The sequence below is a fragment of the Ruminococcus sp. genome (genome assembly GCF_016287535.1).
Lineage (GTDB): Bacteria > Bacillota > Clostridia > Oscillospirales > Ruminococcaceae > Ruminococcus.
In genome coordinates, this window is record NZ_JAEFAJ010000020.1 from 1 (window position 1) to 52986 (window position 52986).

The 52986-nt window shown below is 47.3% G+C and carries 38 protein-coding genes and 1 tRNA gene; 23 read left to right on the forward strand and 16 right to left on the reverse strand.

Annotated features, from left to right (window positions below; all coding sequences use genetic code 11):
* Positions 1-269: 269 nt before the first annotated feature.
* The 4 genes from QZZ36_RS08545 (at position 270) to QZZ36_RS08560 (ending at position 4847) form a co-directional block, all read left to right on the forward strand.
* Positions 270-914 carry a hypothetical protein gene (locus QZZ36_RS08545; protein WP_295079987.1) on the forward strand — a complete coding sequence of 215 codons (645 nt, stop codon included), beginning with the start codon at positions 270-272 and terminating at the stop codon, positions 912-914.
* A gap of 54 nt (positions 915-968) precedes the next feature.
* Positions 969-3566: an ATP-dependent chaperone ClpB gene (gene clpB / locus QZZ36_RS08550; protein WP_295079990.1), complete on the forward strand. Its 2598-nt coding sequence runs from the start codon at positions 969-971 to the stop codon at positions 3564-3566.
* Between the two features lie 530 nt (positions 3567-4096).
* Positions 4097-4372: an HU family DNA-binding protein gene (locus QZZ36_RS08555; protein ID WP_294752033.1), complete on the forward strand. Its 276-nt coding sequence runs from the start codon at positions 4097-4099 to the stop codon at positions 4370-4372.
* 19 nt (positions 4373-4391) lie between these two features.
* Positions 4392-4847 carry a DUF6465 family protein gene (locus QZZ36_RS08560; protein ID WP_295079993.1) on the forward strand — a complete coding sequence of 152 codons (456 nt, stop codon included), beginning with the start codon at positions 4392-4394 and terminating at the stop codon, positions 4845-4847.
* A 119-nt stretch (positions 4848-4966) separates the two neighbouring features.
* Here QZZ36_RS08560 and QZZ36_RS08565 read toward each other — a convergent pair whose 3' ends face one another.
* Entirely contained in the window at positions 4967-7030 is a 2064-nt protein-coding gene (locus tag QZZ36_RS08565) for a dockerin type I repeat-containing protein (protein ID WP_295079997.1), read from the reverse strand.
* Between the two features lie 371 nt (positions 7031-7401).
* Between QZZ36_RS08565 and QZZ36_RS08570 the strand changes: the two genes are divergently transcribed.
* A complete protein-coding gene (locus QZZ36_RS08570) occupies positions 7402-9561 on the forward strand; it encodes a glycosyl hydrolase (protein ID WP_295080000.1) in 2160 nt (719 codons plus the stop codon).
* A 47-nt stretch (positions 9562-9608) separates the two neighbouring features.
* Here the strand turns inward: QZZ36_RS08570 and QZZ36_RS08575 are convergent, their stop codons facing one another.
* Entirely contained in the window at positions 9609-10055 is a 447-nt protein-coding gene (locus QZZ36_RS08575; RefSeq protein ID WP_295080003.1) for an acyl-CoA thioesterase, read from the reverse strand.
* A gap of 155 nt (positions 10056-10210) precedes the next feature.
* Here QZZ36_RS08575 and cls point away from each other — a divergent pair, with 155 nt between their 5' ends.
* Positions 10211-11743: a cardiolipin synthase gene (gene cls / locus QZZ36_RS08580; RefSeq protein ID WP_295080007.1), complete on the forward strand. Its 1533-nt coding sequence runs from the start codon at positions 10211-10213 to the stop codon at positions 11741-11743.
* Between the two features lie 31 nt (positions 11744-11774).
* On the opposite strand, the gene QZZ36_RS08585 is transcribed toward cls, so the two are convergent.
* The 9 genes from QZZ36_RS08585 to QZZ36_RS08625 form a co-directional block, all read right to left on the reverse strand.
* Positions 11775-12326, reverse strand: a complete 552-nt coding sequence (locus QZZ36_RS08585) for a GNAT family N-acetyltransferase (RefSeq protein WP_295080010.1) — start codon at positions 12324-12326, stop codon at positions 11775-11777.
* A complete protein-coding gene (locus QZZ36_RS08590) occupies positions 12298-14265 on the reverse strand; it encodes a GGDEF domain-containing protein (RefSeq protein ID WP_295080013.1) in 1968 nt (655 codons plus the stop codon). The genes QZZ36_RS08585 and QZZ36_RS08590 overlap by 29 nt, the downstream gene beginning before the upstream one ends.
* 283 nt (positions 14266-14548) lie before the next feature.
* Positions 14549-15952: a family 16 glycosylhydrolase gene (locus QZZ36_RS08595; protein ID WP_295080016.1), complete on the reverse strand. Its 1404-nt coding sequence runs from the start codon at positions 15950-15952 to the stop codon at positions 14549-14551.
* A gap of 143 nt (positions 15953-16095) precedes the next feature.
* Positions 16096-17643: a glycoside hydrolase family 3 protein gene (locus QZZ36_RS08600; protein ID WP_295080019.1), complete on the reverse strand. Its 1548-nt coding sequence runs from the start codon at positions 17641-17643 to the stop codon at positions 16096-16098.
* Positions 17644-17906: 263 nt separating this feature from the next.
* Positions 17907-19283, reverse strand: a complete 1377-nt coding sequence (radA, locus tag QZZ36_RS08605) for a DNA repair protein RadA (RefSeq protein WP_295080022.1) — start codon at positions 19281-19283, stop codon at positions 17907-17909.
* An 11-nt stretch (positions 19284-19294) separates the two neighbouring features.
* Positions 19295-20350: a hypothetical protein gene (locus QZZ36_RS08610; RefSeq protein ID WP_295080025.1), complete on the reverse strand. Its 1056-nt coding sequence runs from the start codon at positions 20348-20350 to the stop codon at positions 19295-19297.
* A 182-nt stretch (positions 20351-20532) separates the two neighbouring features.
* A complete protein-coding gene (locus QZZ36_RS08615) occupies positions 20533-20892 on the reverse strand; it encodes a hypothetical protein (RefSeq protein ID WP_295080030.1) in 360 nt (119 codons plus the stop codon).
* 122 nt (positions 20893-21014) lie between these two features.
* Entirely contained in the window at positions 21015-25316 is a 4302-nt protein-coding gene (locus QZZ36_RS08620; RefSeq protein WP_295080033.1) for a glycoside hydrolase family 2 TIM barrel-domain containing protein, read from the reverse strand.
* A 275-nt stretch (positions 25317-25591) separates the two neighbouring features.
* A complete protein-coding gene (locus tag QZZ36_RS08625) occupies positions 25592-26287 on the reverse strand; it encodes a GTP pyrophosphokinase family protein (protein ID WP_295080036.1) in 696 nt (231 codons plus the stop codon).
* 143 nt (positions 26288-26430) lie between these two features.
* On the opposite strand from QZZ36_RS08625, the gene QZZ36_RS08630 reads away from it, so the two are divergent.
* The 6 genes from QZZ36_RS08630 (at position 26431) to QZZ36_RS08655 (ending at position 33523) form a co-directional block, all read left to right on the forward strand.
* Complete coding sequence (locus QZZ36_RS08630) at positions 26431-27066, forward strand: GyrI-like domain-containing protein (protein WP_295080039.1); 636 nt, start codon at positions 26431-26433, stop codon at positions 27064-27066.
* An 11-nt stretch (positions 27067-27077) separates the two neighbouring features.
* Positions 27078-27851 (forward strand): PhzF family phenazine biosynthesis protein, encoded by a 774-nt coding sequence (locus QZZ36_RS08635; RefSeq protein ID WP_295080043.1) that lies wholly within the window; start codon positions 27078-27080, stop codon positions 27849-27851.
* 76 nt (positions 27852-27927) lie between these two features.
* Positions 27928-28791, forward strand: a complete 864-nt coding sequence (locus QZZ36_RS08640) for an AraC family transcriptional regulator (RefSeq protein WP_295080046.1) — start codon at positions 27928-27930, stop codon at positions 28789-28791.
* A 113-nt stretch (positions 28792-28904) separates the two neighbouring features.
* Positions 28905-29636: a MerR family transcriptional regulator gene (locus QZZ36_RS08645; protein ID WP_295080049.1), complete on the forward strand. Its 732-nt coding sequence runs from the start codon at positions 28905-28907 to the stop codon at positions 29634-29636.
* Between the two features lie 236 nt (positions 29637-29872).
* Complete coding sequence (locus tag QZZ36_RS08650; RefSeq protein WP_295080051.1) at positions 29873-32623, forward strand: dockerin type I domain-containing protein; 2751 nt, start codon at positions 29873-29875, stop codon at positions 32621-32623.
* A gap of 108 nt (positions 32624-32731) precedes the next feature.
* On the forward strand, positions 32732-33523 hold the full coding sequence (locus QZZ36_RS08655; protein WP_295080054.1) for a class I SAM-dependent methyltransferase: 792 nt from the start codon (positions 32732-32734) through the stop codon (positions 33521-33523).
* Between the two features lie 211 nt (positions 33524-33734).
* Here the strand turns inward: QZZ36_RS08655 and uvrA are convergent, their stop codons facing one another.
* A complete protein-coding gene (uvrA, locus tag QZZ36_RS08660) occupies positions 33735-36560 on the reverse strand; it encodes an excinuclease ABC subunit UvrA (protein ID WP_295080057.1) in 2826 nt (941 codons plus the stop codon).
* A 165-nt stretch (positions 36561-36725) separates the two neighbouring features.
* On the opposite strand from uvrA, the gene QZZ36_RS08665 reads away from it, so the two are divergent.
* Positions 36726-37190, forward strand: a complete 465-nt coding sequence (locus QZZ36_RS08665; RefSeq protein WP_295080060.1) for a GNAT family N-acetyltransferase — start codon at positions 36726-36728, stop codon at positions 37188-37190.
* The gene (locus QZZ36_RS08670) at positions 37187-38053 is read left to right on the forward strand and encodes an NAD-dependent epimerase/dehydratase family protein (protein ID WP_295080064.1); all 867 of its coding nucleotides are present in this window, start codon (positions 37187-37189) and stop codon (positions 38051-38053) included. The genes QZZ36_RS08665 and QZZ36_RS08670 overlap by 4 nt, the downstream gene beginning before the upstream one ends.
* Positions 38054-38104: 51 nt before the next feature.
* On the opposite strand, the gene QZZ36_RS08675 is transcribed toward QZZ36_RS08670, so the two are convergent.
* Both QZZ36_RS08675 and QZZ36_RS08680 read right to left on the reverse strand, forming a co-directional pair.
* Positions 38105-39694 (reverse strand): DUF1653 domain-containing protein, encoded by a 1590-nt coding sequence (locus QZZ36_RS08675; protein WP_295080067.1) that lies wholly within the window; start codon positions 39692-39694, stop codon positions 38105-38107.
* Between the two features lie 19 nt (positions 39695-39713).
* A complete protein-coding gene (locus QZZ36_RS08680) occupies positions 39714-40310 on the reverse strand; it encodes a hydrolase (RefSeq protein WP_295080070.1) in 597 nt (198 codons plus the stop codon).
* 341 nt (positions 40311-40651) lie between these two features.
* Here QZZ36_RS08680 and guaA point away from each other — a divergent pair, with 341 nt between their 5' ends.
* Positions 40652-42205 carry a glutamine-hydrolyzing GMP synthase gene (gene guaA, locus QZZ36_RS08685; RefSeq protein WP_295080073.1) on the forward strand — a complete coding sequence of 518 codons (1554 nt, stop codon included), beginning with the start codon at positions 40652-40654 and terminating at the stop codon, positions 42203-42205.
* 186 nt (positions 42206-42391) lie between these two features.
* Here the strand turns inward: guaA and QZZ36_RS08690 are convergent, their stop codons facing one another.
* Positions 42392-43651, reverse strand: coding sequence for a GH25 family lysozyme (locus QZZ36_RS08690; RefSeq protein WP_295080076.1), 1260 nt, complete (start codon positions 43649-43651; stop codon positions 42392-42394).
* A gap of 339 nt (positions 43652-43990) precedes the next feature.
* Here QZZ36_RS08690 and QZZ36_RS08695 point away from each other — a divergent pair, with 339 nt between their 5' ends.
* Both QZZ36_RS08695 and QZZ36_RS08700 read left to right on the forward strand, forming a co-directional pair.
* Entirely contained in the window at positions 43991-44743 is a 753-nt protein-coding gene (locus QZZ36_RS08695) for an amidohydrolase family protein (RefSeq protein ID WP_295080079.1), read from the forward strand.
* Between the two features lie 103 nt (positions 44744-44846).
* Positions 44847-46436: a TIR domain-containing protein gene (locus tag QZZ36_RS08700; protein ID WP_295080082.1), complete on the forward strand. Its 1590-nt coding sequence runs from the start codon at positions 44847-44849 to the stop codon at positions 46434-46436.
* Between the two features lie 47 nt (positions 46437-46483).
* Here the strand turns inward: QZZ36_RS08700 and QZZ36_RS08705 are convergent, their stop codons facing one another.
* Positions 46484-47269, reverse strand: a complete 786-nt coding sequence (locus QZZ36_RS08705) for a helix-turn-helix transcriptional regulator (protein ID WP_295080100.1) — start codon at positions 47267-47269, stop codon at positions 46484-46486.
* A 294-nt stretch (positions 47270-47563) separates the two neighbouring features.
* Here QZZ36_RS08705 and QZZ36_RS08710 point away from each other — a divergent pair.
* The 6 genes from QZZ36_RS08710 to QZZ36_RS08730 all read left to right on the forward strand — a co-directional run bounded on the left by QZZ36_RS08710 (position 47564) and on the right by QZZ36_RS08730 (position 52487).
* Positions 47564-47639 (forward strand) — tRNA-Ala (locus QZZ36_RS08710).
* Between the two features lie 698 nt (positions 47640-48337).
* The gene (locus QZZ36_RS08715) at positions 48338-48592 is read left to right on the forward strand and encodes a hypothetical protein (protein WP_074960483.1); all 255 of its coding nucleotides are present in this window, start codon (positions 48338-48340) and stop codon (positions 48590-48592) included.
* 24 nt (positions 48593-48616) lie between these two features.
* Positions 48617-49642 (forward strand): DUF6017 domain-containing protein, encoded by a 1026-nt coding sequence (locus tag QZZ36_RS08720; RefSeq protein ID WP_295080088.1) that lies wholly within the window; start codon positions 48617-48619, stop codon positions 49640-49642.
* 115 nt (positions 49643-49757) lie between these two features.
* Positions 49758-49937 carry a helix-turn-helix domain-containing protein gene (locus tag QZZ36_RS12950; protein WP_365686092.1) on the forward strand — a complete coding sequence of 60 codons (180 nt, stop codon included), beginning with the start codon at positions 49758-49760 and terminating at the stop codon, positions 49935-49937.
* A 138-nt stretch (positions 49938-50075) separates the two neighbouring features.
* Positions 50076-51377 (forward strand): site-specific integrase, encoded by a 1302-nt coding sequence (locus QZZ36_RS08725; RefSeq protein WP_295080090.1) that lies wholly within the window; start codon positions 50076-50078, stop codon positions 51375-51377.
* 213 nt (positions 51378-51590) lie between these two features.
* Positions 51591-52487 (forward strand): hypothetical protein, encoded by an 897-nt coding sequence (locus QZZ36_RS08730; RefSeq protein WP_295080094.1) that lies wholly within the window; start codon positions 51591-51593, stop codon positions 52485-52487.
* Positions 52488-52986: the final 499 nt, after the last annotated feature.

Consider the following 52986-nt stretch of genomic DNA (forward strand, 5'->3'; position numbering starts at 1 on the left):
CATAGAAATAGTTTTGTCAAGTAATAAAACTAACCCCTTTCATTTGTAATTTTTTCATGTTTTCTATTCTCAATAACTTATTTTAACTTATTGTCTATGGCTCGGTCCACAGTGCTAAACGATGAAAATCGTTTGGGCCGAATTCTCCGCTCTTCGTGAGCGGAATTTTTTTACATTGTGAAACTTGCGTGAAAGATTATATAATCCGCTTGACAAATTCTATAATCCGTGTTAATATGTATATAACACAGAAGGGAAGTGATGTACAAATGAAAAGAAGTGTGTACAGCCTTGTTCTTATGGACGATGTAATAAAGGCTGTGGACGAGCAGGCGTACCGCCTCGGTACGAGCCGCTCAAACCTAATAAATCAGATACTTGCAGAGCATCTTTCCTGCGTCACGCCGGAAATGCGTATGCGTGAGATATTCGATCAGGTGGCAGAGCTGGTGAGCAGCAGCTTCAGGATACAGGAGCAGCGGTCACCGTCACTCATGACTGTACGTACAGCTTTGGAGTATAAGTACAGACCGACCATAAACTATAAGGTGGAGCTTGAAAGGTCGCCAAAGGAGTACATCGGGACCCTGAGAGTAAATATACGTACACAGAGCGTTCAGCTCATTGATATGTTTCACAGCTTTTTCGCCTACAGGGCAAAGCTTGAAAACGCCTATCTTTCAAGGCTCGGCATAAACAGCTACAGCTGCGAGATCGGCGACGGAAGCTTTTCACGCCGTCTTATCAATACCGGAGCGCTTTCCGGTGAAAAGGCGGGAGAGGCTATAGGTGAGTATATCAAGGATCTCGACCATGCTGTAAAGACTTATTTTGCGGCTCCCTCAGAATTCGGAGAGAATGCTCCTCTCCTTGAAAGAAATTATAGGGAGCTCCTCGGACGTTATATCATTTAGGTGAACGAAGAAAGTAAGGATAGATATGAATTACTGTGACAGGAGGATAATGTTATGAATGCAGAGAAATTGACTCAGAAGTCCGTTGACGCCGTAAGAAAGGCTCAGAGTATTGCTGTTATGCAGTCGAATTCAGTTATAGAGCCTCTTCATCTGCTTGCCGGACTTGTAAGACAGGAGAACGGCCTTATACCGCAGCTCCTGAAAAAGATGAATATAGATGAGGATATCTTTGACAGCGAGATCGAGAAGAAGATAAACGGTCTGCCTAAGATAACCGGAAGCGGCAGAAGCAGCAATATCGGTATATCGGCAGAGTGCGACCGTGTGCTGACAAACGCCGAAAGTATAGCTTCCAATATGAAGGACGAGTTTGTATCAGTTGAGCACCTCATGCTTGCTCTTATAGACTGCAAGGACAGAGAGGTATCACAGCTTTTCAGCACCTTCAACATCACTAAGGACGGTTTCCTAAGCGCTCTTATGTCCGTAAGAGGAAATACCCGTGTTACTACGGAAAATCCTGAGGATACCTATGATGTACTGACGAAATACGGTCAGGAGCTTGTTGGTCTTGCCAGGCGAAACAAGCTCGACCCTGTCATCGGACGTGACAGCGAGATACGAAATGTTATCCGCATACTCTCAAGAAAGACGAAAAACAATCCTGTCCTCATTGGTGAGCCGGGCGTCGGAAAAACTGCTATCGCAGAGGGACTTGCCCTGCGTATCGTGGCCGGCGATGTCCCGGACAGTCTCAAGGACAGAAAGGTCTTCTCCCTTGATATGGGTGCTCTCGTCGCAGGAGCAAAGTACAGAGGAGAGTTCGAAGAGCGTCTGAAGGCTGTACTCAATGAGATCAAGAACAGCAACGGTCAGATACTATTATTTATAGATGAGCTGCATACTATCGTCGGCGCAGGCAAGACTGACGGAGCTATGGACGCAGGAAACCTTCTGAAGCCTATGCTGGCAAGGGGCGAGCTCCACTGTATCGGCGCTACGACCCTTAACGAGTACCGTCAGTACATCGAGAAGGATCCTGCCCTCGAAAGACGTTTTCAGCCTGTTATGGTGGACGAGCCCAGCGTTGAGGATACTATTTCTATCCTCCGTGGTCTGAAGGAGCGCTATGAGGTCTTCCACGGCGTCAAGATAAGCGATAATGCGCTTATCTCCGCGGCTGTGCTCTCAAACAGATATATAACCGACAGGTTCCTTCCAGACAAGGCTATTGACCTTATTGATGAAGCCTGTGCAACTATCCGTACAGAAATGGACTCCATGCCTACCGAGCTTGACGTTATCTCACGCAAGATAGTTCAGCTGGAAATTGAAGAAGCGGCACTAAAAAAAGAAAGTGACAATATCTCTCAGGAGCACCTTGAAGAGATACAGAAGGAGCTTGCAGAGCTCCGTGAGAAGTTCAACAGCATGAAGGCAAAGTGGGAGAACGAAAAGAATGACATCTCCGCTGTGCAGAAGCTCCGTGAGGAGATAGAGCGCACAGGCGGCGAGATAGACAAGGCAGAGCGTGAGTACGACCTCAACAAAGCGGCAGAGCTCAAATACGGCAAGCTGCCTCAGCTGCAGAAGGAGCTGGAAGAGCTTGAAAAGCAGGCTGAACATGATATCGAGAACGGCAGACTGCTCCGTGACAAGGTAACTGAGGACGAAATAGCAAAGATAGTATGCCGCTGGACAGGTATACCGGTATCCAAGCTCATGGAGGGCGAAAAGGAAAAGATACTGGGTCTGGAAGGACTTCTTCACAAGAGAGTCATCGGACAGGACGAAGCGGTAACAAAGGTAAGCGAGGCTATACTCCGTTCACGTGCGGGCATACAGGCTCCTGACAGACCTATTGGCTCATTCCTCTTCCTCGGTCCTACAGGCGTGGGTAAAACAGAGCTTGCAAAGGCACTCTCGGAGATACTTTTCGACGACGAGAGAAATATCATACGTATCGACATGAGCGAATACATGGAGAAGTTCAGCGTCAGCCGTCTGATAGGAGCGCCTCCCGGCTATGTAGGCTACGACGAGGGCGGTCAGCTCACGGAAGCGGTACGCAGAAAGCCGTATTCAGTTGTGCTCTTCGACGAGATTGAAAAGGCTCACCCCGATGTGTTCAATATACTTCTGCAGGTGCTTGACGATGGACGTATAACCGATTCTCAGGGCAGGACAGTTGACTTCAAGAATACTATAATCATACTCACTTCAAACCTCGGTTCGCCTTATATACTTGAGGGTATAGACGCAAACGGCGAGATAACCGACGAGGCGAGAGCTCAGGTGGAAGGTCTGCTCAAAACACAATTCCGTCCGGAGTTTCTCAACCGTCTTGACGAGATAATCTTCTACAAGCCTCTGGCTAAGACTGAGATAATAAAGATTGTAGACCTTATGCTTGCTGATCTGCAGAAGCGTCTTGACGACAAGCATATACGCATAAACGTAAGCGAAGCTGCCAAGAATTATATCGTTGAGTGCGGCTACGATCCTAACTTCGGCGCAAGACCGCTGAGAAGATTCATACAGCGCAACGTGGAAACACTTGCGGCTAAGCGTATCATCGGCGGCAATCTTGCGGCAGGAGATGTCATTGACATCGACCTTGACGAGAATGGTAAGCTTGTGGCTGACTGAGGAACCGTCAATTAATTTCCTTATCTAAAAGGCAAAAGCAATAAAGGAATCAATTGGAAAAGCTGATTTTTTGAAGTTCTGTGTTTTGCACAAAAATGACGGCTCTGATTTGTACTATATTACAGTTCAGAGCCGTTTTCTCTTTTGTAAAAGGTTTGCATTCAGTGCGCAGATCCCCTTTAAATGACCATATGACGCGAAAAAAACTGCTTTTGAGAAATGCTGTTCACATAGTGTTGCAGATATGTATTTTTTTAAATTGGTCAACAACTTTTTGGATCTTCCGGGAGCCTGAAATCCTTTATATTTCGGAATATATCAGCTGTTTTATACTATATGTATTATATTTTGTAACCACAAATTTTTTCTGTAACGGAAAATAGGCAAATTCTATGTCTGATTTGAATAAAAAACACCTTGCAAATGGCTGTATATACGTCAATTTGTCTTTTTTTCATGAATTACTTGACAAATTGGAATAATGGGTATATAATTCAATTGTAAAATCTTATTTATGGAGGATTCTAACCATGACAAAAACAGAATTAATCAGTGCAGTAGCTGACAAGGCTGACTTCACTAAGAAGAACGCTGAGACTGCTGTAAACGCAATCATCTCAACAATCACAGACGCTCTCGCTGGCGGTGAGAAGGTTTCTATCGTTGGATTTGGTACTTTTGAGGTTCGTGACCGTAAGGCAAAGCAGGTCATCAATCCTCAGACAAAGAAGATGATGACAGCTCCTGCTTCAAAGGCACCTGCTTTCAAGGCTGGCCAGGCACTCAAGAACGCTGTAAACAAGTAATTCTAAGGAGGATACTATCATGCCAGATAACAAGACTGCAGAAAAGAAAGTAGTAGAAACAGCTGCTGCTCCTGCTGAGGAGAAGAAGGCTCCCGCTGCTAAGACAGCTGCTGCTAAGAAGCCTGCTGAAAAGAAGGCTGCAGCTAAGAAGCCCGCAGCTAAGAAGCCTGCTGCTAAGAAGCCCGCAGCTAAGAAGCCTGCTGCTAAAAAGCCAGCTGCTAAAAAGCCTGCTGCTGCTAAGAAGCCGGCTGCTAAAAAGCCTGCTGCTAAGAAGACTGCTGCAGCTGCCGTAGACAGCAAGGTAGTTATTCAGGCAATGGGTTCAGAGGTTAGCACAGCTGACCTTATTGCAAAGGCTACAAAGGCTTCAGGCGTTAAGAAGGCCGACAAGGTAGACATCTACATCAGACCTGATGTAAACAGAGTTTACTATGTTGTTAACGGCGATATCCTTGGCGATTTTAATCTCTTCTAAGAACGATAAGCTCCGCTTTATGCGGAGCTTTTTTGCGTGTAACGAAAGTCTCTCCATAAGCCTGGTGCTTATGGAGAGACTTTATCTTATCTATATCATGTTTTCTTTCTCACAACTTTTTAACTGAGTCCGAGGAGTTTGTTCTGTATGAGCTGTGCGTCGAGTACGGTTATACCGTCACCGTTCTGGTCTGCGAGAGCAAATCCTCTTTTTGTCATGCACCTTGCGTCCATTCCTCCGATTCCGTACTTGTTGGGATTGGCGAGTGCCTGCATTATCAGTACGGCGTCAGCCATATCTACGGAGCCGTCAGCGTTTGCGTCACCGTTTTCACCGCCGTATTTTACTATATCAAGGTCGCCGAAATAGATGTAATAGTTTTTCGGATTGATACAAAGAACGCCCGATACTGAATCGCCCTCTTGTATGCCGCCCTCTATCTCATAACCTGCGTGCATATATGCGTCCATATCTATGCTGAAAGCCTCCATGCCCTTCAGCTTGAAACCGTGACTTGTTGTGCCGTATCCAAAGGTCTCTACCTCTGCATTGTCTATGCGTATGAACTCTGAATGTTTGTCAGCAGGGTTTATATATATTCTGAAAGTAAAGGATTCAAAGTCGTAGAGCTCTTTTTCGCTCTGCTCGCCTTTTACTTTGAGAGTGATCATAGTAGAGCCTCTCTTGCCTATCTTTACCGTATAAGCATTACCGCCGATGAGCGTCGGGAACTGGTCAGCAGTATATTTTTTGCCTGTGAGGCTGGATATTGTTATGTATTCGGGAGCTATATCTTCAACCTCCCATACATAATCAGTCTTTAAATATTCAGCGTTGCCCTTGTTGGAATGTCTCATTACAGAGTGGTAAGCGTTGATGACAAGTCCGCTGAGGTCAAGCTCTTCGCCTTCGTCGTAGATGGTCTTTGTTGGAAGAGTTTTTACGCCGTCAAAGTGATCGACGCCTGTGCCGTACATCCATACCTCAGGCTCTTCCGAAGTCGTTATTTCCGGATCGGAAGCTATGATCTGGATAGTTACAGTGGGATCAAATGCACAGCCTCTTGCGTGGACGGATACTGACGCTTCGCCTTCCTTAAGAGCCTTGACGTCAAAGTAATTATTGCCGTTTTCGTAGATTATTTCTATAAGGTCTGATGATGAGTATACAGAACCGCCTGTTGTCTCACCAGTGGGGTGACTGAAGTTTATTCGCCTTACCTCGCCCACTTTCATGGGTGACTTGTCGTAATCCACCTGTGTCATATAGTCGATGTGGACTGTTGTGGTGGTTACAGGCATAGTAGTTGGCATTACGGTGTCAGTTGTAGATGAAGCTGCGACCCTGAAGCTTACATAGCCTGTGAAGGGACAGCCGCCCTCGTTTATCGAAAGATTTGCAACGCCTTCTTTAAGGGCTGTAACCCTGAATGTACCGCTGCCCTTGGTGTATTCAACTGATACGGTATCAGATGTGGCTTTTACGGAGCCGCCGTTTACTTCCATTGTCTTGGGATTGTAGAAGCGTCCCTCTCTTGTTTCGCCCACCTTCATTTCGGAAGTGTCAAATTCAACTGTGGGGGCATAGCACTCGATAACTGTTGTAGTTGAGGCCGTGTATGTGGTATTTGTCCAGACCGCTGTTGTTGTGGTACCCTTGGGTGTTCCTGACATAACAGCGGAAGTGCCGTTGACTATGATGACGTTGCCGTCGGCATCAACAATACGACCGGAAGTATCCGTCATTACCGGCTGTGCAGTGACAGGGGGAGTACTGACAGTAGTGGTGGTGGTCGTTGTTCTGTTCGGATCGGCAGTTGTCGTCGTCATAAGAACGCCGTTGCTGTAAGCCATATAGGTGAAGCTGTTGCGGTCGATATTGTTTTCGGCAGCGTAGTTCAGCAGCTCGATATAGTCCTCCTCGTTCAGATCGAACTCTATCACTACCTGATCGGGATACTGAGGATATTTGCCGGGTTCGGCACAGGTGATATTCAAGCCCTTTTCCGCGATAAACTGATCGAACATCCCGCGTATCAGGGAAAGATCGGTGATCCTGCCCTCATCTGAAAGGGCGGTGGGGGAGGCTACGCCCTCAGCGTTTACGTATACGGGAGCACAGGTAAGTGATGTCAGTCCCATTGCCAGTGAAGTAAATAGCGTAATTATCCTTCTTTTCAGCATAATAATACCTCCTTTATGGTATGCTTTAAGATTCTTATCCGTCGTGAACGTATTGTTTCATCGGTTATATTCAGTATTATGACCTCCTTTATTTATCGTTTCTACTTATTAGACGTATGAGGAAGTGAATTCTCTCACAATATTCCAAAAAAATTTTGAAATTTCATGTTTTTATCCTTAGAAGCTTATTATGTAGCTTTTTATGTATGATATGCTGCCGTAATAGCTGAAAAGTGCATTTTATGAGCGCTAAACGCCATTGAAAAGTACATTTGCACGTTATATAATATATAGTGAAGATGTATGCAGCCGCTGCACTGGCTGCGTGTCAGGAATATCGAAAAACAACCGCATATAAGGAGGATAAAAACATGAACAGAAAAATACAGAAACTCATCTCAATGGCGGCGGCGGGAGTGCTTGCGGCAGCACAGGCAGGCTCCGTACAGCTTTTTACTTCCGTGGCAGCTGATGATGCGTCTGCAACAAAATTTCCGTATACCATTGAGGGAGAGGATATGAAGGACGCCGAGCTCTGGGAGACCATATATCAGACAGAGATCCCCGGATATTCGGGAAAGGGCTTTTTCTACCTCACGGCAAAGCCGGCTTCATTTGAGGTAACTGTTCCGGAGGACGGTATGTACTCCATAACCGTTCACGGCGCACAGATACTCAATCAGGAGGGCAGACAGCAGGCAGTTTCAATAAACGGAGTCAAGTATACTACTCAGGCGGCTTATTCTGACAAGTGGGTGGATTACGATTTCGGTATGGTGCGCATGAACAAGGGTGTAAACACTATTGAGTTTATCTGCGAGTACGGCTACATGGCTATTGACACTGTTACAGTTTCAAACGCTGTGTTCCCCGACCTGTCCACAGCCAGCGGAACGCCCTGCGACCCTGACGCAACTCCCGAAACAAAGGCACTCATGGCTTATCTCAAGAGCGTTTACGGAAAGCATATCCTCTCAGGTCAGCAGGAGATATACGGAGGCGGTCATGAGGTCGCCACAACTATCCGCTTTGACGCTGAGAAGAAAAAATGCGTCGATGCCGACGGTAAGGAGTACAGCTTTGACGAGGCTGATATCTCCACAGCTGACGACGGCTCAAAGTTCGTGTGGAAGTGCTTTGATGAGGACGGTCAGCAGTACAACTATCAGTCACAGAACCGAAACTACACCCTTAACGATTACAATTACGAGGTAAGATACATCAAGGAGTTAACAGGAGAGGAGCCTGCTATACGCGGCTTTGACTTCGGAAGCTACTGCCCTTGCTATGCGTGGGACGACGGTGTTGCAAAGCGCATGATAGACTGGGCAAAGAACAAGAACGGTATATGTACCGCTTCGTGGCACGTTAATGTGCCTGTAACAAAGGCTGACTATACCCTCGGCGAGCCCCTTGATTTCGGCAGGACGACTTATAAGCCCAATACCGATTTCATTACCGCGAACTGCATGGTGGAGGGTACTATGGAGTATGATTACTTCCAGCTGTGCATGAAGAACCTTGCGGCTGAGCTGAAAAAGCTGCAGGACGCGGGAGTTCCTGTTATATTCAGACCCTTCCACGAGGCTGAGGGCAATCCAAGCAATACTCAGGATCCTATTGACGGCTCCGGAGCATGGTTCTGGTGGTCAAAGGAGGGAGCGGTGGTATATAACAAGCTCTGGGCATTTTTACAGGATACCCTGAGAGATGAATACGGTCTCCATAATCTCATATACGAGCAGAACCTCTATGCGTGGTCGGAGAATTCCGCAAAGTGGTATTCCGGCGACGGCAGGGTCGATATTGTAGGCTACGATAAGTATAACTGCCAGTACAACCGCCACGACGGCAAGCAGGCAGGTACTCCAAACGAGGACGCGGAGGCAGGTCTGTTCTATACTCTCAATAAATTTGTAAAGGGAAATAAAATGGTCTCAATGCCGGAGAATGACACTGTACCCAGCCTCAGCAATATGACAGTTGAGCACGCCTACTGGCTTTACTTCTGTCCCTGGTACGACTCTGAGCAGGAGCATTTCCTCTGCGGCGAGCAGTATCAGGATCCCAAGACCCTGACAGAGCTCTATCAGAGCGACTTCTGCATAACTCTCTCCGAGCTGCCGAAGGATCTCTACAAGAGCGGAAGCAGCGAACAGCCGGGTACCTCAACTTCGACTACTTCCAAAACTACCGCCACAACTACTACCACAACGACTACTACTGCAACTACAACAGTCACTTCAACCACTACTTCTTCATCCACATCTCCCACGACCTCAGATGTGAAGTTCGGCGACACCAACTGTGACGGCGAGATAGATATGTCGGACGCTGTGCTTATCATGCAGTTCCTTGCAAATCCCAACAAGTACGGCGTGGACGGAAGCGACAGCAAGCATATCACAGAAAAGGGCATGATAAACGCTGATGTGGATATCACCGCAAAGGGCGTTACTGCAAACGACGCTCTGCGCATACAGGAATTTCTACTCGGCAAGATAACCTCCCTTGATCCTGATGTGAAATAACGCAAAGAAAAAGCCATAAAGAAGAATGTTCTTCTTTATGGCTTTTATCATTCTGTGAATATTTCATCGAAGTCAAGACCGGCGTACCTTGCAAATACTTCGTATACCTCCGGATATCTGTTTTTGGTGCGGACTACTTTGAGCTCTGTGTCCGTAAAGCAGTGAGAGGTTCTGCCCTCAGTGCATACAAGACCTGTTTTGCGGCTTATTATCCTGTAGGATACATGGAGCGAGGTACCGTTGAACTTGTCTATTTTCAGGTATACCGCAAAGGGCTCGTCAAATCTGAGAGGCCGTTTGTATACGGCTTCTGCTGAAAGCACCGGTATAAGTATGCCTGCTTCCTCTATCTTTGGAAAGGGCAGACCTGCTTCGCTGAGGTAGTGTACCCGTGCCTCCTCAAATATGCGTATGTAGTTGGAATGATGTACTATTCCCATTTTGTCTGTTTCGTAATAGAATACCTTTCTTTCGTAGGGTCTGAGTTTGTTCAAAATATATCTTCCTTTCATTGAAAAAGTGTGGTATAATAATAAGGTATATAAATATTTTAGTGGTTTATTGTGTATATGGCGTCCGCAATTGCCCCGCAGTTACCGACCACCAAAAAGTCATTTACCCTAATAATATTATCGTCAGGAGGTGAGCCATGAAGCTGAAAAAACTGCTTAGCAGTATTCTCAGTACCAACGCCGCATTTGTCATACTTCTCCTGCTGCAGATAGGATTTCTTTTATTTGCGGTCATGCGGCTCGGAGAGCGTTTCGTCGAGGTATATTTCCTGCTCATAGTTCTCGACATAATACTGCTGGTGTATATCACCAACAAGAACGAGCCCATATCCTACCGTATGGCATGGATAGTGACCATAAGCGTATTTCCGCTCTTCGGAGGAGTATCCTATCTTTTCCTGAAGCTCTCACAGCAGTTTCCGAAATCCCTGGATATGCGCAATCAGTTACAGTCAAAGGAGCTGCTCGTGCAGGAAACGGACGTAATGGAGGAACTTTCCGCAGCTTGTCCGGATTCAATGAATCTTGCAAGGTATGTGGCTGAGTACGGACTGTATCCGGTCTACCGCAATACCCTGACAGAGTATTTCCCTCTGGGTGAGATGCAGTTTGAGAAGCTGGTGGCAGAGCTTGAAAAGGCTCAGCGTTTCATTTTCCTTGAATTCTTTATCATAACCGAGGGCTATATGTTCGATACAGTGTCTGAGCTGCTGATTCGCAAGGCGAAGGAAGGCGTTGACGTAAGGCTCATGTATGACGGCATCGGCACCGGTATGCTCAATTCCGTCAAGCCCTTCCGCAGACTTCAGGAAAACGGTGTTAAGTGCAAGGTGTTCAATCCCTTCCGTCCCATGATATCATCGGTACAGAATAACCGCGACCACAGAAAAGTTGTTGTGATAGACGGTCATACCGCTTTCAACGGCGGCACTAATCTTGCTGATGAGTATATCAACCGCAGGGAGCGTTTCGGACACTGGAAGGACACCGCTATAATGGTGCGCGGTCAGGCAGTGTGGAATTATACGGTAATGTTCCTGCAGCTCTGGGGAAAAAACGACAGCGATGAGATACGCAGGTTTGCGCCGCTGCTTACACAGGATATAGTGTCAGAGGAATATGACGGGTTTATACAGCCATTCTCTGATTCTCCCCTTGATGAAGAGCCGGTGGGAAAGAACGTATATATTGAGCTCATAAGCAATGCCCGTGATTATGTCTGCATCACCACTCCGTATCTCATAATAGATGAGGAGCTTTCAAACGCCATCGTTTTTGCGGCGAAAAAGGGAGTTGATGTACGTATAGTCACACCGCATATCCCTGACAAGTGGTACGTTCACATGATAGCGTGGAACAATTATGCGCGGCTTGCTGCAAAAGGTGTAAAGATATATGAGTACACTCCGGGATTTATCCATGCCAAGACCTGTGTAGCCGACGGGATAGTCGCGGTGGTCGGTACTATAAACTTTGATTACCGCAGCTTTTACCTGCATTTTGAATGCGGAGCCGTGCTGTATGACTGTTCTGTCATAGGAGATATAGTTTCTGACTTTGAAAAGACAGTTTCCGTATCACAGCTAATCACCCGTGAAGAATGTGAAAAAAGGTCTGTATTCAAAAAAATAGTGGGAGCAATACTGAATATATTTGCTCCCTTGCTATGAAATTTACAGCAGTCAGGCAGTTATAACGCTGTCAGAAATAATCTTCTGCGAGGATACTGCACACGCAGATATCAGTAATACCTGAATTAAAGCGGTCTGCGCTTCTGAGGACACCTTCGGGAGTAAGACCGCATTTTTCCAGTACACGCCCCGAGGCTTTATTGTCCGGGGCGTATTTTGCTTCTATCCTGTTTGCGCCGACTTCTTCAAAGAAGAACTCTATCACGGCCGCGAATGCCTCCGTGATATATCCGAGCCCCCAGTATCCTGAGCCGATACAGGTATTCATCTCCACTGTACCGGTATCGTTATTGATATTCACGGCAGTGATCGTACCTATAGGGAAACCGACTTCCTTGGGCACTACTACCCAGTGATACCACTGCGGGTCTTCATATTTTTTCAGCCATGACTGACCGAGAGCCTGCGTCTGGGATATATTGGTATGATGCTTCCAGTGCAGGAATTCAGTGACCTTTGGATCGCTTGTCCATACATGGAAGGCAGTCTCGGTATCACTTTCCTCAAATTGTCTGAGTATCAGTCTTTCGGTCTCAAGTCTGATGGTTCCAAGGTGTGTCATAATTCACATCATCCTGTCCCTGATCTCGTCTGAGGTAAGGCGAGGTCCTCTTTCGTTTTTTCTTCTCGTACATTATCTCGTCAGCCTGAGTTATCAGATTGAAGAGGGTAACGTCGCCTGAGGCGTCTGTAACGACAGAGCCTATACTTGCGGATATCTTATATGGTTTTCTGATTATGCGGTTTATACTTTCAAGCTGTATACTGAATGTGCTTTCAAGTGCGGGAACATCTTCTTCGGTAGCGTTGGCTCCGAGTATTATGAACTCGTCGCCGCCGAAACGCGCACATATCCTTCCGCTCTTGCAGCAGTCCTTGATTATCCTTGCAAGATGCTGCAGCGCGTAGTCGCCCTCCTTGTGTCCGAAGTTGTCGTTGATGTACTTCAGACCGTCCATATCTATGAATGATATGAGTATCTTTCTTCCCGATGTCTGGCAGGCTTTGAAGATCTGTCCAGCCATTCTGATGAAGCCGTTGCGGTTGTAGATATTACAGAGCGGGTCTATGATATAAAGCTTGTCAAGTTCTTCTATCATGCTGTTAAGGTGAAGAAGCTTGCAGATATTCTCAATCGAGTTGCTGATGTTCAGCATAAGCGCGTGACAGAGCAGACTCTTCAGCGGGAATGTGCTGTTTACGAATACATAGTAGCCGAGACAGCGCTCACGGAAATGGAGGGGGAGGAAATAGCTTACATTTCCGCCTCCTGAGTTCGGCAGCGGAAGCATATCCTTGCTGTCGAATGCTGACACAGGCTGATTGCGGCCGTTCATCAATATAAGTGGAGCGCTCATTTTCTCGGTATATCCCTGTATCTGGTATATCTCCGGAATTTCTTCGGTAGCCTTGCCTGATATTGACTGATCCCAGTTGGAGCAGAGGCATACCTCAAAGCGCTCGCACTGGACCTCATGGATAAGTCTTGCGATTGTTCTGAAATTGTCATCTGGAGTATCATTGTCGGCAAGCTGTGCCGTCATGCGGTTGAGGAGAGATATGTCGCTCTTGAGACTGTTTATCATTTTATATGTTGCAGTCTTGTATTCGTCGATATCTATCGCTTCAGGAGCCTTGCAGCCGCAGCTCTCCGAGAATACGGGAGAAGATTCAAGGAAAATTGTCTCCTTCTGTTTTTTTCCGTTTATGACTTTTATTATGACCTCGCAGGCCTTGTAGCCTGCCTCGTCGAGAGGACGTGAAACAGTTGTAAGGGCAGGAAGATGATGACGGGCGTTGTAGGTGTTGTCGAAGCCTGTGACGATCACGTCATCAGGTACCTTGTAGCCCATATTTGTCAGCTCCTCTATAGCTGCAAGAGCCATTGCGTCGTTGGCGCAGATGATCGCCTGAGGATGGGGGAGCTTGCTGCTGTAGAAATACTCTATTGCCTTTTTACCATCGGCAGCGCGGAAATCACCGTGATATACACGCTCTTCCGGGACCTCTATCGAGTATTCATGCATTACATCAGTGAATGCTCTGTGGCGGTCTGCTGCCTCAGGATTTGAGACAGGACCTGAGATATAGTTAATGACCTTTGCGCCGTGTACCTCGATTATATGGCTGATCAGCTTCTTCATAGCTGAGAAGTTGTCTATCGAGATATTGTGGAATTCATGGTACTCGCTGCAGTCGAGAATGCTTACAGGCAGACCTGATCTTTTTACACGGTTTACGATCTTTTCCTTTTCTATAGGATCGCTGATGGTGTTGCTGAGAAGTATTACCCCGTCGAACTTCTCAAAATTGATGAGGGAGTAAATATTGTATTCACCCACATCGTACTTGCTGTTTGCGAGAACGCCGCCAAAGGCGCTGAAACAAGAAATATTTGCGTTATGCTCTTTTGCACAGCTTATAATGCCGTCAAAAACGCTGTTCTGGTATTCTTCGTCAATCCCTGCGACTATAACTGCGATTTCTACTATTTTCTCCATTAATACACCCCTTTTGTATGATGAAAGATAAAAATGCATAGCGCGTTATGAAACGAACGCTTTTTTTAGCAGATCTTTTCAACTAAACCCATTGAAAAAATCATACCTGTTAATGCCTGCTGTTTGTCCTACAGGGCAAATGATACAGGCATTATTAAGTACATATTAATTATAACATAATTTTTATAGGATTTCAAGTAAATTTAGTAGAAAAGTACGATAAAAGCAAAAAAATCAGCCGATGATGGGATATCGGCTGATTCTATATGGTGAACGAAAAGTTTTACTTTATCTCTTCGACTCTGACATTGGATATATATACTGTTGCGGTCGAGCCTCTGTGACCGAGATTGAATTCAAGACGTCCGTTGTTGTCGTCCTTTTCCTTCATTTCAAAGTCATAGGTGAAGGTCTGCTTTTCAGGAGTTACCTGAAGCTTGGTATCCTGCAGGTAGCGGATCCAGCCTGCGGATGGGGCGGAAACACATACTATGATATCGCGCTCTTCATCGGCATATGCGTCGAAGGTAACACGGTATTTTTTGCCCTTTATCATAGGAAGATCCGGCTGCACGAGCTGTACTGAATAGTCCTCTGTTCCTTCCTTTTCAGAGGTGATGACTATCATGTTGTCCCTTATCTCGGCAGCTCCCTCGCCGCCGTTGAAGAGGAGGAACTTCCAGTTTACGTCATCTGTAAGGTCCTCAGCCTCGGAGAAGTCGCCGTTGAATATATAGTTGCCGTCCTCCTGAGCCTCACGGAATGCCTTTGCAGGCTTTTTGACATTTGTATCATATTCAGGCTTCTGATATACTCTTACGTAGTCTATCTCGAATTCAGCCTTGTCAAAATCTGTTGAAGCGTCTGGATCTCCGGGCCATGTTCCGCCTACAGCAAGGTTCATCTGAACAAAGAAGGGCTGATCGAAGGGAGCAGGGTAGGGCTTTTCGTCCTCGCCCTGTACTGCTGTGAACCAGTCGTTTGCGGTATTGTAGAGGTTGCCGTCGATGTACCAGCGTATCTCGCCGGGCTCCCACTCTACTGAATACTCATGGAAGCTGTCAGCGTAGGACTGACCTGTCAGAGCCCATGTGCCCTGCTTTTCACCGTGGGGCTCACCGTAGTGGAGAGTGCCGTATGCGGTGTTCACATCGTTTCCGAGAACCTCCATAATGTCGATCTCGCCGCACTTTGGCCACTGACCGTAGAAGTTCTCGTCCTTGGGCATCATCCATATAGCCGGCCAGAGTCCCTGTCCTTCTGGGACTTTAGCGCTTGCAACTATCTTTCCGTAAGTGAAATCGGTCTTGTTCTGACCTGTTACTTTGCCTGAGGTGTAGTAGTCCTTGCCGTCCTTCTCGGACTTGACCGCCTTTATTACCAGCTTGCCGTCACGGAGAAAGACGTTGTCTGTCGAGGTGGTGTACTCCTGCAATTCCTCGTTTGTCCAGCCGGGCTCATGGGGCTCATAGTTCCACTTGCTCTCGTCGAGGGCGCTGCCGCTGAACTCGTCGTTCCATAGCAGGGTATAGCCGTCCAGCTCAGGGACTTCAACAGTCTCTGCCGGAGTTCCTGAAGTTGCTTCCGGAGCCTTTCCGGAGTTTGATGTATTGCTGCTGCCGCAGCCCGCAGTGCAGGCGAGCATTGAAAGAGCGGCGAGCATTGATAAAGCTTTCATTGTTTTCATGTTTTTTCTCCTTAGATAGTGGATTAATTCTCTTATGGTATTATTATAACTTTATGCATTGAAAAATGATAGCAAAATATGGGGAATTATAGTAATCTGGTGATATAACAAGCCGCCTGTAAAACAGGCGGCTCTGATCGCGGTCATTCTGTTGTTTTACTTTTCAGCAGTCCGAGCTGTATTTTTTTCCTGAGTATTCGCATAACGCTTTCGTCTATGCGCTTCTCGGATATCTCTCCGCTGCGGACAGCCCTGCATACCTCGTCCACTGCCGACCTGTAGTCTACCGGCATGAGTATGATATCTATACCTGCCTTTATGGAGAGCTTTGCGGCTTCTCCTGAGCTATAGACCTTGGATATGGTATTCATCTGCTGGGAGTCGGTAATGGCTATACCCTCAAAGCCCAGCTCCTTGCGGAGCATTTCCGTAACGGCTTTGTATGAAAGGTCGCAGGGGAGCTCATCTCCGAAACCGGTGACTATCTGATGACCTACAAGCACAAAGTCAGCGCCTGCGTCGATTCCGTCTTTGAAGGGGATAAACTCTGTCTTGCGAAGCTCGTCCACTGTGCGGTCTATTACTACTGTCGAATTGGTATGTGTATTGCCGTTTTCTGCGCCAAGTCCGGGGAAGTGTTTAAGGGTAGCGCATACTCCCTCGTCCTGTAGCCCTTTTACTACACCGGAAGCCATATTCGCAACGATCTTCGGGTCGTCACTGAATATGCGGCTGCCGAGTTCATTAGCGCTGCATATATTCACATCTGCAACGGGAGCAAAGTCAACATTGAAGCCAAGCCCTTTAAGGTCTTTTCCGATCGTGCTGCCGATATTATATGCGGTCCTGCTGTCGTTCAGCACTCCGTAATGAGCCATGCTCTCGAATCTGGTCGTACCGAGCTTCTGCGCACAGCGAGCGACCTCTCCGCCCTCTTCGTCAACGGCGGTGAAAAGCCCTATACCGCAGGCTCCCTCAGCATATCCCTGTGTGGTGCTTATCATTTTTTTCATCTGCTCCTGTGAGGTCATATTCTTCGCAAAGTAAATGATACCTCCCACGGGATAATCCGCTATGGCTTTCTGAGTTCCGCTGCCAACTTCTGTCATGGGCGAAATGCCTGTGAGAGCTTCCGGCGTTACCATGAACATCTGACAAACCTTCTGTTCGAGAGTAAGACCGTCAAGAACCACCTTAGGGAGCAGACTTGCAGTTATCGTTGTAGTGGTCTGGGCAAGCGAGGTAACAATAGTAGTTGCTGTCAGGAGAGTAGTTGTAGTTACGAATGCGGTGGTGGAAGTTACTGCGTCTTCAAACGACAGCGCTTCAGTATTTACAGGCACATTTATGTCCTGTTCATCATTTTCGGGCTGAATTTCCGGAGCAGCCTCTGTCGGGAGCTGCTGTGCATATGTCACTTCCGCTGCCTTTTCCGTGCCCTGTGATTCCTGAGCGGCAGCAGCGGTACCGGTAGTTGCGGTATCTGCTTTAGCAGCGGTTAAGGATGTGACAGCTGCTGTTACGGTATTGCCTGATGTTATCAGTGTATGTATATCTGTTATTTCCGCTTCTGTGTCCTCAGCGGCAGAAGGCACGGTGACTTCGTTCTCATTCTGGGAAGAAGCACCGCCGCAGCCTGTGAGAATAATGCTCAGTGCGAGCAGAGCGGCAGAGTATTTTTTTATTATCAAGTTGTCATTCCTCCAGTTAAGGTTCTACATATTTCTGTGTGGTACTCATTTATGAGTACACTTTTTTTGTGGGGTAAATAATCTTTTTGGTGGTCGGGAATTGCCGGGCGTTTGAGTAATTGCCCGAAACTACAAATCCAAATTCTGTCAAGACCGCCATTTATGGCGCTTGTCTTGGCCTTGACCGAATTTGGATTTGTGGTATAATAAGCAATTGCGAACGCCGTATGTACAATAAACCACCAAAATATTTATATACTTTTTTATTTTATAACGGCGAATGCCTGTTTCAGCGTGCCGGCGGGGATTATCTCTATATCGTAATCACTGGGATCAATTGATGACATGGACTGCTTAGGTACGACACAGGTCCTGAAGCCCATGCGTTCAGCCTCGCGTATACGCTGGACTATATGTGACACGGAGCGTATCTCGCCGCCGAGTCCGATCTCGCCGAAGGCTACAAGTTCCTCATCTATCTGCTTGTCCATTATACCAGAGTACAGAGCCATTGCAACAGGCAGGTCGCCTGCCGGTTCGTCAAGTCTGAAACCGCCTACGATATTGAGGTAAACGTCGAGGGTACCCATGAATATGCCGAGGCGCTTTTCAAGGACTGCGATGATAATATTCAGCCTGTTGAAGTCGAAGCCTGTTACCATGCGGCGGGGTGCTGAATAGCTTGTCTTTGCCGCAAGAGCCTGCACTTCCGCAAGTATTGGCCTGCTGCCCTCCATAACGCAGGAAACGCAGGTACCCGATACATTATGGGGTCTGCCCGCGAGGAGCATCTGAGAGGGGTTGGAGACCTCGCGGAGCCCCTTGTCCATCATCTCAAAAACGCCTATCTCATTCGTCGAGCCGAAACGGTTCTTTACGGCGCGGAGAATACGGTAGCTCTGATGGCGTTCGCCCTCGAAATACAGCACTGCGTCAACTATATGTTCCATTACCTTAGGACCGGCTATAGCGCCGTCCTTATTGACGTGACCTACGATGATTATCGGTATTTCCTGATTCTTGGCAGTATGCATGAACAGATTCGTGCATTCCCTCACCTGGGTTATGCTTCCGGGACTTGAATTTATACGGCTTATGCTCATGGTCTGTATGGAATCTATAATAGCGATGTCAGGAGCGCTGGAAGCGATAGTCTGAGCGACAGCTTCCGCGTCGGTGGCTGTGAGTATGTACAGATTCTCGGTATCAACTCCGAGGCGCTTTGCGCGGAGCTTTATCTGTCTTGCGGATTCCTCGCCGGAGATATAGAGTACGGAATGTTCTTCGCCGAGAAACTGGCATATCTGAAGAAGTATCGTACTTTTTCCTATACCCGGCTCGCCGCCGAGAAGAACAAGAGAGCCTTTTACAAGGCCTCCTCCGAGGACTCTGTTCAGCTCTCCGGTACCTGTATCATAGCGGACGTCGCTGTCTGCTCCTATGTCCTCAAGCTCAAGTATGCTGTCGGAAAGGTCCGGAGCAGCTCCGGAAGAAATAACGGAGCGTGAACCGGCAGGAGCTGTGTCCGCGATATCCTCTTCAAAGCTGTTCCATGCACCGCATGAAGGACATTTGCCGTTCCATTTTGTGCTTTCGTAGCCGCATTGATTGCAGGTGTAGATATATTTTGATTTAGCCATTTTTTACCTCATCAGGAAAAGGCAAGGTCCACGTTGTTTTTATTGAGTTCGTATTTCCTTCCGCAGACCATTATACTGTCTGAAGGCTTGAAGCCGTTTACATCACCTTCTGCCAGTGACCAGCATCTGCGCTTTTCGCTGCCGGAATAGAATACCTCTTTGCTGATGTCGAAGCGTATGCAGCCGTCATAGTCATTGGAAACATTGAGAGTCTGTACGCCTTCTTCGTCAAGATAGAGTATCCTTGTTGCCTCTTCGTCATCTGTACCGGTAGATATCACTACCTCAGGCAGCCCGTTCATGTCAAGATCGGCTATCTCAAACGCTGCGTTCGGGTATGTACCGGTGTCTATATATTGGGAAACGCTTTCCCTGTATTTCAGTTTCTGGTCGCCTGTAAGCACCTTGCTCCAGCTTTCACTGCAGTGGATCGCGTAATTTATTGCGTCATCACCAAAAGTGTACTTTCTGCCGAGCTTGTAGGACTGTTCATTCTGATAAGCCGCTACAGTCTCCTCATATTCGGCAAGTGAAACGCTGTTTCCGTTTATCTCGTATCTTATAGCAGCTCCGGCAGAGGCGCTTCCGACGTTGGTGTAGTAGCTGACCTCGGAATTGTAGAAGCCCTCGGAAAATTTCTGGTATTCGCCTACTGTAAAGCCGTCGCCTTCATAGTGGTAGCCTATGAAGAGTATTGACGGTATGAAATCAAATTCGCCGCAGGCTCCGCATGAGGTGAGTATATCAACTGAAGAACCGAGAGCAAAATATATGTCGCAGCGTGTTGATGAGTCCGATGACGGCGAGATTATAAGCTCTGGGATATTGTCGTTTGTGATGTCCCTGAGATCGAATCTTGAGTCCTCAGAGTATTTGTCTGATTTTTTGAACTCGCTGAGCTGTTTCTCATATGCTTCCTGCCAGTCAAAAGTAACGCTTTCAGGCGCTGCGTTGAACGCAAGGGGATCTATTTGCGAGTTCAGGACGTTCTCTGTTTTCGAGCAGCCTGCCGTGCCTGCAAGAATTGAAGCCGCCATGAGTATGTATGCCGATCTGTGAATTTTCAATGCTGTTTCCTCCCAATATATATACGTATATTTATTATACCACTTTTGACGAAATGTGTCAATTGATATTATCCTGTGGAGAAAAGAAAAAAATGTTTGTCTGCAGAAGGGATTTTCGTTGAAAAATCACGTTTTCAGGAGGGCTGCATGACAGAATGTCTGTATCAGAACAGCAGCGGAGATTATGGCTGTACTTTCAGCTCCCAGTAGTACTTCCTTGCTGATTGGGGAAAATCGTCCATAACGCCGTGTTCGGGATCATAGAATGTGCCGTCACAGTAAAGCGACCAGTGCCAGCAGCGTGGAGTTTCAAGGCTCAGCAGTGCCAGCGGAGGCAGTTCTTCCCTGTGCTGCACCTGTCTGCGCTCGTCCGAGACAAAAACTCCGTGAGCACGGAAGGTCTGTTTCATCTCCCTCAGATCAGTTTCGCGGTCATTTCCGAGTAGACTGCATATATACTCCGGAGTCTTTCCGAGAACCATAGCCAGTACAGCCTGTCCGCACTGCAGGTCGGTAGGCTCGTGAATGTAATTAATGTCCAAATTATCACCTCCGGAATATTGTAGCATATAAACACGTCTGTGTAAAGCGTGAGAATGAAAAAATAAGCTCCGGGGCAGTGCCTCGGAGCTGTATCTGTATGAAGTTATGCGGCTTTCTGCGGTCACGGAGCAAGAGACTTTATCTTGCCGAGGAGGTATTCCTGTATGCGCAGAGCGTCATTTGAGGTTATGCCCTTTACGGAGAGGTCAACGTCGCCGTTGAGCTGTCCCTGCTCTGTGATATGGTTTTTGTCAGTGCCGTCAACGCCGTATTTGTTCGGATTGGCAAGGCTTTGCATTATGAGGACCGCGTCTGACATATCAACTCCGCCGTCGCAGTTTGCGTCGCCGTATAATATTCCGGGATCCGTGATATCCTCCGGAGCATCCGCAATATTGTCAAAGTCCAGCCAGAGCTGTACGTATTCGCTGTCGGGGGCATATTTGGGCGAGGAGGTGTTCTGTGAAGCAAGCTCTGAAGCGGTGAGCGCTTTGCTGTATACTCTCATTTCGTAGAAGTTTGCCTGAGAGTTCCTTCCCGTGTCGGGGCAGGCGCCGAGAGTGAGATTATAGTCCGAATGTGCCACGCCGGCTGTTGTGCCTGCCGACTTTTCTGCGACCATCTTGCCGTCAGCGTACAGCCGCAGCATATTGTTATCAGCATCGTATATTCCGGCGATCTGATGCATTTTTCCTATCCAGCCGGAAGCTGCGCTGACGTCCGTTTCGTAGTAAAGACTGCGCCATTCTCCGCCTGCGTATACGAAGAAATCAATAGTTCCCGTCTCTGTTCTCAGACCGAATGCGTAATCGCCCTTTCCTGCGAGCATATTGTACTGCTGTACGCCTGTCGGTACGACGTTTACTTCCACAGTAAATGAATTGCTGCCCTCCAGTGCGGAGTCGAGCCTGCTGTTGTGAGGTATGCTCACTGAGCCTGATATATAGTTTCCGTCGTCACTATGTCCGAGCTTTGCGCCTGACGATACAGGAACCGTGATAGCGTTACTGCTCTTATCCTGTACGACAGCTCCGTCGGAACGGATCTTAGCGCAGATAGTGGTCATTTCCTGACCTGTGCTTGCAGATGGAACGGGCACTATGGTATATTTCCAGTTATACTGTCTTCCTGATGAGAGACGGTATTTTTCAAGAGTAGCCTGACCGCAGGTAGCGCTTCCGGTACCCATTGAGCCGTAGTCAACGCTGAGAATGGTCTCCTTTCTCGGACTGAGCTTATAAGGGTGATCCGCGTTCTGGAGATCTTCGGGAGTAAAGTGGAGAGCGCTTGCTTCCACTGTGCCCTCTGCTGATATGAGCAGACTCATGTTCTTGCTTTCGTTCTGTACCGCTATCCATTTGACATCTGTGAGATTTCCGCAGTCGTCAGCCTTCATGTAGGGATAGAACATATCGGATACGGTACTCTCCCATACGCCCTTTCTGCCGTTTGTCTTGCGGTCGTTGAAGGTCTCAGCGGGACCGTTTCCGTACCAGCTGAGCTTTTCGGCACCTTCAGGGAGCTTCATAATTGAACCAACGCGGATAAAGTTGCCGAGACCTGCCTTTGTTGCGTCAACATTGAATTCAATATCAACGCTTCCGTCGCAGTGTACGGTATATGATATATCGACCTTTGTATTGCCCGCATTCGGTAGAGAAAGGTGAGAGACGAGCATTTTCTCGCCGCCGCCAATGTCACTGACGTCTATGCCGTCACAGACTGCGCCTTTCATTGCGTCGCGCCACTTGTCGTCGAATTCTCCTTTTGCTGCCCAGCCGGTATCGTTCTCCACGTTGCCGCGCCAGAAGTTGGGAGAGGGTCCTTCCGCGATTAGAGTATCGCCTCTGTAAGAGTAGCTTTTCAGCAGACCTGTAGATTTCTCTATCATGAAGTTGAAATACTTATTTGTGGGAACGAATGAATCCGGTGTCTCGACGATCGTGACAGCGTCGCTGCCTCTGTCATACCTTGCGGCAGTTCCGTTAGCGGAAAGAGCTATCTGTCCGTATGATATCTCTGTGCCTTTGGGGAGAAGGTCTGTGCCGTTCTTTACCTTTACAGACATATCGAGATAATACTCATCACCTGCGAGAGACTTTGCCGGTAACTCAAACGGAACTTTCAGAGTTCCTTTTGTGAGCGGTGCGACATCAGCGTTCTCAACGGTTCCGCTGTTTATGGCGATACCGTTTTTCAGCAGGGTCCAGGTCACGTCAAAGTCGTTTATATTCAGGAAATTGTTCTCGTTGTATACCGATACCTCCTGCTTGCCGAGCTGAACGGAGTCAGCTGAGAACCAGAAGCTCTGATACTGGTACTTTACCTCCGCAAGCTCAGGCTGAGGGGTCCTGTCAGGGCTGATAAGTCCATTTTCACAGAAGCTGTTGTCATTGGGCCAGTCGCCCCAGTCGCCGCCGTAGCCGTAGTAGTTACCCTTGGCTTCTTCGGAATACAGGTTGGTCTTTGCATATGGCTCGGAGTAGTAATCCCAGCCGCCGTCTGGCAGTTTAACGGCTCTTGACTGGTCGACCCAGTCCCAGATGAAGCCGCCCAGCATATTGTCAGCGCTTCTTATTACGTCCCAGTATTCCTTGAGAGCGCCTACAGAGTTGCCCATAGCGTGGTCGTATTCGCACATGACATAGGGCATTTTGCCGTTGCCGGCGTTGTTACCGATAACATCTGAGCCGGGATACATATTGCTGCCCATATCAACGCCCATGCCAAAGCCCTGTCCTTCACTGTGAACGGGACGTGTGCCGTCGTTCTTTTTGAAATACCATATCATATCCCTGAACATACCGCCTGCGTCGCTTGCGTTTCCTGTGTAGCCCATTTCATTTCCGATGGACCATGCAACGATGGAAGGATTGTTCTTCAGGCGCTTGTAGGCTGTTTCTGTTCTGTCCATAGCCAGTTCATAGAACAGTGCCTTTGTATTATTGTTCGTTCCGTCCTGCAGGGCGTGGCACTCCATATTCGTCTCGCCCATAACGTACATACCGTACTTGTTGCAGAGCCAGTAAAGGTATGAGTCGTTGCTGTAGTGAGAAGTTCTTATGGCGTTTACGTTATTCTGTTTCATGAGTGTAACGTCCTCACGCATAGTCTCCTGAGGTATGGCTTTGCCATTGAAAGGGTCAGTATCGTGGCGGTTGACGCCTTTGAGCAGGAGCCTCTTTCCGTTTATGGTTATGGGCTGCCAGTTCTTGGTGGTCACATTGTATGCCCAGTCCACTTCTGCGGGAGTGAAGCCTATTTCGCGGAAACCAAGCTGAGAGGAGAGTATCTCCTGCACATTGCCGCTGCTGTCCGTGAGCTTCAGGACGAGAGCGTAGATATTCGGAGTTTCGGCAGACCAGAGCTTGGGAGACCTTACATCGGTCCTGATGACAGCACTGCCGTCTCTGCCTGAAATAAGCTCGTCAAGCTTTACGGAAGCGCCGCTCAGTATGCTGCTGCCTGTTTCATCGTAGGCTTCGGCGGTCACGCTCCAGCCGTTCTTTGCATTGCCGGAGAGATTGCGGATATCCATTGATATCTCAAGGCTGGCATTCGTATATGAATCATCAAGGTCGGTGCGGACTGTGTAGTCACTGATCTGTACGTCGGGAGCGCTTACAAGGAAAACATCACGGAAGATGCCGCCGTCGTAGATCATATCCTGATCCTCGAACCATGTGCCGTCGCAGAATTTATGTACCTCTACGGCAAGAGTGTTCTCGCCGCCGGTGAGATAGTCTGTGACGTCAAAGCGGTGAGGACTGAATGTATCCTCGCTGTAGCCTACCGCCTGACCGTTTATATATACATAGTATGCGGACTCAACTCCGTCGAATTCTATGTATATCCGTCTGCCTGACTGGCGGAGAGAACTGTCAACAGTGAACTTCCTGCGGTAAAGACCGACGGGATTGTAATTTGTGGGAGCCTGGGGCGCGGGGACATTGCTGTCGTACTTTGCCTGCCAGGGTTCGTTTATATTTGTATAGATAGAGTAGTCGAAGCCCTGACAGGTCCAGCTCTTCGGCAGCTGCACGGTCTTCCAGCCCTGACCCGAAGAGGGCTGATAGTCGGATTTCAGGCAGCCGGCATTGATATGTGACTGAGCCTGCTGAGAGTTCTGGACTACCACTAAATCCCAGTCCTCGTTTGCGCCTGTGAGCATCTGCATATAGTCAGACTGTTCACGGGTATTGTAGTCCCATACTGCGTTTACTGCTGTTTCTGTATCCTGATAGGGGACAGGGTTGCATGAAGCGGATTCGCGGTTGACTGCGAAAACGTCTTCCGCGCCGTTTTTTCCTGTCCACTCATTTCCGGTGAATGATACGCCGGCGGCTGTGACTGACGCAGGAAACATTGTTCCTGCGGATGCGGCTGTCATTAGTGCGACAGCTGCTGAAACGATACGTTTCATAAGTAATTCCTCCTTTGGATTTTAATTCCCCCTGACGGAATCAGTTTCCGTCCATTCAATTTTTTGCAGTCCGCAACAGCATATTTGTTAATATTTCTTTGTTGATCATTTACATGAAAACGCTGTTGATAGTCTGCCATTATGTTTAATATAACATGAATGTTGTGAAATTGCAACTATTTTTTGAAGAAAAAAACGAAAAGGGTATGATAGTATCATTTTAAGACGGATTTTACCAAAAAAGCCCATTTTCATAACATGAAAATGGGCTTTGCTCAGTCATTCTCTATTATATTTTTGATATCCTGCATACGTATGTCCCACTCGGCGCTCTGGTCTGCGCATTTTTTCAGATCATCAGTGAGCATATCCAGCTTGTTCTGAGGGAGATCCTTCTTATAGCGGAGCTTGTGTTCAAGGCTCGCCCAGAAGTCCATAGCGATCGTGCGGAGCTGCACCTCGGCTTTCACAAGGCGCTTTTCGTTTTCAAGGAATATAGGAACTTCAACTATAAGATGCAGACTTCTGTAGCCGTTGGGCTTGGGATTCTCTATGTAATCCTTTTTCTCTATAAGGAAAATATCGTCCTGTTTCAGAAAACAATCCGCAAGACGGTAGATGTCCTGCACAAATGAGCATACTACTCTTATGCCTGCAATGTCTGAGATGTTCTCACCGATAGCTTCAAGATTCCGTGGTATGTTCCGTGAGATTATCTTGCGGTAAATACTGCCGTAGTTCTTTATCCTTGACTGTATGAACTCAATGGGATTGCTTTCGCCGTTTATGGAAAACTGCTCGTTCAGCACGCGGAATTTTGTCTCTATCTCCATTATGGCGCATTTATAGTATGTGAAAAACTCCTTCAGAGGTATCATGTTGTTTTCCACAGCCTGAAGGAACTCAGCCTCGGACATATCGGATTCTGCTATCTCATGAAGGGACAATATGGCGTTTTTGTTCTTGTCCATGTTATTTCCTCGCAAACGATTTGATGAATCCATTATAGCATTTATTGCAGAAAAGGTCAATCGCTTTCGTCACGTTTCTGCTGATTGACACGGGGACAGTTGTATGGTATACTTTTTTTACATTATTGAGAGGAGATTCGGCTATGGCGTTTGATTACAAGAAGGAATACAAGGAATACTACTTGCCAAAAAACAAACCTGAGATAGTGGATATACCGCCAATGAGCTTCATCGCAGTCAGAGGAAAGGGCGACCCGAATGAGGAGGGCGGCGAGTACAAGGAGGCTCTGGAGCTTCTCTACGGTATCGCCTACACCATAAAAATGAGCAGGAAGACCGACTATCGTATCGAGGGCTATTTCGACTATGTAGTTCCTCCTCTTGAGGGATTATGGGAGCAGAAGGGCAGAGTCGGTATCGACTACAGCCGCAAGAGCGACCTCGTGTGGACGGCTATGATAAGAGTTCCCGACTTTGTGACGAAGAAGGATTTCGAGTGGGCGGTCGCGCAGGCGGCTGAGAAGAAAAAGCGTGACTTTTCCAAAGTGGAGTTCATAACATATGAGGAGGGGCTCTGCGTTCAGTGTATGCATCTGGGACCGTATGACGACGAGCCTGCAACTGTGGCGCTTATGGACGACTTTGCCGCAGACAGCGGCTACGATACCGACATTACGGAAAAACGTCAGCACCATGAGATATACCTTTCAGACCCAAGAAAAACCGCTCCCGAAAAGCTGAAAACAGTTATCCGACACCCTGTGAAGAAACAAAGCTGAGAGGGGCAGAGATGAAACAGTATATAGTTGACGCCTTTACGGACAGGCTTTTCAGCGGCAATCCGGCGGCGGTCTGCGTTACGGACAGCTTTCCCGATGACAGGCTCATGCAGGATATAGCTGCGGAGAATAATCTTTCGGAAACAGCTTTTGCCGTAAAGAACGGGAATGGTTACAGGCTGCGCTGGTTCGCACCGAAGGGCGAAGTTGACTTCTGCGGACACGCCACTCTCGGTGCTGCATTTGTGATCTTCACCTTTTATGAGCAGGGCAGTGAAAGCATAGTTTTTGAAACAGCTAAGGGCAGCTTTACGGTAAAGCGCTCCGGTGAGCTTATAGAAATGGACTTTCCTGCTTACAGACCTGAACATATTGAGATAACCGACCGTATGATCGAAGCTCTTGGAGCTGTACCAATAGCGGCTTACCGTGACCGCGATATTATGTTTGTGCTTCGTGACGAGGACGAAGTGAGAACGCTTCAGCCTGATACTGAACTTCTTTCAAGGCTTGACGGTGCCTGTATAGCCGTGACCGCAAGAGGCAGGGAGCATGACTGCGTATCAAGGGTATTTGCTCCGAGATATGGTATAACCGAAGATCCCGTAACAGGCTCAGCGCACTGCATGATAGCGCCGTACTGGAGCAAAAGGCTGAACAAGAGCAGTATCACGGCATTTCAGGCTTCAAGCAGAACAGGCGTACTGCGCTGTGAGGTGATCGGCGAAAGAGTGAAGATATCCGGAAAAGCTGTATTGTTTTCGGCTGCCGATATAGTTGTCTGACACAAGAGCGCACAAATTGTCGGGACAGTGTACCGCCTTTATGATACAATGAGATCACACGAGAGGAGGAATGACAATGAACTGGACAGAGGGCATACAGAGTGCTATCGACTACATCGAGGACAATATCACCGAGGAGCTGGACTATAATGATATCGCAGCGCGCGCGGCTTGTTCGGCTTTCTACTTCCAGCGTATTTTCGGAGCGCTGTGCGGACTTACCTTAGGTGAGTATATCCGCAGCAGGAGACTGTCTCTTGCGGGAAATGATATTGTCTCAACAGATGAAAAGGTCATAGATATAGCCATGAAATACGGCTACAGCTCCCCTGACAGCTTCACCCGTGCCTTTACAGCTTTCCACGGCATAACGCCGACGGAAGCAAGACAAAGAAAAGCGGGACTCAGGTCATTTTCACGCCTCAGAGTGCAGATAATACTGAAAGGCGGTAATACAATGGAGTACAGGATAATTGAGAAAGAGGCGTTCACAGTTCTCGAAAAGGTGGAGCGCCATACAGTCGCGGGAGCGCAGAATCTGAACACCATTCCCGAATTCTGGAGCAGAGCGACCAAGGAGGGAGTGATAGATACTCTCCTTGGCTATGCGTCGGACAGGGAATACGTTTTGGGCACCTGCTACGGAAACGGACATACGGACAGTGAGGAATTCGACTATGGTATCGCGGTGCAGTGTGCTCCGGATACGGCAGCTCCCGATGGCTATCGTGTAAATACTATTCCTGCAAGGAAATGGGTAGTGGCTGAGTGCAGGGGGGCTATGCCCGACGCCATACAGAAGCTCTGGCATGAGCTGTGCGCGGAGTTCTTCCCTACATCGGGCTATAAGCCAACATATGAAATGGATATCGAGGCTTATCCTGACGGAGATATGACTTCTCCGGACTATAAGAGCCAGATATGGATACCCATTGAGTAAGCTGTACAAATCAGAAGCGGTTTTTTTGTGAGTTCCTACAATGATGAAAAATACTATTGACTCTCACGTTACGTCATGGTCTATACTGAGATCACACGAGAGGAGTGGATAACATGATGACGGTCAAGGAAGTCAGCGAGCTGACGGGAGTGAGTATACGCACTCTGCGGTATTACGACGAGATCGGGCTTCTGCCGCCTGCGGATCATACCGAGGGAGGTTACAGGCTGTATGACGATACAGCTCTGGAAAGGCTCCAGCAGATATTGCTTTTCCGCGAACTGGAGTTTCCGCTGAAGGATATAGTCAGCATAGTTAGCAGTCCGGATTTTGACCGGAAAAAGGCTCTGGAGCAGCAGATAGAGCTGCTGGAGCTGAAAAAGCAGCGGCTTGAATATCTTATCGCATTCGCTCGTGGAATAAAACTGATAGGAGTGAGAGCAGTGGATTTTTCTGCATTTGACAGATCTAAGCTTGATGAATACGCAAAAAGAGCAAAGGAACAGTGGGGGGATACTCCCGAATATAAAGAATTAAAGGAAAAGGAGCAAAGCCGTACTCCGGAGGAAGAGCAGGAGCTCATGGAGAGATTCATGGGGCTGTTCGCAGAGTTCGGAGAGCTGAAAAACGGCAGCCCCGAAAGCCCAGAAGCGCAGGCTATGGTGAAGAAGCTTCAGGGCTTCATAACCGAGCACCTCTACACCTGTACCGCTAAGATACTCTCAGGTCTTGGAAGAATGTACGCAGGAGGCGGAGAGATAGCTGAAAATATTGACAAGGCAGGCGGCAAGGGAACAGCGGAGTTCACAGCGGCTGCTATCGCAGCATACTGCTGTGACAAGTAATAATCATACTAAGGGACGGAGAAAAATTCTCCGTCCCTTTTTGCTGAAATGTGACTTATCGTGTCATAGTTTATTAAAATTTACTGCATTATTTTACATAACAAATGTTGATATGGACAAAAAAGTATGAAAAGTGATACAATTTAATATTGCAAAACTGTGAATGAGAGTGTATAATATAATGGATAAGGACTGACGTCCTGAAATCGTGAAAAAAACAGACAGGGGGAATTCCTATGAACCTAAAACTGAAAAAAATCGCGGCTGCTGCTGCCTCTCTCGCAGTTGCCGCAGGCTCGAACCTCAGCACGGGAGCTTCTTTTATCGCTGACGCAGCTTACGGAGTCGGAGGCAACGGCTCTGCGATAATGGAGTACCTCGACCGCGGCATTTACGCTATCAAGTCGGGTAACGGTATGTTCATCAGCTGGCGTTTCAACGCAAACGACGATGACAACGCCGAGTTCCAGCTCTTCCGCGATGACGCTCTCATCTACACCAGCAAGGCGGGCGAAGCCACCAACTACTGGGACGCAAGCGGAAATTCAAGCTCAAAGTACCGTGTCGATACAATTGTGAACGGCAATGTGGTAAGCTCTGATGGCTGCCGTAATACTTCGGGCACGAATTACTTCGACATACCTCTCGACGTTCCGAGAGGCGGAACTATCAACGGCGAGGCTTATACCTACTCGCCCAACGACTGCTGCGTGGGAGACGTTGACGGCGACGGACAGTACGAGATATTCGTAAAGTGGGATCCTTCAAACTCAAAGGACAACTCACAGACACACAATCCCGACAAGGGCATACAGGGCTTTACCGGAAACGTGTATATCGACTGCTATACCCTTACGGGAAAGAAGCTGTGGCGTATAGACATGGGAAAGAATATCCGCGCAGGTCAGCACTATACACAGCTCGCTGTGGCTGACTTCGACTGCGACGGAAAGGCGGAGCTTGTAACAAAGACCTGCGACGGCACTGTTGACGGTACGGGAAAGGTCATAGGCAACGGCAATGCCAACTATCTGGACAGTGCGGGTACGGTGCTTCAGGGACCTGAGTACATGACCCTCTTTGACGGCGCTACAGGCGCTGCTCTCGATACTATCGAGTTCCCGGTGCTCAGAGGCGACGCTACCAGCAATACCGCCAAGTCCACATGGGGCGACAACTACGGAAACCGCTGCGAGCGCTATAACTGTGCTGTGGTTTATCTTGACGGAGTTCATCCCTCTGTTGTTTACGGAAGAGGTTACTATACAAGGCTCACTCTTTCGGCTGTAGATGTAGTGAACGGCAAGCTGTCAAAGAAGTGGGTGTTCGATACGGGATTCGATTCGAGCAATCCTGCTTACGGAAACGGCAACCACAACGTAATGGTGGCTGACTTCGACAACGACGGCAGACAGGAGGTCTGCATGGGAGCCTGTGTTATCGACGATAACGGCAGACTGCTGTGGTCCACGGGAAAGGGACACGGCGACGCTATGCACGTGGGCGACCTTGATCCAAACCGTGAGGGAATAGAAGTCTTTCTCTGCCATGAATCGGGAAATTACGGAGTTTCTCTCGTTGACGGCAAAAACGGTCAGATAATCTGGCATTACGACGGCGACAAGGATACCGGACGCTGCTGCGCGGACAATATAATATCCGGCAACAGAGGTGCTGAGTTCTGGGGGTCAAGACCTGCGTATAATGTTTATGATGTTTCAGGCAAGCAGATAGGAAGCAAGCAGCCTTCCACGAACTTCCTTATCTACTGGGACGGCGACTTAGAGCGTGAGCTCCTTGATGATATCAATATCACAAAGGCAACGGGTATTGACCAGTATCAGAATATATTTACAGCCACAGGCTGTGCTTCAAACAACGGTACAAAGGCTGTTCCCTGTCTTACGGCGGATATACTCGGCGACTGGCGCGAGGAGCTCGTCCTCAGGACGGAGGATAACTCAAAGCTGCGTATCTGCTGCACAAATACGGAGACAAAGTACAGGATAACGACTCTCATGCACGATATGCAGTACCGTATGCAGGTATGCTGTGAGCAGTCCTCATACAATCAGCCGCCTCACCCCAGCTTCTACCTCGGCACAGAGGCTCAGCTCCCCGCAAGACCTGACGTAAAGCTCAACAATGCTCCTCCGGAGCCGGTGAACGGCAGACTGGTAAAGAATCTTCTCGTTAAGGACTACAGCAATTCAGGCTCCTGGAAGCTCATGGAGTCCAACAGGACGGGCGGTCTCATATACGGTGACAGGGACTTTACATATACTTCTCTTCCCTCAGAGCTTGAAAACTGCGAGTACATTATGACTGCCTGCAGCTCAAAGAATACGGACAGCGACCTTGCGGAGTTCACTACCGGCGAAAGGACGGAGGTATACGTTCTTGTTGATACAAGGGAGGAGGAAGCAAATTCAGTTCCCTCATGGCTGAGCAGCTACACAAGAACGGAGCTTAATGCTCAGACAAGCAACGGCGTTACATTCGCTGTATACAAAAAGGAGTTCGAGGCTGGTCAGAAGGTAGTTCTCGGTACCAACGGCATGACAGGAAACGTTATCAATTACACTGTTTTTGTAAAGGAGCCGGAGATAGTCACAACGACTACTACGACAACAACAACTACAACGACAACTACGACCACGACTACCACTTCGGAAACGACAACAACGACTACAACTACAGAGCCGATAACCTCCACTACTACATCTGACGAACTCACTGTAACGGTATGGGGCGATGTGAACTGCGACGGTGAAGTTGATATGTCGGACGCTGTACTCATTATGCAGAGCCTTGCAAACCCGAATAAATACGGCGTTAACGGCTCCGACGAAAAGCACGTTTCCGCTCAGGGACTTGCCAACGGCGATGTAGACGTCAGCAGTAAGGGTATCACGGCTAACGACGCTCTGCGCATACAGGAATATCTGCTCCACAAGTTCGCAAGTCTTGATCCTTTTGCAGAGTAATACCAATATATATGATTTAAAGCTGCACAGAAATGTGCAGCTTTTCTGCTTGACAACGAGCGGCAGAAATGTTATCATATATTATATTTTAGAAGGGAGAAGAAGGAAATGGATATAGTTAATAAGGATATCGACGGCGGAAAAGCCTTCGACTGGGGAAGGACCTCCGAGAATTACGCAAAGTACAGAGATATTTATCCCCAGGAGTTCTATGAGGCTCTTGTCAGCCGGGGCCTGTGTATAAAGGGACAGTCGGTCCTTGACCTCGGAACAGGTACGGGAGTTATACCGAGAAATATGTACCGCTTCGGGTCTGAGTGGACGGGAAGCGACATTTCGGAAAATCAGATAGAGCAGGCAAAGCTCCTTGCGGAGAAGGGCGGAATGGATATTGATTTCTTTGCCTCTCCGGCGGAGGATATAGACCTTCCGGGCAGCAGCTTTGATATAGTCACAGCCTGTCAGTGCTTCTGGTACTTTGATTACAAGAGGCTTGTACCTAAGCTGTGTGAGCTCTTGAAGGAAAACGGCAGACTTGTTGTAATGCAGATGGCGTGGCTGCCCTTTGAGGATAAGATAGCAGGAAAAAGCGAGGAGCTTGTACTGAAATACAATCCGAAATGGACAGGGGGCGGCTGGACGAGACAGTCCGTATCCATAGACGAAGAGGTGCTGAGAGCCTTTGAGATAACCGAGCGTGTGGAGTTCGACGTGAATGTGCATTTTACCCGTGACAGCTGGAACGGCAGAATGAAAGCCTGCCGCGGTATTGAGGCTTCACTTAGCAAGGAGGATACCGAAGCGTGGGAGAAGGAGCATAAAGCTCTCCTTAACAGCATAGCTCCGGAGGAGTTCGATGTGCTCCATTATGTCGCTATGGCGATACTGAAAAAGAAGTAAAAAAAGAGGTCTTAAAGACCTCTTTTTCTATTTCAGATATTTGGATATTTAATTTTTGGGCGGTTATGGCGTTCGCAATTGCTGATTATATCACAAAACCAAATCCGGTCAAGACTAAAACAAGCGCCATAAATGGCGGTCTTGACAGAATTTGTGTTTGTGATGCAGTGCAATTACGCAAACGCCCGGCGTCTGACGACCACCTGAAATGTTATTTATCCAGATATTTTTTCAGATACTGTCCCGTGTAGGAATTCTTGCACTGAGCCACTTCTTCTGGAGTACCCTGTGCAACAACTGTTCCGCCGCCGTCGCCGCCCTCTGGACCGAGGTCGATGATATGGTCGGCGACCTTTATCACGTTGAGATTGTGTTCAATAACAAGAACTGTGTTTCCCTGATCGGTAAGCCGCTGAAGTACGTCTATGAGCTTGTGTACATCGGCTGTGTGAAGTCCGGTGGTAGGCTCGTCGAGTATATATATAGTGCTTCCCGTAGAACGCTTGGAAAGCTCGGTGGAGAGCTTTACACGCTGAGCCTCGCCGCCTGAGAGAGTAGTCGCCGGCTGACCTATCTTGATGTAGCCGAGACCGACCTCCTGCAAGGTTTTCAGCTTCTTGGCGATCTTAGGGATATGCTCGAAGAACTCCACACCCTCGTCAACTGTCATTTCAAGCACGTCGTATATTGACTTGCCCTTGTAGTGTATCTCAAGGGTCTCACGGTTGTAGCGTCTGCCCTTGCAGACCTCGCAGGGAACATATATATCCGGAAGAAAGTGCATTTCTATCTTGATTATGCCGTCACCCTCACAGGCTTCACAGCGTCCGCCCTTGACGTTGAAGGAGAATCTTCCGCTGCTGTAGCCGTGAGCCTTCGCGTCGGGAGTTTTTGCGAACAGGTCGCGTATATCGGTGAATACTCCCGTATATGTGGCAGGATTCGACCTTGGAGTGCGTCCGATAGGGGACTGGTCTATGCAAATGACCTTGTCGAGATATTCAAGACCCTCCATAGAGGCGAATTCGCCGCATCTCGTCTTTGCGCGGTTCAGCTTTGCGGCAAGGTGCTTGTAGATTATCTCGTTGACGAGGGAGGACTTTCCGGAGCCTGAAACACCTGTGATGCACACAAGCTCGCCAAGCGGTATCCGCACGTCAATATTGCGGAGATTGTGCTCGGAGGCTCCGCGGACAGTAAGGAATTTTCCGTTTCCGCTCCTGCGTTGCTTTGGTATCTCTATCTTCTTTTTGCCGCTGAGATATTGTCCTGTTATTGAGGTCCTGCATTTGAGGAGCTTGTCCACAGTTCCCGAAAAGACCACCTCACCGCCGTGTATGCCTGCACCGGGACCTATATCGACTATATAGTCCGCGGCAAGCATAGTGTCGTCGTCATGCTCTACGACTATGAGAGTGTTTCCGAGGTCGCGGAGACGTTTCAGAGTGGCTATGAGCTTGTCGTTGTCACGCTGGTGAAGTCCTATGCTCGGCTCGTCCAGTATATACAGCACGCCCACAAGTGATGAGCCTATCTGGGTCGCAAGTCTGATACGCTGGCTCTCTCCTCCTGAGAGAGTGCCTGCGGCTCTTGAAAGGGTCAGGTAATCGAGACCTACGCTGCTGAGGAAGCCGAGGCGCTCCTTTATCTCCTTGATTATGCGCTCGCCTATATAGGAGTCATGTTCGGAGAGTTTCAGTCCGCTGAAGAAGCGGAGACATTCCTTTACTGAAAGGTCGGTTATCTCGCTTATATTCTTTCCGCCTACGGTAACTGCGAGGTACTCGTCACGGAGTCGTCTGCCTCTGCACGACGGGCAGTTGACCTCGCTCATATATTCCTCTATCTCGTTCCTTGACCACTCGCTGGAGGTCTCCTTATAGCGGCGTTCGAGGTTGTTTATAACGCCCTCGAAGGGGGAGCGGTAGCTGCCGCCGCCAAGAGATGCAGGACGTTTCAGTTCAAGAGTCTCATCTCCCGTACCATAGAGGAAGAGATTGAGCTGTTCCTTGCTTAGCTCCTTTACCGGAACATTTATGGGAACGCTGTATTTCTTTGATATCGCTTTGTAGTACATTGTAGCTACGGAAGTCTCGTCAAGACTGTTCCAGCCTGATGCGTTTATGGCGCCGTCCTCTATGGAGAGGTCTGTATTGGGTATCACCAGCTCCGGGTCGATATGGCGGAAAACTCCGAGACCTGTACACTTGGGGCAGGCTCCCACGGGATTGTTGAAGGAGAACATTACAGGTTCCAGCTCGCCTATACTTATGTTATGTTCGGGGCAGGCGTAATTCTGTGAGAAGAGTATCTCCTCGCCGTCTATAACGTCGGCAATGGCAAGTCCGCCTGAAAGGTCGAAAACAGTTTCAAGGCTGTCTGTGATACGTGATTCTATACCCTCTTTTATTACGATACGGTCAACGATTATCTCGATATTATGCTTCTTGTTCTTGTCAAGCTTTATCTCCTCCGCAAGCTCGTACATTATACCGTCGATACGAGCTCTTACAAAGCCTGAGCGCTTTGCGCCTTCCAGCTCCTTTGTGTACTGTCCCTTGCGGTTCCTTACTATGGGAGCAAGCAGCTGGAGCTTGGTGCCTGCTGGCAGAGCCATGAGGGTGTCCACCATCTGGTCTATGGTCTGCTGGGATATCTCCCTGCCGCAGACTGGACAGTGCGGTATGCCTATCCTTGCGTAGAGCAGTCTGAGATAATCGTATATTTCCGTTACAGTTCCAACGGTAGAGCGGGGGTTCTTGGAGGTGGTCTTCTGGTCTATGGATATAGCAGGGGAAAGTCCCTCTATGCTGTCAACGTCGGGCTTTTCCATTTGTCCCAGGAACATTCTCGCGTAGGAGGAAAGGCTTTCCACATAGCGGCGCTGACCGTCAGCGTATATGGTGTCAAAGGCAAGTGATGACTTGCCTGAGCCGGACAGTCCGGTCATAACGATAAGGCGGTCACGGGGGAGCTCAAGGTCTATATTTTTGAGGTTGTTTTCTCTTGCGCCCTTTATGATGATTTTATCGGTCATAAAAACTCCTTCTTGATGTTGCAAAGTATAATATGGCAGACAGCTTCTGATAAAGCTGCCGGCTGCACAATCAAATACATTATATCACGCCGCGGCTGCAATTTCAAGACATTGACATATCTTTATTTTTGCCTTATAATACCATTTATGAAGGAGATGAACGCAATGGAGATAAGGAAGGCAGAAGAAACAGATGCAGCCCTGATAAAAGAGCTGACTCACAGAACTGTATCAGCAATTTATCCGCATTATTACCCTGATGGAGCTGTAAGGTTCTTCCTTGAACACCATTCTGAGGAAAAAATAATTCGTGAAATAAAAGCAGGGGAGGTCTACCTGCTCACAGATGATAAGGGTCAGCCTGCCGGTACAGTCACTGTTAACGGAAATGAGATAAACCGTCTCTTCGTACTGCCGGAGTTTCAGGGGAAAGGTTTCGGCGGAAGGCTCATAGCCTTTGCGGAGGAGCTTATAGCGGAAAACTACAGTGAAGCCGAGCTCAGCGCTTCGTTTCCTGCTAAAGCGATATATCTCAAAAAGGGCTACAGGGCTGTGGAGTTTCACAGCATACTCACTGAAAACGGTGATTATCTCTGCTATGACTACATGAAAAAGGAGCTCATGCCATGAATATACTTGTTGCAGGCGGCACTCGGTTTTTCGGTATACCAATGATACACAGGCTCATTGAGAGCGGTCATGCTGTGACAGTCGCAACACGTGGCAGGACTCCCGACGGCTTCGGCGATAAAATAAAAAGGCTATGCCTTGACAGGAACAATGAGGAAAGCATTGCCGACGCACTTGACGGAAGCAGCTTTGACGTGGTCATCGACAAGCTCGCATATTCATCGAATGACGTTCGCAGGCTCCTTGACCATGTAGAGTGCGGAAAATATGTCCTCGTGTCCTCGGCGGCTGTCTATGAGCATACCGGGTTATGTACTTCTGAGGACTGCTTTGAGCCGGCGGACTATCCGCTCAGGTGGTGTGAAAGGTCGGACTGCGGCTACGGCGAGGCAAAGCGTCAGGCTGAATGTGCTCTGGTACAGGCATATCCCGGACAGAAGTATACTGTAGTGCGCTATCCGGTCGTTGTGGGCAGGAACGACTACACAGGGCGGCTTCGTTTTTATGTGGAAAAAATACTTGCAGGCGAGCCGATGTATATTGACGATCCTGATTCGCGGATAAGCCTGATAGACGAGGCAGATGCCGGGGAGTTTATGGCATATGTCGCAGAGCGTGATATCAGCGGAGCTGTAAACGGCTGCTGCTGCGGCGATATATCTCCTGCGGAAATAGTACGGTATATCGAAAATAGGACCGGCAGAAAAGCTTTGCTGACCGGAAGTGGAGAGGCTGCTCCCTATAACGGCTATCCTGCCTTTGCTGTTCTTGATACTTCAAAGGCAAGATCGGCAGGATTTGTTTTTTGTGACGTTAAAGAAGCGGTATACAGAGCGATAGACAGCTATCTTGCAGAGCTTTGAAAGAAAAAGTGCCGATACGTAACGTATCGGCACTTATTTTACTCTTTACTGTCAGTCGATCTTTGTGAATCGCCTGACTTCACCTGCTTTCCCGATGAACATGGACTTAGGTCTTGCCCATACTTCGCCGTCCTTCAGCGATTTGTATATGACAAGCTCTTCCATTGTCTCGCTGTGGCGGGCAACAGCGATGAGTTCATACTCGTTTCCCTTGAAGTGACGGTATTTTCCTCCGACAACGACCTCTGTATCGTCATCAGGGATCACCTCTGTCTCTTCCGGCTCTGTGTTTACTATATCGTCAGCCACGATTATCATTGCTGTATAAGGACGCATACGGACATAAGCGGTGCCGTTGTCAACCTTCAGCGGTTCTGCTGTGAAAACGTCCACAAGTCCGCTCAGATGAGTATCAAAGCTGAGGTCGTACTCATAGTCCGCAAGATTGAGAGCAACGTATACTGTCTGATCTCCTTGTACCTTCCTGAACAGGAGCTGCTGATTGGTTATCTTTATCCTCTCGTAAGAGCCTGTCCTGAGAGCGGGATAAGAGCGGTATATACGTCCGAGCTTTACTATATGCTTATAGAGCGAAGTGTTTCCGTGCTCGGCAAGATCGTTGAGGTGCAGACACGGACGGAGGTTATCGTCAGAGTTGTTCTCCTTTCTGCCCTCGATGCCGTACTCGCTTCCGTAGTATATGGAAGGTATACCCGGCATGGTGTACATGAGTGTGTATACCAGCGGCAGATGAGCGTTATTATGGAGGGTGCTTGCAATACGGTTCACGTCGTGGTTGTCTATGAAGTTGTAGAGGGCTATATTGCGATATATGCCTCCGTTAGCGCCGGACTGGCGGTTTATTGAGTAATCTATCTCGAAGTAGTTTTTATCATTGTGTGAGGACCATAATCCCTTATAGCACTCATAGTTGGTAACGCTGTCGAGCATTTCGGGATTAGCCCATCTGTTGTAGTCGCCGTGGATTATCTCTCCCACCAGCCAGAAATCAGGTTTTTTGCCCTTGCAGAAGCTTCTTATCCTCTTGAAGAAGTCAAAATCTATGCAGTCTGCGGCGTCGAAGCGGATTCCGTCGATGTCGAAGGATTCTATCCAGTAATTTATGGCGTCGATTATATGGTCGCATACTCCGGGATTGCGGAGATTGAGCTTTACCAGGTTATAGTGACCGTTCCAGCCCTCGTACCAGAAAGGATCGCCGTATGGGCTGGGACCGCCGAAGTTGAGGTTCTGGAACCAGCCGCAGTATTCCGATGACTGACCTTTTTCCTGTACGTCCATGAACTGCGGGAATCTTCTGCCAACGTGGTTGAAAACGCCGTCAAGGATTATGCGTATACCGTTTTCATGCAGTCTGTCGCAAATGAAGCGGAAAGAGTTGTTATCTCCGAGACGGCGGTCTATCTGCTTGTAATCAATGGTATCGTAGCCGTGCTCAACGGACTCGAAAACAGGTCCGAAGTAAACAGCGTCCACATTCATTTCCCTGAGGTGAGGTATCCATTCAAGGACCTTGTCAAGTCGGTAGGTCACATCCTCTATCCCGTCGTTGAACTTGGGCGCGCCGCAGAATCCGAGGGGGTAGATGTGATAGATAATAGCATTATCGTACCAGTTCATAATAAAAACTCCTTACATTTTATTTATTTGAGCCTTCCAGGTAGTAAGAGGCTTCCATATCGGCCACGTTCAGTGCCAGAGCGAGCGGGTACATTTCAAGTGCCCTGCCGATAGTGTTTTTATCCTCAATCCCTGAGAAGCCCATGTGGTACCGTATTGCAAAGGCTTCCTCACGTGTAAGACGGCTGTCTCCGTAGAAAAAGCCAGAGAGTATGTATACAGACTTTTCGCCGTGTCCGTATGGCAGAGTATCATTTATTGCGTAATATGGTACTTTTTCCCACTGACCCGTATCCTCGTTCTTTTTGTTCCTCATCTCGACGGTATAGAAGTTTATTTTGCAGACGTCATGGAGGAGCGAAACTATCGCTATAGTCTCGTCTGAATAGTTCATGCCGTAAAGCTCTCTGGTACGGGGACGGGAAAGATAATCCTTCAGACAATGGTACACGTTCACGCTGTGCTGAACGAGACCGCCTTCGTATGAACCGTGGTAGCGTGTGCTGCTTGGTGCGGTAAAGAAATCACTCTTTTCGAGGTACTCCAGGAGCCTGTCAGCTCCCTCTCTTCTGATGTTTTCTTTGTATATTGTGATAAATTCTTCTTTTGGTGACATTTAAATACTCCCTTATTATTCGATACATATATAGTATACCACAAAATGCAATTAAATTCAATAGCAGTATATTATTATTTTATGAACATTAACTATAATTGGTAACACCACTTTACGAATCGCAAAAAAATCTTGTCAGGCTCTTGAAATCTCCTCTGAAATGTGGCATAATTAAAACATGATTCGGCTGTGCCGAATCATGTTGAGCCATTAGTCATCAGCCATCAGCATTGAACAGGTCGCATTTTTCTTTATTACAAAGCGGCGAAGCCGCTGCTAAAGGCTGATAGCTTCATAAATACGGCGTCCGCTGCCGTAAAGCGGAAGTTAAGGAGGGACCTATGTCTAACCAGCTCTGTATCGTTCTCGATTTCGGCGGACAGTACAACCAGCTCATTGCGAGAAGAGTCCGCGAGTGCGGCGTTTATTGTGAGATCAAGAGATTTGACACGCCCATAAGTGAGATCAAGGCGATGAATCCTGCCGCTATCATATTCACAGGCGGTCCGAACAGCGTATATGATCCGAGTTCGCCTCATATTTCCGAGGAAATATTCAGTATCGGCGTACCTGTTCTCGGTATCTGCTACGGCTGTCAGCTTGTGGCTTATACCCTCGGCGGAAAGGTCGAGAGCTGCGAGAAAAGCGAGTACGGAAAGATAGAGATATCTCAGGGATCCGACAGCCTGCTTTTCAGAGATGTTCCTGAAAAGAGCATAGTATGGATGAGCCATACGGATTTTGTCAGCAGGCTTCCGGAAGGCTTCCGCGTAACAGCAAAGTCTGATGACTGTCCCTGCGCAGCGTATGAAGCTCCTGACAGAAAGATATATGCCGTCCAGTTCCACCCTGAGGTAACTCACAGCGAGTTCGGCAAGCAGATACTTCATAATTTCCTTTACAATGTCTGCGGCTGCACGGGCGACTGGGTAATGGACGACTTTATAGAGAATACAGTGGCAAAGCTACGCGAGCAGATCGGTGATAAAAAGGTAATACTCGGACTTTCCGGAGGAGTTGATTCCTCTGTTGCGGCAGGACTTCTCAGCCGCGCTGTCGGAAAGCAGCTCACCTGTGTTTTTGTGGATCAGGGACTTATGCGCAAGGACGAGGGCGATTTTGTCGAGGAGACCTTCACAAAGCTTTTCGATATGAACTTTGTCCGCGTGAACTGCAAGGACAAGTTTCTTTTTGCTCTGAAGGGTGTTACTGATCCTGAGCAGAAGCGTAAGATAATAGGTACGGAGTTCTACAATGTTTTCTGGGACAAGATCAGAGAGCAGGGAACAGACGGCTTCTTCGCACAGGGTACCATATATCCGGACCGCATTGAGTCCGGCAGAGGCAATCAGGCAGGTCACGGCAGCACAGCCGTTATCAAGACTCATCATAATATGGTCAGAATGCCTGAGGATATAAAGTTCGCAGGCACTATAGAGCCCCTCGGCGATCTCTTCAAGGACGAGGTAAGACAGGTGGGCGAAAAGCTTGGTATCCCACACGATCTCGTATGGAGACAGCCCTTTCCGGGTCCCGGTCTCGGAGTTCGTATAATCGGCGAGATAACCGAGGAGAAGATAAAGATATTGCAGGAAGCTGACGCGGTTTTCCGTGACGAGATACGCAAGAGCGGTATCGAGGATCAGCTCAGGCAGTTCTTTGCGGTGCTTCCAGATGTGCGTACAGTAGGCGTTATGGGCGACCACCGTACATACGATCACCTTATTGCTATACGTGCGGTGACTACCGACGACTTCATGACTGCGGACTGGGCAAGGATACCTTATGATGTGCTTGCGAAGGTCTCTAACCGCCTCTGCAACGAGGTCGAGCACGTCAACAGAGTAGTGTATGATATAACTTCAAAACCCCCCGGAACTGTGGAGTGGGAATAATTCCCGAAGCGCTGCCAGCGGCAGATACAGCGAGGGAATTATTGCGCAGCGGTCGGAATATGCGAGTGTAAACGAAGCAGATTCCGTGAACCGCAAATGACTTACGTATTTGCGTTCTATATGGCATAATAAAAGGAGCTGACCAGGTGTAAGCGGTCAGCTCCTTTGTATTTACAGAAATATTATTTATGAGATCGACTTGTCCAAATACTGTATATCCATATCCACATCGCCGTTGATACCGGGGATATGACCGTAAGCGCTTGCCTGCCAGATAGCATATTCGCCGGTGTAGTCCGTGGAGTCCACGAAATGAGCGAGCCATACCGGTGCAATAGCCTTTGAGCGTGAGCTCCAGATATTGCCGAGGAAGTTCTTGCTGCTGTAGAGCATTGGAGTATACCCGTGCTTTCTTATCTCATCGGCAAAGGCGGCATATACGTCGTTTATATCCTGCCTGTTCATGCCGTACTTCTGGAAGTTTGCGAACTCCTCCCAGTCAAAGGCGACAGGCATCTGCAATTTGTGACCGTCAAGCTGTTCGACGATCCAGCGTGCGTGTTCCCGGACTCCTTCGATAGTTTTGTCGGTGGTATAGAAGTATACGCCCACATCAAGACCTGCGTCTGTGGCTTTTTTAAGGTTTTCCTTGAAATAATCGTCAAGAGTTATCTTGCTGTAAAAATATCCCACACGTATCATTACAAAGCTGCAGCCTGCGTCGCGGACAGCGTTGAAGTCCACATCTGACTGCCATACGGAAACGTCAATGCCGTAGCGTACATTCCCGCCTTCATAGCGCTGTATGAAGTCGCTGTAGTTGACACGGGGATTGTCATCGACAGGAGGCGGTACCTGTTCCACAACACTTATTGTGAGATCCCACGATACGGAATTACCGGAGCTGTCTGTAACTGTTGCGGTGAGGGGATAGTTGCCGACTTTATCCTTGTCAACTGTACCGGTATATGTGAGTATCGGGTGCCTGTCAAAATTATCCACAAAGCCGACGTAGTTATTGAGGTCGAAGTCAGTTCCTACTTTATGATTAGGTTCCCAGCCGGAGTTGAGAATTGTGGGAGCGGTAGTATCAACTACCGAATACTGAAGTTTCTGTGTGAATTCTGCGCCATTGTAAAGGTAAGGGATATCCACCTCAAAAACGCCGGTATCCGAGGTGTTTAGCATAGTGTTTCCGTCTTTCAGCTCCACATTTTTTTCTGTAATAAATGAATCAAGGCTTATCTCATCATATACCTCTGCACTTTCCATTCCTTTCAGAACGAGGTCAGTCGGAGGATCGACCTTTTTTGTAGTGGTCACAGTGGTTGTGGTCGCTTTTGTGGTGGTAACTGTAGTGGTTAAAGCAGTTGAGATCACAGATGTTCCGCTTGCTGCCGTACTTTTGTCAGTTTCTGTTTTTTTGCCGGAGCAGGCTGTAAGCAAACAGGCTGCCGCTAAAACGGGTAAAATATATTTAAACTTCATCTTTATACCTTTCATTCTCTGGAAAATTAGCTGATAGATCAACAAATATGCCGATATATTGTATTTTTGCACTTATTATGTCAAATATGCTCGAAAAGACCATTTATAAGTATAACATATAATTAATAAAATAGCAAGGTCAGCGGAGAAAAAAATTGACTTTTGAGGAATACCGTGGTAGTATGAAAGCACAAGGCGAATAATCGAAAGGGAAGTGATATTCCAGAAGTTACGGATGCCGCAGAGTGATCTGCGGTCTTTGTCTTTTCTCGCCTTGAAACTGAAAGGAGCAGCTTTATGATAATTGATTCACATTTGCATCTTCCCGTCGATCCTCCGGACTTCCCTGCAAAAAAGCAGGCTCTGCTCGGTGAAATGGAAAGGAACGGCGTTGACAGGGGGATAGTTATCGCGGATTCCGAGCCTGAAAGCGTTATCGGTTCCGTAAGGGACTGCGCTGAGCTTTTCAGGGGTGACGCTGTAATTAAAGTCATTGCAGGGATAAGTCCGCTCATAAACTTTGAGGAGCAGCTGTGTTGTTGCAGGGAGCTCCTTGAAAGCGGAGATATCATCGGTATGAAGGTCTATACGGGACATGAGCCTTTTTACTGTACTGACAGCTCACTGTTTCCTGTGTTTGACCTTGCTGCTGAGTTCAGAGTTCCCGTGCTTTTCCATACGGGCTGGGACAATAATCGGTATGCATCTCCCGAAAAGATGCGGAAGCTTGCGGCAAAACGCAGAGAAAACACTTTTGTTTACTGTCACTGCTTTTATCCTGATACAGAGCATTGCTTTGAAGTACTGAGAGAATGCGAAAACGTATACTTTGATACCTCATCATTAGCTGATGACGCGGATAAATGCGGACAGATAAGGAAGTCTCTGGAGAAAGCGATAAGAGAAATTCCCGGACGGTTCATCTTCGGCTCGGATTTCGGCAGCTGTTCACAGTCCGGGCATCTGCGCTTTGCGGAGAGCCTTGACATAACAGCTGAACAGCGTGAGCTTTTTATGCACGGGAATGCGGAATATGTGTACAGAGTGTAAAATGTGGAAAAAGGTTGATTTACAAGCATTATCTGTGGTATAATATAGTAGGTCAACAGCCTGTTCTACGGCTGAAATCACGATATGAAAGGCGGTGAAGTCTGTGGGATATGTTTGTAAGATGTGCGGAAAGCTCCTTCCGGATACGGAGGGGAGCGGTATATGTGAATGCGAGTTCTGCGGTTCGCGTCAGACTGTTCCCAAGCTGTATAAGGACAAATATGCGGAGATATACAACAGAGCCTGCGGACTTCGTTTCAAGACCGATTTTGAAGGAGCTGAAAAGCTTTTCTCACAGCTTTGCGAGGAGTTCCCCGAAGAGCCTGAGGGCTACTGGGAAAGGGTGCTTTGCCGCTGTGGGATACTATATGAGGACGAGCCCGTTTCAGGTCTGAAGGTCCCGGTATGTCACCGTGCATACGGTGTGGAGCTGGCGGACGACAAAGACTGCTGTGCCGCACTTAGTCTTTCGGACGCTGAACAGAGTGCGGTCTATCGCCGTGAAGCCTCTGCGCTTGAAATGCTCAGGCGTGATATGCTTGAGCGTGTAGGCACAGGAGAAAGCTATGACGTTTATATATGCTGCCGCATAGCTGATGAGCAGGGAAATATGACTGCTGACAGTATTATCGCGGAAGAGATGTTCCGTCAGCTTTCACAGGAGGGAATGCGTGTATTCTATGCTCCGGAAACGCTGGGAGATATGACTGAAAAGGATTCGGAAACCTATATAAACGCCGCGATAAGACGTTCTTCAGTCCTTATCGTTATAAGCGCGGGAGCTGAGAGCTTTGCCTCGCCCCACTTCAAGAGCGAGTGGGGAAGATGTGCGGCGGCTGCAAGGACAAACGCTGACAAGCTCATAGTTGTGTGCATAAAGGACACGGACAAGGGCGAAGTGCCTGCGGAGCTTGCGGACAACATGATAATGGAGGCTTCGGAAATGAGCTTCCTTGCAGAGCTGATAAGAACGGTAAGACGGCATATCGGCGGTGACGACACGGGTTTTGCCGAGCACAGTGCGGCTGCACGTTCAGCGCCTGAAAAGCTTATAAGGAGAATGAACATATTCCTTGCTGATGAGGACTTTGAAGCAGCCGAGGAGTACAGCGACATGATACTTGACGCAGCTCCTGAATGCTGGCAGGCTCATTATGCGAAATTTCTTGCTTTCAACGGCTGCCGGAGCGGGAATGACCTGCTTCTTGAGGAAGTGGTCAGGAGCTTTGCCGATGATTATATACTGCGCTACGGCTATGATTTTTCAGATAATGATCTGTTTGAGAAGCAGCTCGTCAGTATGCTGGGCGAATCTCTTAGCAAGGCTGTTGAGTATGCGGACGGTGACGACAAGCTTGTCATAACCACGGTATACGAACGCTTCATAAGCGCTGTCCGTGACGCGGTATTTGCAAGAGAGCAGGAAAAGATCGACGGTGAGGAAAAGCAGGAGCTTGATGAGCTGAGGCGACGTCATGAAAAAGAGGAGAATGAAAAGCAGGCGGATTCACGCAAGAGACTTATGATACGGAACCGCTTCCTGACGTATATGGGAATTATCTCAGGAATACTGCTTGTGATAGCAGCGGCATACAGGTCAGGCTGGGCGGTAGCAGGTATAGTGCTCATAGCTGTTCTTACGCTGTTCGTACTTGCGGGTCTTGGCAATAAAAATGAAAGGCGCCCTAAGTAAGCGCATCTCAGAATAGTGATATACTGAGAGCTCTTACGGGCGCCTGATCATTTGCTGGCTGACTGCTTGTACTGCAATGGAGTCAGACCGTAAATGCTGCCGAATAGCTTTACAAAATATGAAGTGTTGTCATAACCGACGCTTATACCGACATCCTTTACTGAAAGGTCAGTAGTTTTCAGGAGTTCAGCCGCTTTGTTCAGGCGGCTCGAAATAACGTCCTTATTGACGCTTACGCCGAAGGTCTCGGTATAAAGGTGCTGGAAGCGTGAACGGCTCAGGGAGAGCTCCTTTGCCATGTCGTCTATGGAATAATTACGGCTTGGCCATCGGTATATCGACTGTCTTATCCAGAGGAGCTTTTCCGAGTATACACCTTCGGGACGGTCATGCATTTCTTTCTGCCTGTTCAGCTTTTCGGAGAATTTCAGGATAAGCAGCTGAAAGTAAAGGTCGATCGACTTCTGTTTGAATTCATTTGAGGAGTAGTGTTCAAAACACATACTTCTTATCATTGCTGACATATCGGTTATATCAGCGATATCGACAGGCTGATTAAGAGGTATTTCAAGCTCCTTTATCATCTGCTGTTCGTTTTCGTCGGGCAGGAAGTGCATCCAGTCATCAAAGTATTCGTTCGTGGCAGGATAGTAATACTGCGGAGTGTATGGTGTATAGATCATAACGGAGTGTGCAGAGGTACGGATATCCTTGCCGTCCACACGGAAGTGGGCAGGCGTTTTCACAATAAGCATGAGCCAGTTGTCGGAACCGCCGGGACGGTTTATGCAGAAATTGTGGTCGTGCCTGTGATTATAGCCTATTTCGTACATTTTCAAGTAAGTCACCGCCAGTTTAAGAATTATATGTTAATTATAACATATGTGGCCGCAGGTGTCAATAACATACAGCACAAAAGTGATAAAAATTCACGCGGTACAGTGACGGGAGTATTTATGGGAAGTACAGTAATAAAGGGCAAATGAGGCATACCATAAATATGAACAAATTGTAAACTTTGGGCTTCCGTGATAGACTTGCTTTTCTATACGTGATATAATTAGTAGGTATTCAATGACCGTTGTCAGACGGTCATATCATGAACCTGATTCATTTAGCTTATATGAGGGCTCGTAGCTCAGTTGGGAGAGCGCTGCGTTCGCAACGCAGAGGCCGAGGGTTCGATCCCCTTCGGGTCCACCAAAACGCCGCGCATTTATTTGCGCGGCGTATTTTACTATAAAGGGTATACCGGCTCAGAAAATATAAAATAACGCCGATAGATCGCTATAAAGCGAAATATCGGCGTTATTGCCTGAATGCCGGTGGCGGGGGTCGAACCCGCACGGTGTTGCCACCAACGGATTTTGAGTTTTCAACTCAGTTTCACCCCAAATCACATTACGTCACTCCAAGTCATGTTTCATCACTCGGAAATCTCGCAATATCGTAGTTTATAGTGTTCGTACTTCTATAAAGCTCGATAAATCGTAATTTTCAAAATGCACCTCAAATACTCCTCCTCATAAATTTTCGGTAGAAAACTGGAAGAAATGAATTTTCGGTAGAATTGGGTAGATTTGCTGTTGACCGTAACGGAATTTTTGAGAAAGACAAAAAACTCACTGGACTTCTTATTAAATTGCCAACAAACGCTCTACCAAAACGGCAAAACTCTCACGGTAGACAAGGTAGGAAATAGATCTTTAGAATAGCAAATAGTGTTCGTTTAGAACGCTGTTTGCTATTTTTTTGCCCAAATGAATACCATTCAGCACTCCTTTACGGGGTGCATTTTTTATTGTCCGTTTCTTCAAAAACGGTTTTATTTATTATATCATGGCAAACTGCCATTGTCAAGCAATTTGTATAAAGTAAACAAAAATGAGGAGGAATTTTCTATGTCCCGAAATCTAAGGATTGAACCTAATGACAATGAGCTTTCTCTTGAAGCCAATGGAGTTCTTTCCAAGATGCTCAATAATCCTGATACGGATTATGTCAAGGCAGTTGACCTCTGTGCTGTATGTGAGAATGACTCGCTGAGGACAATCAAAAAGGCTTTAAGTGAACTGACCGACAAAGGTTACCTCCTGCGTATCGGCAACACCTATGCCGTCAACAAGGTTAGGATCACACAAATGAAGCTCGCCTGAGCTGCAAACAGGAGGAAAATGGATATGTCTGCTAAAAAATCGAAAAAGAACAAAACAACAGCTTCATCGGTGTGCCGTGTCAATAAAAACGCCAACTATACCGTAATGAGCAACTATCATCTGCGGTCAACGAACCTCAGCCTGAAAGCAATCGGGCTTTTGAGTAAGGTTCTTTCTCTGCCGGAAAATTGGGATTACTCTATCTCAGGTCTGACAGCTATCTGCAAAGAGAAAGAAACAGCGATCAAGGCAGCATTGGACGAGCTGAAGCATTGGGGCTATCTTGTTGTCACGAAGCTGATGCCGAATGAAACAAACAGCGGTCGAATCGAGTATGTCTACGATTTCTATGAGTATTCCGAAAAGGATACGCCTGATGCTGACCAGAACGATGATGATACATACGATGAGGACGGAGATGTTTCAACAATCTCCGTAAAAAAAGCACCGCAAGGGGCAGAAAAACAAGGCATAGAAAATCTACCCCTTGAAATTCTACCCATAGAAATTCAAGCTGTAGAAAATCAGGGGCAAATAAATACTAAGAAGAAAATAAAGAAAAAACAAATACTGAGTGATCAAGTATCAATCAATCAATCCCCCTCCGACAGCGAAAAAGCCGTTGAAAATGTTGAAAGCCAGACAGATGGACTGATTGACGGATATATCAGCGAGAAAGAAGTTTATACCGATGTGGTGAAAACCAACATCGAATTTCCTTACTTTGCAGAATGGCTCGGTGATGAGGAAGAAGCTGAGGAGATCGTTCAGATGATCGTTCGGCGGATATGCTCCCGAAAGAAAACAGAGCGTATCTGCGGACAGGACTTCCCCAGGGAGGTTGTTAAGTCCGCTATGCTCAAGGTTGATATAAACGTTCTTGAAAACGCTATTGAGCAGATGAAGCGTACAGACAATGTGCGGAACTATGAGAGTTATCTTATCAGCACTCTGTTCAACGAAGCCAACGGCAAGCGTTTCAAGGAAAATGCTGAGGGACGGTGGGCTGAGTATGCTGTCAAGAGAGATTTTGGCGGATATGGTGGCTGATTGTCCTGAAAGGAGGTGGTGGCTATGGGTGCGATGAAGAAATCGGACGTAGCCGCTTGAAATTCTGCAAATGAGCTTTTTGGAAAGGAAGGTGAAGATCATGGCTAAGACTACTATGTTTAGCGACTATCCTGACATTCTGACTGTCAAGGATATTACAAAGATGTTAGGAGTTCACCCGAATACGGTCTATGATCTTGTCAAAGAGGGTGTACTGCCTAAAATCCCGTGTTGCCGACATATAAAGGTTGCAAAGATTTACGTCATAAAATACGTTCTGCAAAGCGCACAATAAGCACTTGGTAGAAATGTCCGTTGTGCTGAAAAAACACGAAAGTGATGCAAAGCCCTTGAAAAGTCCGTAAAACTGCGCTACAATTAAGTAGTCAACAGCAGACTTTTCTACCGCTTTCGATGCACAAGGAGGTTAAATATGAAAGCGAGTCTGCCTTTTAAGTATATTATCTGTGAAAAACACGGAAAGCTGTATGTAGTCTTTGATTTTAAGGACGATAGCGGTAAAAGAAAAAGGAAATGGGTAGGAACCGGATTACCGGAAAACTGTACCCAAAAGGCGCTGAAAGGAAGAATAGACCAGATTATCAGCGAATTCTATGACGAATACTGCTCAGGACGTGCGACGGCTGTAAAGGAAAAGGTAGTAAAGAAACCGTGTTGGTTTGACGGCGATCCGAGAAAGCAAAATGAATCGGTTACACCGACGGAAACAGGCTTCAAGTTTACAGGATTCCTGTTTTACTGGCTTGATTCTATCAAAGCAACGATAGCGTACACTACATATAACGGCTACACGATCAATCTCACGTTGATCAAGAAATACTTCGATGAGCTTTACCCTGATCTGCCGTTAAGCGAACTGACAGCCTTACAGATTCAGAAATTCTACAATGATATGTATAATGAGGGTAAAAGTGGAAACACCATTAAGCATTACCACGCAAATATCCACAAAGCCCTGAAATATGCTGTCAAAATGGATTTACTTGTAGCAAACCCTGCTGATAAGGTCGAACTGCCTAAGTTGGAGAAGTTTAGAGCGAGCTTCTATACCAAAGAGGAAATCAATCAGCTTCTCAAAGTCTTTGAAGGGGATAGAATGGAGCTTGTGGTCAATATTGCTGCTTACTACGGACTTCGCAGAAGTGAAGTGCTTGGTTTGAAGTGGGACGCTATTGATTTTGAAAAGGGTACACTCTCGGTATGCCGTAAGATCACAAGTATCAACGCTGACGGACACGAGCAACTGAGGGTGGACGATACGCTCAAAACAGAAGCGAGCGTGAGAACACTGCCGCTTATACCGCAAATCGAGAAGATGCTGAAAGAAAAGCTGAAACTCGAAATGCAGTATTCTCAGCTTCTCAAGAGTGACTTTGACAGAACATTTGACGGATTTATCTGCCGTGACAACACGGGAGCGATTATCACGCCTGAATATGTGACAAGGCACTTCAAGGAAGTAGTCAAAAAGTATAAGCTCCGTCCGCTGCGTTTCCATGACCTGCGTCATAGCTGTGCCAGTCTTTTGCTTGCCAACGGAGTATCCATGAAGGCGATTCAGGACTGGCTCGGACATTCCACTTTTAACGTTACCGCCAACTTTTATAGTCATCTCGATTACAAGTCGAGAATCTCATCTGCTGAGGTTATTGCCAATGCTCTCGGAGACGAAGAAGATGAGGACGAGGGCAAAAAGAAAACCGCAGGCTCTTGATACAAGAACCTGCGATCTCGATGTAATGAGACGTCACAATGGAGATATTCCCCGCGCTGACGTCATTTTACTCATTTTTACTCAATATACTCATTATTACTCATTTTACTCAAAAACATACTTACATAATGCTACTAATTGACCATAACGCTCTTTAAGGAGATAATATAGGAAAATTCAATCGTGAAATAATTACAATAATTGAGAGCAATGATGAGTGATAAGCTTGGAAAAGAAATAGAAGTTTTAGGTCTATCTACTGAAGCATGCGAAGCATTAAAGAAGTGCAATATTGCTACCGTCCAGGATTTGATGCTCCTAATCAATTCCAAGCTAGTATCTGATAGTTTGCAGTCTCAAGAAAGTACGGTATGTAAAGATGGCGATAAAGTAAGTATGAAAGATGCGATCCTTCATACTCTTAAAGAGCACCCTAATACTATTCTTGATTGCGAAGAAATAAGAAGAGGATTAATTGAAGAATACGGCGATAGGGTGTCTAGTAATATCGGTTCAATTAAACAGATAACTCTCATGATGGCCTATGAAGGAAAAATTGAGAGAGCTGAATCTGGGAAGTACTTCTATAACCCAAATAGTAATTTTTCTTGCAATGCAACAAAAAAGACAAAGCGCAGCCCGGGGTACCCCTATCAGATTCCGCTAAGTGAAGCGATTCCGAAAGTTATTAAAGCCATGAAAGGCCCATTTAATCACAAGACTGTAAGGGAAGCACTTAGAAAGAAATATGGTAATAGGGTTTCTACAAATAAGAGCTCTATAAAAACCAAATTTAGCGAATTATTATCTGAAGGAAGAATTAAGCGTATTGAGACTGGCGATTATATTTATTGCTCTAACCCAGATGGCGCTACGATAAATATAAATAACAAAGTGGATCTTGATAGCTTCATACGAAGCCATATCGGAAAAGAGATAGAGTTCAGATATAAATCGAACCGTTCTTATAGTGAAAAAAGGTGGAGGCGTGAAACCGTCTGGATGCATGATGATAAATATCTGTATATAGAAAAGAAATACAAATCTGGCCAACATGTAATATATCTCAAAGAGCGTATAGTTGAATATAGAGAGCCTAACGGCGCGTAGCGCACTCCTGATCCAAGAACATATTATTATATAAATGCAAGTATTTGATACTTATGCTTTCTTTTTAGAATTCAATTATTTATTCTAATTCAATAATTAACGAGGAGAAAAAATGGATAAAGATATTTTCTACTGGATCGACGCTATTCGGTGATGCTCCATAAAGAAGTATCCTACTAATCGAAAGACAAATAAGCAGGCTATGATAAAGAGGGACAGTTTCAGAGATAGCTGTCCCTCTTTACGATTATTAAAAAAATCTCCAAAATCCCAAAATATCGCTCCAAACCGCTTGACATTTTTGTCCTCTTATGGTAGAATTAGATTGAATAGTTGTATTCTTGTTCACCAAAAGTTTACAACTAATCTCTCAAAAGGGGTTGACAGGCGTATGACGATACGGTATAATGCGCAAGCAAGCAAGCAAGCAAGCAAGCAAGCAAGCGGCATAACTGCACCCTTTTCACAACTGAATACAACGATACTATACATTGAATTT

Bases quoted from the DNA above. Each gene is read 5' to 3' on its own strand.
- QZZ36_RS08545 (WP_295079987.1), top strand. From the start codon at position 270: ATGAAAAGAAGTGTGTACAGCCTTGTTCTTATGGACGATGTAATAAAG.
- clpB (WP_295079990.1), top strand. From the start codon at position 969: ATGAATGCAGAGAAATTGACTCAGAAGTCCGTTGACGCCGTAAGAAAG.
- QZZ36_RS08555 (WP_294752033.1), top strand. From the start codon at position 4,097: ATGACAAAAACAGAATTAATCAGTGCAGTAGCTGACAAGGCTGACTTC.
- QZZ36_RS08560 (WP_295079993.1), top strand. From the start codon at position 4,392: ATGCCAGATAACAAGACTGCAGAAAAGAAAGTAGTAGAAACAGCTGCT.
- QZZ36_RS08565 (WP_295079997.1), bottom strand. From the start codon at position 7,030: ATGCTGAAAAGAAGGATAATTACGCTATTTACTTCACTGGCAATGGGA.
- QZZ36_RS08570 (WP_295080000.1), top strand. From the start codon at position 7,402: ATGAACAGAAAAATACAGAAACTCATCTCAATGGCGGCGGCGGGAGTG.
- cls (WP_295080007.1), top strand. From the start codon at position 10,211: ATGAAGCTGAAAAAACTGCTTAGCAGTATTCTCAGTACCAACGCCGCA.
- QZZ36_RS08585 (WP_295080010.1), bottom strand. From the start codon at position 12,326: ATGACACACCTTGGAACCATCAGACTTGAGACCGAAAGACTGATACTC.
- QZZ36_RS08590 (WP_295080013.1), bottom strand. From the start codon at position 14,265: ATGGAGAAAATAGTAGAAATCGCAGTTATAGTCGCAGGGATTGACGAA.
- QZZ36_RS08595 (WP_295080016.1), bottom strand. From the start codon at position 15,952: ATGAAAACAATGAAAGCTTTATCAATGCTCGCCGCTCTTTCAATGCTC.
- radA (WP_295080022.1), bottom strand. From the start codon at position 19,283: ATGGCTAAATCAAAATATATCTACACCTGCAATCAATGCGGCTACGAA.
- QZZ36_RS08620 (WP_295080033.1), bottom strand. From the start codon at position 25,316: ATGAAACGTATCGTTTCAGCAGCTGTCGCACTAATGACAGCCGCATCC.
- QZZ36_RS08625 (WP_295080036.1), bottom strand. From the start codon at position 26,287: ATGGACAAGAACAAAAACGCCATATTGTCCCTTCATGAGATAGCAGAA.
- QZZ36_RS08630 (WP_295080039.1), top strand. From the start codon at position 26,431: ATGGCGTTTGATTACAAGAAGGAATACAAGGAATACTACTTGCCAAAA.
- QZZ36_RS08635 (WP_295080043.1), top strand. From the start codon at position 27,078: ATGAAACAGTATATAGTTGACGCCTTTACGGACAGGCTTTTCAGCGGC.
- QZZ36_RS08640 (WP_295080046.1), top strand. From the start codon at position 27,928: ATGAACTGGACAGAGGGCATACAGAGTGCTATCGACTACATCGAGGAC.
- QZZ36_RS08645 (WP_295080049.1), top strand. From the start codon at position 28,905: ATGATGACGGTCAAGGAAGTCAGCGAGCTGACGGGAGTGAGTATACGC.
- QZZ36_RS08650 (WP_295080051.1), top strand. From the start codon at position 29,873: ATGAACCTAAAACTGAAAAAAATCGCGGCTGCTGCTGCCTCTCTCGCA.
- QZZ36_RS08655 (WP_295080054.1), top strand. From the start codon at position 32,732: ATGGATATAGTTAATAAGGATATCGACGGCGGAAAAGCCTTCGACTGG.
- uvrA (WP_295080057.1), bottom strand. From the start codon at position 36,560: ATGACCGATAAAATCATCATAAAGGGCGCAAGAGAAAACAACCTCAAA.
- QZZ36_RS08665 (WP_295080060.1), top strand. From the start codon at position 36,726: ATGGAGATAAGGAAGGCAGAAGAAACAGATGCAGCCCTGATAAAAGAG.
- QZZ36_RS08670 (WP_295080064.1), top strand. From the start codon at position 37,187: ATGAATATACTTGTTGCAGGCGGCACTCGGTTTTTCGGTATACCAATG.
- QZZ36_RS08675 (WP_295080067.1), bottom strand. From the start codon at position 39,694: ATGAACTGGTACGATAATGCTATTATCTATCACATCTACCCCCTCGGA.
- QZZ36_RS08680 (WP_295080070.1), bottom strand. From the start codon at position 40,310: ATGTCACCAAAAGAAGAATTTATCACAATATACAAAGAAAACATCAGA.
- guaA (WP_295080073.1), top strand. From the start codon at position 40,652: ATGTCTAACCAGCTCTGTATCGTTCTCGATTTCGGCGGACAGTACAAC.
- QZZ36_RS08695 (WP_295080079.1), top strand. From the start codon at position 43,991: ATGATAATTGATTCACATTTGCATCTTCCCGTCGATCCTCCGGACTTC.
- QZZ36_RS08705 (WP_295080100.1), bottom strand. From the start codon at position 47,269: ATGTACGAAATAGGCTATAATCACAGGCACGACCACAATTTCTGCATA.
- QZZ36_RS08715 (WP_074960483.1), top strand. From the start codon at position 48,338: ATGTCCCGAAATCTAAGGATTGAACCTAATGACAATGAGCTTTCTCTT.
- QZZ36_RS08720 (WP_295080088.1), top strand. From the start codon at position 48,617: ATGTCTGCTAAAAAATCGAAAAAGAACAAAACAACAGCTTCATCGGTG.
- QZZ36_RS12950 (WP_365686092.1), top strand. From the start codon at position 49,758: ATGTTTAGCGACTATCCTGACATTCTGACTGTCAAGGATATTACAAAG.
- QZZ36_RS08725 (WP_295080090.1), top strand. From the start codon at position 50,076: ATGAAAGCGAGTCTGCCTTTTAAGTATATTATCTGTGAAAAACACGGA.
- QZZ36_RS08730 (WP_295080094.1), top strand. From the start codon at position 51,591: ATGAGTGATAAGCTTGGAAAAGAAATAGAAGTTTTAGGTCTATCTACT.